Below are 57,671 nucleotides of genomic sequence, written 5' to 3'. Positions count from 1 at the left end.
GTACTATTTTTATTTAATTTTGTCAATAAGCTTTCTACTATTTATTTTATTTAGAGTTTATGGTAAAATGTAATATACTACTATTTTATGGAGGAAAAAATGGAGGTTTCTTTACTAAATATCAAAGAAGATGTCAATAGATATATAAATATTATTTCAAATTTATTAAATGTTGATGTTGGGGTAGTTGATAAAAATATGTTTAGAGTTACTGGAACTGGTCTTTATAAAAACATTGATGGTGTTTATGCTTTAGGAAGTGTTTATAAAAATACTTTAGAAACTGGTAAAACCCATATTATTGAAAACCCAAGATTACATACTCTATGTACTCAATGTAAAGATAAGAAAAATTGTAAAGAGAAATTAGAAATCTCTACTCCTATCTATTGTCACAAAGAAATTATAGGAGTACTAGGATTAGTTTGTTTTAATGATGAGCAAAAAAATAAGATTTTAGCAAATTGTGAATCCTATCTTCATTTTACAAAACAAATTGCAGAGTTTATCGGAATAAAATTTTTTGAATATCAAGAAAATCTTTTACAAAAAGACCAAGAAAATACATTAAAAACTATCTTAGAAAATATTAACAAAGGTGTAATTATTATAGATAAGGATAATACAATAGTAAGTATAAATCCAATCGCTATTGAAAAGCTTAATCTTAAATTTCAATGTGTTGGAAAAAAAATTATAATCATTACTCAAAATGATTATCTAATGAATGAAGAAGTATTTAAGCTTTCTATTAATAATAAAGATTTTACAGTTGTTGGGAAAAAAATATCTTTAACTTCCTTTGATAATAGAAAAAATTCTGCTTTTATATTTGAAGATATAAAAAAAATAAATGAAAATATTGCTGAAATTACTAACAACAATGTTATCTCATTAAATGATATATATGGAAATTCTGAAGCTACAAAAAAATTAAAAGAAAATATTTTAAAAATAGCAGATACTTCTTCCACTGTTCTTATAACTGGTGAAAGTGGTACAGGTAAAGAATTAGTAGCTCGTTCGTTACACTCACATAGTAATAGAAAAAATAAACCTTTTGTTGTTATAAATTGTTCTGCTATTCCAGATTCATTACTAGAAAGTGAATTGTTTGGATATGTAAAAGGTGCCTTTACTGGTGCTAATAATAATGGAAGAATAGGAAAATTTGAATTAGCTAATACTGGAGTAATATTTTTAGATGAAATAGGTGACATGCCATTATACTTACAAGCTAAAATTTTAAGAGTTATTCAAGAGAAAAAAATAGAAAGAATTGGTTCTAATAAAAGTATTGATTTAGACATAAAAATAATTGCTGCAACAAATGTAAATCTAGAAGAAAAAATTAAAGAACAAAAATTTAGAAGTGATTTATACTATAGATTGAATGTTATTCCTTTTAAACTTTTACCTTTAAGAGAAAGAAAAGAGGATATTCTACCAATAATTGAAAAATTAATAAAAAAATATAATCGTATCTCTGGAAAAAATATTATTTCTATTGATGATGAAGTAAAGCAAGCCTTTCTTTCATACGATTGGCCTGGTAATGTACGTGAATTAGAAAATGTTATTGAGTTAATGTTTAACATTAGTGGAAATAGTAGTATCCTAAATAGTTCCCTTCTTCCAGAGAATATTTCTAAAAAATCAGTATCAAATCCTCCTAAAAGTTCACAAATAATAATAAAAAATCCTTCTGATGATTTTGAAAATTTTGATATTATTGAAAAAAACTATATTTTACAAGGATTAGAAAAATTTGGAAATACAACTGAAGGGAAAAAAATTATTTCTGAAAAAATAGGAATAGGTTTAACAACATTATATAGAAAATTAAAAAGATTTGGAATTGAGTAGTTTTTCATTTTGAAAAATTACTCTTTTTTCATTTTGAAAAAATTTTCATTTTGAAAATTAAAATACTTAATAATTTATACTCTTATTCTATATTTTAAGAATTTTATAATTTTTTATTTGGCATATTTTTTGCTTATTTTATGATATATGAACTTATTTTATATTTTTAGGAGGTTTTTATGACAAATAAAAGCAAAAGAGAAGGATTTATTCTCAAAGCTTTAGACAAAGTTGAAAAAATAGGAAATGGTTTACCTCATCCAACAACTATGTTTATTATATTTACTCTTGTTTTAATTATTATATCTTGGTTAGCAGCTAAAGCTGGATTAAAGGTTTCTTATGAAACTTATGATACTGCTACTAAAACTTTAATTACAAAGGAAACAATAGCAGTTAATCTTTTATCAGCTGATAGTATTAGATATATGTATACTTCTATTATTAATAACTTTACTAGCTTTATAGCTCTTGGAACTGTATTTACTATTATTATGGGAGTTGGAGTTGCTGATGGAAGTGGATTTATGGAAGCTGTTCTAAAAAAAATAGTTGCTATAACACCTAAAAAAGCTGTAACTGCTACTGTCATTTTTTTAGGAATAATGTCAAACGTTGCTTCATCAACTGGTTATGTTATGCTAGTTCCTTTAGGAGCTATTCTATTTATGAGTTTTGGAAGACATCCAATAGCAGGACTTGCGGCTACTTTTGCAGGAGTTTCTGGTGGTTGGAGTGCAAATCTTTTAATAGGAACAAATGACCCTGTTTTTGCTGGAATGTCTACTGAAGCTGCTAGAATGATTGATCCAACATATACTGTTCTTCCTACTGGAAACTGGTATTTTATGGTTGCTTCTACTTTCTTAATTACATTTATTGGAACACTAGTTACAGAAAAGATTATTGAACCTAGACTTGGAAAATATATTCCTGAAGAAGAAGTAAAAGTTAATGATATATCTCTAGATGAAAAAAGAGGTATGAAATTTGCTTTAATTAGTTTAATTGTATTTTTTATTGTTGTTGGATTATTAGTTTTACCTGAAAATGCACTTTTAAGAAATCCACAAACTGGAGAATTATTACGTTCGCCTTTTATGAGTGGTATTGTATTTTTAATGTCTTTATTCTTTATGATACCTGGTATATTCTATGGAATAGGTTCTAGAAAAATAAAATCTGATAAAGATGTAATAGAGCTTATGACAAAGTCTATAAATAATTTATCTGGATTTATGGTACTTATTTTCTTCGCAGCTCAATTTGTAGTATTCTTTAACTATTCAAATTTAGGAATAATACTTTCAGTTAAAGGAGCTGAATTCTTACAAAATACAGGTTTTGTAGGTATTCCTTTAATATTTGCTTTTATTGTTATGACTGCTATTATAAATATTTTTATAGCTGTTGACTCTGCTAAATGGGCTATTATGGCACCTATATTTGTACCTATGTTTATGAGAATTGGTTTTTCTCCTGAATTAACTCAAGCAGCTTATAGAGTTGGAGATTCATGTACAAATGTTATTGCACCACTTATGCCATTTTTCCCATTAGTTGTGGCTTTTGCACAAAAATACGATAAGAAAAGTGGAATGGGAACTCTTGTTTCTCTAATGATTCCTTATTCAATAGCATTTTTATTAGGTTGGATTGTATTACTTATTATTTGGTTCTTATTAGGATTACCTCTTGGAATAGGTGGAGGACTTTTTTATTCAATTTAAAATATTGACAAATTTTAATTTTAATAGTAATAAAATAAAAGGAGAGAAAATTTATGGAAAAAATAACAGAAAAAGTTTTAAGTATTTTAAAAGAAGAGTTAGTACCTGCTGAAGGATGTACAGAACCAATAGCAATAGCTTATGCTGCTGCTAAATTAACAAATATTTTAGGAAATGTACCTGAAAAAATAGATGCTTATCTTTCAGGAAATATAGTAAAAAATGTTAAAAGTGTAAAAATACCTAACTCTGATGGAATGGTAGGAATAGAAGCTTCTACAGCTATGGGAGCTATCTTAGGAGATTCTTCTAAAGAGCTTATGGTTATAGCACATGTTGATAAATCTCGTCTTCCTGAAGTAAAAAAATATATAGAGGATAAAAAAGTTAATGTTTTCTTAAATGAAGGAGATATCAAACTATACATCAGATTAGAAGGAACTTATGGAAACGATACTGCTACTGTTGAAATTCAACATTATCATACTAATATAACTAAAATTATAAAAAATGGTGTAGAGATTAAAGGATGTTCTTGTGATGAAGTTTGTTCAGAAGATGTTATGACTGATAGAACATTCTTATCAGTAGAATTAATCTATAATCTTGCTAAAACAATAGATTTATCTCTAATCGAAGCAACTTTCCAAAAAGTTATAGATTATAACTCTGCTATTGCTAATGAAGGATTAACTAATACTTATGGAATAGCTATTGGAAAAACTATAAAAGAGGGAATGGAAGAGGGAGTTTATGGAAACGACCTAAGAAACAAAATGGCTAGCTTTGCAAGTGCTGGAAGTGATGCTAGAATGAATGGATGTTCTCTACCTGTAGTTACAACAAGTGGAAGTGGAAACCAAGGAATGACTTGTTCATTACCAGTAATAAAATTCTGCCAAGAAAAAGGATTATCAAAAGAAGATATGATAAGAGGATTATTCTTCTCTCATATGACAACTATTCATATAAAATCAAATATAGGAAGATTATCAGCTTACTGTGGGGCTATCTGTGCAAGTGCTGGAGTAGCTGGAGCTATCTCATTTCTATCTGGATTATCATTAAAACAAATAGGATATGCTATTGAAACTACACTAGGAACTATGTCAGGAGTAATCTGTGATGGTGCAAAAAGTTCATGTGCTACTAAAATAGCAAGTGGAATATCTGCAGCTTTTGATGCTTACTATGCAGCTTCAAAAGATAGAAAATTTGAATTTGGAGAAGGAATAGTAGGAAAAGATGTAGAAAAAACTATAAAACATGTTGGAATATTAGGACAAGAAGGTATGAAAATAACTGACGAAGTTATACTAGATATAATGATTAAAAATATCTAATAGCATTACTTATATGAATCTATCTAGTCATTAAATAATTTTAATGTTATATTTAATTTTAAGGAGGAATTTTTATGGCTAAAATGAAGGATAGCTTAATTATTAAGCTAATTCTAGGGGTTATTGCAGGTCTTGTTATAGGTTTATTCTGTAACGAATCTGTAATTGGAGTAATCCAATCTATCAAATTTGTATTAGGACAGTTAATTAACTTTACTGTACCATTAATTATTTTAGGATTTATAGCACCAGCTATAACTAAGATGAAATCTAATGCTAGTAAAATGTTAGGAGTAATGTTATTACTTGCATATACTTCATCTGTTGGAGCAGCATTTTTCTCTATGATTGCTGGTTATACTTTAATTCCTAAATTAAACATTGTATCTACAGTTGAAGGTTTAAGAGAATTACCTGAAATGATATTTAAAGTAGAAATACCACCAGTATTCTCTGTTATGTCAGCTCTTGTATTAGCTCTTTTCTTAGGACTTGCTGTAGTTTGGACAAAATCTGAGAACTTTGAAAGATTATTAGATGAATTTAATAATATCATGTTAAAACTTGTATATGCTATTATTATTCCTATATTACCATTCTTTATAGCTTCTACATTTGCTACATTAGCTTATGAAGGTGGAATTACAAAACAACTACCTGTATTCTTAAAAGTTGTAGTTATAGTTTTAATAGGGCATTTTATTTGGTTAACTGTTCTATACTCTATAGGTGGAGCTGTATCAGGAAAAAATCCATTCAGTTTATTAAAATTCTATGGACCAGCTTATTTAACAGCTGTAGGAACTATGTCATCAGCAGCTACATTACCAGTTGCATTAAGTTGTGCTAAAAAATCACAAGTTTTAGATGATGATATAGCAAACTTTGCTATTCCTTTAGGATCAACAGTTCACCTTTGTGGTTCAGTATTAACTGAGGTATTCTTTGTTATGACTGTATCACAAGTTCTATATGGACAATTACCAGCTTTAGGAACTATGGTACTATTTATAATTTTATTAGGAATATTTGCTGTTGGAGCACCTGGAGTTCCCGGAGGAACAGTAATGGCTTCACTTGGAATCATTATATCTGTATTAGGATTTGACGACAGTGGAGTTGCTTTGATGCTTACAATTTTTGCTTTACAAGATAGCTTTGGAACTGCTTGTAACGTAGTTGGAGATGGAGCTTTGGCACTTATGTTAAATGGAATTTTTAAAAAAGATTTAGCTAAATAATTGCAATTAAAAGAGGAAAGTAAATTATAACTTTCCTCTTTTTTACTATTTTACACTTTCTAACTTATTAAAAATTATAGTTTTGCCCTCTTTTCTCCAATTAGCATATTCAGCAATACTTGTAAATAATACATCAGTAGATGAATTTAAAGCTGTTTCACAAGAATCTTGAATAACTCCAATTATAAATCCAACTCCAACAACTTGTATAGCGATATCATTAGGAATACCAAATAAACTACAAGCTAAAGGAATTAGTAAAAGAGAGCCTCCAGCTACTCCTGAAGCACCACAAGCACTAATAGCTGAAAGAACACTTAAAAGTATAGCTGAAAATATATCTACTTCAATTCCTAAAGTATGAGCTGCACTTAAAGTAAACACAGATATTGTAATAGCTGCTCCAGCCATATTTATAGTTGCTCCTAAAGGAATTGATACTGAATACATATCTTTATCTAATCCTAATTCTTCACATAAATTCATATTAACAGGAATATTAGCTGCAGAACTTCTTGTAAAGAAAGCTGTTACTCCACTATATTTTAAACATTTAAACACCAATGGAAATGGATTTTGTCTAATCATAATCCAAGCTATTAAAGGATTTACAATAAAAGTTACAAAAGTCATACATCCAAGTAATAAAATAATTAATTTCCCATAAGCAAATAAACTAGTAATTCCACTTGTTTTCATAGAATTAAATATAAGTCCCATTATCCCAAAAGGTGCAAACTCAATAACAGTTTTTACTGTTTTTAAAATTACCTCAGATATATCAATCAAAGCCTGTTTTGTACTCTCTTTTCCATCTCTTAAAAAGCCTCCAAAAAGTATACTCCAAAATAGAATTCCTATATAATTTCCCTTAAGTAATGCATTCATAGGATTATCTACTAGATTCATAAGAAGTCCTTTTAAAACTCCATATATATTTTCAGGAGGAGCAATTGAACCTTCAGTAGCTTTTAAAATTAACTCAACAGGAAAAATAAAACTTCCAACTACTGCTACTACAGCTGCTAAAAAAGTTCCTAAAAGATATAAAACTACTATTGATTTCATATTAGACTTCTGACCTTTTTTATGCTGTAATACTGCTACCATAACTAAGAAAAAAACAAGTATAGGAGCTATTGCCTTAAGTGCACCAACAAATAAATCTCCTAATATAACAATTCCACTAGCTTTTTCTGGAGCTACTAAAACCAACAATATTCCCATAAAAATTCCCAAAATTATTCTTTTAATAAGACTTATTTTATGCCATTTTATGTATATTTCTTTCATTGTAATTCTCTCCTTTGTCTTCATTTTAGAAACACGTGTTTTTATATAAAAGACAATATATCATAATATTTTATTTTATGCAAGTTTTTTTTATTTTTAATATGGACAAAATATTATTTTAAAGCTATACTCTGATTATAAAAGTTTATAGGAGGTCTTTTATGAAGGGAAAGTATCTAATTGTTGATAAAGCTATCTTACCAGATTATTTTGAAAAAGTTATTGAAGCTAGAACTCTTCTAAGAGATGGGAAATTTCAAAATGTTAGTGAAGCTGTTAAGGAAGTTGGAATAAGTAGAAGTACATATTATAAATATAAAGATTTTGTTTTTTCTCCTTCAGATAGTAATATTGGAAGAAAAGCACTTATTTCAATAATGCTTGAAGATAAAAAAGGAGCTCTTTCTGAAATTTTAAATTTTTTATACTCTGTTGAATGTAATATTATTACTATTAATCAAAATATTCCCATCAATGAAGTTGCATCAATCATCATTTCAATGGATATTTCTGATACTAAAACACCAATAGAAGAGATATTAGTCAATCTAAAAACTGTCAAATATGTTGTTTCATCTAAGCTAGTAGCTTTAGAGTAAATAATAAATATTATTACTTGAAATAAAAAGAGAAAACTATATTTTAAACTTGATAAAATTTATCTCTATAGTTTTCTCTTTTATTATTTTTATTTAAATTTGTATACGGGCAGTAATAATTATACTATTTTTGTTGTCCAATCTTCTACATTCCAAACTTCTGTTACTACATCCATATAAAAATCTGGCTCGTGACTAACTAATACTATTGTTCCTTTAAACTCTTTTAAAGCTCTTTTTAGCTCTTCTTTGGCATCTATATCCAAGTGATTAGTTGGTTCGTCTAAAACAAGCAAATTAATCTCTCTAAGCATAAGTTTACATAGACGTACCTTAGCATTTTCTCCTCCAGATAATACTTGCATCTGACTTGTTATATGATTAGTAGTTAAACCACATTTAGCAAGAGCAGCTCTTACTTCAGCATTAGTCATACTTGGAAACTCATTCCATATCTCATCTAAAGCTGTAGTAGTATTTCCTGCTTTTTCCTCTTGTTCAAAATATCCAATTTCTAAAAATTGTCCATGTTCTATTTCTCCAGATATAGGTTTTATCTTTCCTAATAAAGTTTTTAATAGAGTAGATTTTCCAAGTCCATTTACACCTTTAATAGCTATTTTTTGATTTCTTTCAATAGTAAAGTTAAGAGGTTTTGTAAGAGGGTCATTATATCCAATAACTAAATCTTTTACTGTTATAACTTCTCTACTTGGAGTTCTAGCTGAACTAAATCCAAAAGTTGGTTTTGGTTTTTCCTTAGCTATTTCTATAATCTCCATTCTATCCAGTTTTCTTTGCCTATCTTTAGCAAGGTTTGTAGTAGCAACTCTAGCTTTATTACGAGCTATAAAATCTTTTAGATGCTCTATCTCTTTCTGTTGTTTTTTATATGCTTGCTCTAATTGTCTTTTCTTTAATTCATACATCTCTCTAAATTGATAGTAATCTCCAGTATAACGAGTCAATACAGCATTCTCCACATGATAAATAACATTTACAACAGAGTTTAAAAATGGAATATCATGTGATACTAATATAAAAGCATTCTCATAATTTTGTAAGAAGTTCTTTAACCACTCTATATGATTTTCATCTAAAAAGTTTGTAGGCTCATCTAATATTAATATCATTGGATTTTCTAATAAAACTTTAGCTAGTAATATCTTAGCTCTCTGTCCTCCAGAAAGTTCTGATACATCTCTTTCAAGACCTATATCCATAAGCCCAAGTCCTTTAGCATACTCTTCTATTTTAGAATCTAAAGAGTAAAAATCTCCACTGTCTAAGATACTTTGAATCTCTCCTACCTCTTCCATAAGAGCATCCATCTCTTCAGGAGTACAATCTCCCATTTTTTCATATAATCCCATCATCTCTTGTTCTAATTCAAACATATGATTAAAAGCTGACTTTAAAATATCTCTAATAGTTTTTCCTTTTTCTAAAGTACTATATTGGTCTAAATAGCCAGTAGTAATATGATTACACCAAGTAACTGTTCCCTCATCTGGCATAAGATTCCCAGTAATTATATTTAAAAATGTTGTTTTTCCCTCTCCATTAGCTCCTACAAGTCCTATATGTTCTCCTTTTAAAAGTCTAAAAGAAGCATCTTCTAATATTACTCTAGAACCAAAACCATGGCTGACATTTTTTACATCTAATATACTCATATCCTCTCCTTAACTCTCTATTTTTAAAATATTTTTTATATGAAATACAAGTGATAAAATTATAACTAATATTCCTGAAATTACAAATATATCTTGGATTCTTATAATATCAGCTATTGGACCGAAAAAACTCATTCCCAATGGCAAAGAACAAGTATTTACTATTTGTAAAAAACTAAAAACTCTTCCCTGAATACTATTATCTACTCTCCTTTGAATAGTTGTTATAATTGGTGTTGAATAACATGGAGAAGTAAAGCCCATCATAGTATTAATCAATAGATACAAAATAAAATATCTCATACTTCCTAATCCTACCATAAATAAACCATACATTATTCCAGATAAAAGTGTTATTTTCAATCCTAAATCTTTTTTTAATTTAGTTATAAAAATTCCTCCCAATATCATTCCAAAACTATATGTCATCTCAGTAAAACTAAACCTCCAAACCTCCATTCCAAAGGTCCTATTCACTAATAATGGATTTAAAAATGCTGATGGACTTATTAAAAACAGTATTATAAACTGATATAAAAAAAGGTATTTTAAACTTTTATTTTTGATTATATACATTATTCCAAACTTTAACTCTATAAAAAAATCATTCTTTTTATTCTTAGCTTCTCTAGAAAAAAGTTTTAAATTCAATGTTATTGTTATTAAAATTCCAATAATTGCTGTAATAATATCTATCATTAAAGTAAACTCTATTGTGCTTAAACTCAATACTATTCCACTTATAACTGGAGATAAAAAATTTATAACTGAAGAAATAGTGCTATATATTCCATTCACTCTAAATAATTTTTCCTCAGGTACAATTTGAGGAATTATAGTATTTACAGTTGGAGTCTGTACTCCAGTTCCAAATGAACGAATTATTAATACTACAAACAATAGATTATAATTTCTTTCTCCTAGAAAAAATGAGATTGCTAAAAGAAATGTAGAAATTGCTATAATACTATCTGAAACTATTAAAATAGATTTTCTATTATATTTATCTATCAAAGTTCCTGAAAAAAATGATATTAACATTTGTGGTAAAAAACCACACAATGTTGTTAATGTTAGAATTTTAGCTGAACCTGTTTCCAATGTCAAATACCATATAATTCCATACTGAACTATTGATGAGCCAAATAAAGAAATTGATTGTGCTACTATAAATTTCTTTGCTACTTTTTTCCAATTTTTCATAATCTATTACCTTCCTATTCTTAATTTTTAAGCAAAATAAAAGCCACAACAAAACATTGCTGTAGCCTTTAATTTTAAATCTTTCTTCAAAAATAGACATCACAAAATTGATATACTCAAATATATCTTTTCAATACTATTTTTGATGAAATAGGAAAGTTTTATACTTTCAGTTTTAGCTCCATACAATGTTTCATCTTGACAATTGTATAGAGCACATTTTTCTTTTTAGCTCATCTATTTTTACATTATTCATTTTAATTTCCTTCTATAATTTTATTCTCGTAATTTCCTTAGATTATACCTTGCTTTAAAATAAAAGTCAATCTGAGCTTATTTTATTTTTGTCTATATACATATTATTTTAAATATCCTATCAATAGAGCTATATCATTTCCTGTAACTCCACTTATTCTTGAAGCCTCTCCTATAGATAGTGGTCTTATCTCTTCTAATCCACTTCTAGCAATATTAGAGATTCCTTTTACTGTAGAAAAATCAAAATCTTTAGGTATTCTCATCTCTTCTAATCTTTTAAACTTCTCTATTTGCTCATTCTCTCTTTGAATAAAGATGTCATATTTTATAATAGTTTCTATCTGATTTTTAATAAATTCTGGATAATCTCCAATCTCAGTAACATCTTTTAGACTATCATAAGTTACCTCTTTAACCTTTAAAAGTTCTCCTATCTTTATTCCCTTAGCAAATTTTTGATTAGAACCTAATTTTTCTAAAAGTTCATTAGCTTTAACCATAGGTACACTTATCTCTCTAAGTCTCTCTATCTCACTATTTACAATATTAATAGCATTCTCTAAATACTCTAATTTTTCTTTAGATAAAAGTCCTATTTCCTTTGCCTTTTCATACAATCTCATAAAGGCATTATCAAATCTTAAAGTAAGTCTATACTCTGAACGAGATGGTAATACTCTATATGGTTCTGGAGTTTTCTTATGTATAATATCATCAATAAGAACTCCTATATATCCCTCACTTCTATCTATGATAACAGGTTCTTTTCCATCTAATTTTCTAGCAGCATTTACCCCAGCCATAAATCCTTGACAAGCTGCCTCTTCATAACCAGATGTTCCATTTATCTGCCCAGCAAAAAATAGCCCAGCTATTTTTTTACTTTCTAAACTTGGATATAATTGAGAAGCTGGAGCATAATCATACTCTACAGCATAACCATGTCTCATTATTTTAGCATTTTCAAGTCCAGCTATAGTTCTCATCATAGCTTCTTGAGCAAATGGTGGCATAGCTGTAGTTAAACCATTTACATAGATTTCTTCAGAATCAGCAGATTCTAACTCCAAAAATATTTGATGGTTTGTTTTATCTGGGAAATTAAGTACTTTTCTATCTAGTGACGGACAGTGTCTAGGTCCATGAGTCTCTATTATTCCACTTACTATTGGAGAGTATTTTAACATCTCTTTAGCCACTTCAATTGTTTTTTCAGTTGTGTGTGTAAGCCATGTAGGAACTACATTGTTTCTCTCTTTATTAGTAAAAATTGAGAAGTATCTAGGGTGTTCCTCTCCCTTTAATTCCTCCATTTTAGAGAAATCTATACTTCTTCTATCAAGTCTTGGAGGTGTAGCTGTCTGATATCTCTCTATATGGATTCCATGGTCTCTAAGAGAGTCTGAAAGTTTCTCAGCTGATTGCTCTCCCTGTCTTCCAGCAGAATAAATTACATCTCCTATAACTATCTTTCCTTTTAAGAAAGTTCCAGTACAAAGTACAACAGCTTTAGCAAAATAAGAGATTCCAAGTCTTGTTCTAACTCCTTTTATCTCTCCATCATCTACTATAATTTGTTCTACACAATCTTGAATCATATGAAGATTATCTGTATGCTCAAGTTTTTTTCTCATCTCTGTTCTATAAAGATATTTATCAGCTTGTCCTCTTGTTATTCTAGCTGCTGGTCCTTTACTCTCATTTAGATGTTTCAATTGAAGATTAAACTCATCTGTATGTTTTCCCATCTCTCCACCTAAGATGTCCATCTCTGCCACAAGATTACTTTTTCCAGGACCCCCTATTGAAGGGTTACATGACATCATTGCAATTGTATCTAAGTAAAGTGTAAATATAGCTGTATCTTTTCCAAGTCTAGCTGAAGCAAGTGCTGCTTCTACTCCAGCATGACCTCCTCCAACAACTATTACATCATAAATTTTTTTCATCTTCTCCTCCTAACTCCATAAATTAAGAAAGAGGATTACTCAAATTTGAGCATCCTCATTTTTTATTTTCCAACACAGAAATTGCTAAAAATATGGTCTAATAAATCTTCGCTAGAAATCTCTCCAGTTACTTCTGAAAGGGAATTTAAAGCTCCTTTTATATCAACAGCCATTAAATCCATTGGTAATCCAGCATGTATAGTATCAAAAATATTTTCTACATACTGTTTCGTTTTCTCTAAAGCAGATTTATGTCTAACATTTGTAATTGTTATCTTTTGAGAACTATCTTCAACATTTCCATCTACTATATGATGATAGATTTTATCTTCCATTTCATCAATACCTATATTTTTCATAGCTGAAATCTCTATCCAATTCTTTATCTTAGTTAGTTTTGATAAATCTACCTTTCTTTCCATATCTATCTTATTTAAGATACCAATTACTTTTTCAGAATTTATACTTTCATGGATTTTTATATCTTCCTCTTCTAGCTCTCTTGAACCATCTATTACAAATAATATGAGGTCAGCATTCTCTATCATTTTTTTAGATTTTTCTACACCTATATTTTCTACAATGTCATCAGTTTTTCTAATTCCAGCAGTATCTACTAAAATCAATGGTATTCCTTTTAAATTTACAACCTCTTCTATCACATCTCTAGTTGTTCCAGGAATATGAGTTACAATAGCTCTCTCCTCACGTAAAACTGAATTTAAAAGGCTTGACTTACCAACATTAGGTTTTCCTACTATGGCAGTCTTAATTCCCTCTTTAATCATCTTCCCTTTATCATAAGACTTAATTAATCTATCTGTTGTATCAACTACCTCTTGAAGGTTTCCTACTAGATTCTCTGGTAATGGGTCATCTATTCCTTCTTCTGGGTAATCAAGAACAACATTAATATGTGCAGCAACATCTAAAATTAATTTTTTAAGATGTTCTATCTGCTCTTTTAAATCCCCTCTAAGTTGGTTTAATGATAAAGATACTGATTTTTCTGTTTTTCCATGAATTATATCTATTATAGCTTCAGCTTGAGTTAAATCAATTCTTCCATTTAAAAAAGCTCTTCTTGTAAACTCTCCAATTTCAGCATGTCTTGCTCCATATTTTAAAACTGTTTCAAGAAGTTTTTCAGTTATTACAAATCCACCATGGCAATTTATCTCTACAATATTCTCTTTTGTATAAGTATGTGGAGCTTTCATAATAGATACCATTACTTCATCAATCAGTTGCTCTCCATCATAAATATGTCCATAGTTTATACTAAAATTTCTCAATTCCTCTATTTTTTTACCAGACTTTGGTTTAAAAATTTTTTTAAGAATTGTAAAAGCATCGCTTCCTGAAATTCTTACAATACCAATTCCCCCCTCTCCACGAGGAGTTGAAATAGCCGCTATAGTATCAAAAAGCATGATTGCCTCCCTATTTTTTTCTCTTAATAACAATATATCTCTTAGGATCTCTTCCCTCACTGTAAGTATCTAACTCTTGATACTTATTTACAACCTCATGTATTATCTTTCTTTCTCTTGGTGGCATAGGATTTAGTCTAACTGGTTTTCCAGATTTTAAAGCTTTCTCTGCCATTTTTTTTCCTAACTCTCTTAGTGTTTCAGTTCTTTTAGCTTTAAATCCCTCTACATCTACTTCAATTCTATAATCTTTCATTATTGAATTTAAAAGATATTCAAAACTATTTAAAGTTTTTCCTTTTTTACCTATGATAATTCCATTATCTTCTCCATATAAATTAACAAGATAATTTCTATCACTTAATCTATCTACTTCAACTTTTAGCACTAAACCAATATTTTCTAAGAGTTCTTCAGCTTTCTTTTGAATAGTTTCAGATATGTCCTTTTTATCTTTTTTTACTTCTTTAATATCAATAGTTTGTTCTTTAACATGTTCTTTTTTCTTTTCAGTTACTTCTATATCTTTGATTTTTTCAATTTTACTTTCTTTTTTCTCTTTAGGAGTTTTATCTATCTCTATTTCATAAACTCCTTCCCTATTAAAAATTCCTAAAAAAGATTTACTTTTTTGTTTCTCTATAACGTTAACTACTTGCTCAGGAGTTGCTTCCATGATTTTTAACGCTCTTGTTATAGCTTGCTCCTGACTCATAGCTTTAATTTCTATAACATTTTTCATAATAGTTTATTCTCCTTTTTTCATAATCAAGTATTGTTGAACTACTGCTGCAACACTTGATGCTAACCAATATATTTGTAATCCTGCTGGCATTTTATATGATATAAATACCATCATTAAAGGAAACATATACATCATATTTTTCATTTGAGGATTATCAGAAGATCCCATCACTTTTTGTTGTAAAAATGATACTACTCCATTTAGTATTGGTAATATATAATAAGGGTCTGGATTAACAAGTTGCATCCACAAAAATGTTGAATCTTGAGGTACTGTTACAGGGTCTCTTAAAACACCAAATAATGCCCATAATATAGGAAGCTGTATTAAAAGAGGTAAACATCCTCCCATTGGATTAACTTTATGTTTTTGATATAACTCCATAGTTTTTTGATTCATCATTTTAGGGTCATTTTGATATTGTTGCTTAATTTTTTCTATTTCTGGTTGTAGTACTTTCATACTTTTCATAGATTTATCTTGTTTTAAGGTCAATGGAAGTAAAATAATTTTAATAACAATAGTTGCAAGTATAATAGCTACTCCAAAATTTCCTGTTAAACTATACATTAAATGTAATAGAGCTGAAATAGCTCCTTTCAATAAACCATAAATATAACTCATTAATCCTCCTAATTTTTATCTCTTTTTTCTGGTACTGGATCATATCCTCCAGGATGAAAAGGGTGGCATTTAATTATTCTTTTTATTCCTAAAAAAATCCCTTTTATTATCCCAAATTTTTCTATTGCTTCATAAGTATAAGCTGAACATGTAGGATAAAATCGACAATTTTTTCCTAAAAATATAGATATATACTTTTGATAAAGTTTTATTAATAAAAGTATAATTTTTTTCATATTTAATTTCCTATTTAAATAACTTTACATTTTTTAGAGTTTTATCTAAGTCTTTTTTTATATCTCCAAATTTTAAAAATTTAAATTTTTCTCCAGCTGTTTTTTTTGCTACAAAAATAATATCATACCCATCTTTTAATGATTCTTCATTTTGACGATAATATTCTCTAAATAGTCTTTTTAATCTATTTCTACAAACGGCATTTCCAGTTTTTTTACTTACAACAAACCCACATCTTTTCAAATTATTATCATTCTTCTTAAAAAAAATAAGAGAGTAATAACCAAAACTTTTTCTTCCCGAATTGTAGATTATTTGAAACTCTCCATTTTTCTTTAAATTATTCATGATTATTGTTCTCCTAAAATAATGCTTTATTTTCTGATAAAAGGTTCTTGTAAAAACCCGGTGATATTAAACACCGGGTTCTATGCTGATAATACTTTTCTACCTCTAGCTCTTCTTCTTTTTAATACTTTTCTACCGTTTTTAGTAGCCATTCTTGCTCTGAACCCGTGATCTTTCTTTCTTTTAGCTTTATTTGGTTGGTATGTTCTTTTCATCTATTTCACCTCCGAAAAAATTCTATATTTCAGATAAAGATTTTATATTATTTTTATGATTTTGTCAAGTATTTATTATAAATTTCTAGAATAAGACATAAAGAATATTTATATTAAAAAAAATAAAACAAACCTTTAAAATAAAATTAAGTAGTTTTTTGTATATTGTTTTTTGTATTATGTATAGACTAAGTTAAAAATTAAAATTTTATTTAACATTGAAAAATCAAACTTTATGAATAATTATTTAATTAAATTTATTATTGATACTATACACTAAAAGAGTTATGTATTTATCGAATATTGTTTCGAAGAAATATTTATTATCTTTGAAAAAATCAGTATTTATGATAATATAATTTTATTATTGATAATAGACAATGGGAGAATTATTATTTTTTCAAGTATTAGAAAAATAATAATTTTATAACTCTGCATAAAATAAGGATTTTAATATTCAAAATAATATTATTGTTTATAAGCAAATATTTAAAGAATATTTTTTCTAGTTTATGTAAAAATATTATTGTTTATAGACAATTTAAAACTAGAGTTTTCCTAATTTTTTATAAAAAATATTAAATATAAAGTTATTAATGTTCATATACAATAGAAAAATATAGGAAATTTAAAGCATTCATAGCTATTATAAATTTAAGAAGTAAGTAAAAATATAGAAATAATGAAAGTTAAAAAAAAAATAAAAAATATTATTGTCAATATACATAAAAAATGGTATATTATTCATTATATACATTGATATTGTTAAATTATAAAGGAGCTTTTATGAAAAAAGGAAACTTAGAGAATCAAGACGAATTAGATAGTTTTAATATTGTTAAAAGTGGTTCTTTACTTGAAGATATTAAAAAAGTAGAAATAAAATTAAATCAAGTTCCAGATATAGAAGTAAAAGAAGTTGTAATAAAAGAAACAGGAAATTTTTTAAATTTAAAGGATAACATTATTAATATTCCTGTTGAGATGATTGTATTTCCTTTTTTTACTCCTCAAAAGCAAAATAAAAGAGTAAATTTTCAATATTCTTTTGAGGATTTAGGGGTAACAATGTCTTGTACCCTAATAGCTAAAGATAACAATGATAAAGTATTTCAACCTTCTATATTTGAAGAAAAAATATATACTTATTTAATTTCAATGTATGAGTTGAAAAAAGAATTGAATAATACAGATGATTATATAGAGTTTGAAATTTCAGATTTTATTGTTAACTTTTTAGGAAATAAAATGAATAGAACTTATTATACTAAAGTTGAACAAGCTTTAAAAAATTTAAAAAATACAGAGTATCAATTTGTAGTATCTAATCATACAAAACTTGGGAATTATAAATTTGAAGATGAAGAGTTTAAATTATTGACATATCAAAAGTTAGAGAAGGGTAGAAAAAAATTCTATAGAGTTACATTAAATAAAAATATAAGACAAAAAATAAAAGATAAGAGATATATTAAGTATAATTCACGTTCACTTTTAGAGATTTTAACAAAAGATCCAATAGCTGGAAGAATATATAAATATATCAGCAAAATAAGATATGATAAAGATAGAGATAGAATAAATTTAAGAACATTAGCAGCTGTTATTCCTCTTAAAACAGAGCAAATAACAGAAAGAGCTAATAAAAACGGAGAAGTAAAACAGTATGTTCTATGTAGATTAAAACAAGTATTAAAAAGAGTAGAAAAAGCTTTTGATGTATTAGTAGAATTAGAATATATTTTAAGTTATAAAGCTGAGTATGTTAAAAGTGAAGATACTTATTATTTAGATTATATTTTCAATAAGGAAAAAGATGGAGATTGCCATGTATCTACTTTTATAGAAAATAAAGCTGAAAGAGCTTCAATTGGATATAAAAAAGATAGAAATATTGATATTGAAGATGCAGAAATAATTGAAGTTATAGCAGACAATGTTAAAGATAAAAATATTAAAGAAAAAACTCCTAAAAAAGAGATAAAAATTAAAGAAAGTAAGGATAATATTGAGTTTTCAGATGAAATTTTAGAAAGAATAAAGAAAGCTAAGAGAAATATATATGTAATGAGAGCTTGGGATAAAAGAACAGATACCAAAATTAAGAAGATTTATAGAGAAGAGGGAGAAGAAAGAACAAAGGAAATTTTAAATATACTCTATAAAAATTTGACAACTAATGTTAAAACAACTTTAGTGCAGTATATTAACGGAATTATAAAGAATCTTTCTATTACAGATAAAGAAAATAATAAACAAAATTTAACTCTTTTTAGTAATGTTGTAAAAGAAAAGGGATTAAAGAGCAAAAAATTGATTAATCAAGCAAGAAGAACAGTTAAAAAGCCAGTTTTAAATAATATAAAAGATTTAGTTGAAGAAACAAATATTCCTAGAGATATGATAGAAGAGTTTGAAAGTTTTGATGAATATGAAAAATTAAAAATAGAAGAGAAAGCATTGGAACTTTGCTCAAAAGAAATGGGCGTTGATATTAATTTCTTATTAGCAATGAAGGCTAAGACAAGGGCAATTTATATTGGAGCAATAAAGGATTATATTGAAAGAGTTATGAAAGAAGAAGAGGAAAATTAAGATTATTACTGTTTATATACATAAAAAGAGAACAATATAGTTCTCTTTTTATGTTAAAATTCTAATACATTTCCAGTATTAGTAGGAAGAATATTAAATCCAGAATCTTTAAAAATTTTTATAATATTTTTTCCAGTACAATGAGACAAAGCAAGATATTTTATATCCTCTTTTTTCAGATAATTAATTGTTTTTAAAATTCTTTCAGAATTACTTTTACTGAGGTGTAAGCCCCCAATAATTCCAACGATTTTTTTATTAGTCCATTTTTTAATATTTTTGATAATGTTAACTATTCCAATATGTGAGCAACCACAAAGAATAAAAAATCCCAATTTTGTATCTAAACCTAATACAATTTCATCACTCATACTATCAAGAATAAACGTAGAATTTTTTTTCTTGTAATAAGAAAGATTAATCTCTTCAAAATCGTTTAATCTTTCAAAATTTGTAAAAGCTGTAATATTTTTAGATAGAATATGTATATGTTCATTAATAAAAGATAAATTAATTTTTTTATCTAGTATGTAATCTTGGAAAAAATTAGCTCCTAAGATTCGAGAGTAAAGTTCTGAAAAACTAAATCTTTTATCAAAAAAATTTTTATTTAAGTAAAGAGTAAAATTATTTCCAAATTTTTCAATATAATTTTTAAGTCCACCTACATGATCGTAATGATTATGACTAAGTACTATAGTATGAATATTTTTAGTATCTAATTTTAGTTTTTCAATATTTTTAATAAATATTCCACTTTGACCAGTATCAAATATGAGAGAAGTATCTTCATCTTGGATAAAAACAGAAAATCCAAACTCATTAACTAAGTTTGGATCACAACTTAAATCATTTTCTATAAGTATTATTATTTTCATAAAACCAACTACTTTTTACTAGAAACCCAATATACTAGTGATGAAGTAAAACCTGGATTTCTATATCTATGTGGAGTGTTTTGTTTTATAAATATAGAGTCTCCTTCATAGAGATGATAAAGGGTTTTTTCTAATTCAATTTCTAATTCACCTTTGACAACTATTCCAATTTCGTCATATCCATGACCCCATGACATATCGCTAAAAGAACTTTCTTCTTCAATAGTTATTGCAATTCCATTTAAACTTGCTTTTCTATTTAAAAGACTTTCAACTTTTGTATTAGTTTCAACATTTTTTAATATTTCTTCTCTTTCTGCAGCTCTTGTAACAAGGTTACTAGCAATTTCTTCATCCAAAATTTCCATAAGATTAATTCCTAAAGCTGAACATATTTGCTGAAGGTTATTTATTGAAGGGCTATTTAAGTCACGTTCAATATTACTTAAAAATCCGATTGAAAGACCAGTAATTTCAGATAGTTGTTTTAATGTATAATCCTTGTTTTTTCTAATAGTTTTAATTTTTTCCCCTAGTTTCATTAATTGCTGTTCCTCCATAAAAAGTTTAATTGATATGATTATACCATAAAGATTAATTAATGTAAATTCAATAAAATATAAAAAATATAAATAACAAAAAAATTAAGTTTAGTTAAAAAAAATTAAAAATTTCAAAAAAGTATAAATATAGTATAATGAAAAAAATAATAAAATAGTTAATAACATAATAAAATTAAAAAATAATATAATAAAATTAAAAGAGTAGAGAACAGAAAAATTCAATATTTCTGTAGATGATATTTCATTTTAGTGAAAAAAATTCTTGAAATATTTTATTTGTTATGTTATACTTTTTGATGTATTTAAAATAACAATAATATACGTAAAAAGAACGTAATATATTGTTAATTAAAATTAAATTTTAATTAAGTATAATTAAACAAAAAAGGAGAAAAAATGGACGTAATTAAAGGAGTAGTTTTATTATTTGTAGTTTTAGGAGGATTTTCACTATTTAGTATGAAAGCTCCAAAGGGTATGAAAGCAATGGGAGCATTAGCAGGAGCAGCAACAGCAAGTTTCTTAGTAGAAGCTTTCCAATTATACGTTGGAGGAGATTTATTTGGAATACCTTTCTTAGGAGAAGTAGGAAAAGCTGCTGGTTCAATGGGAGGAGTTGCTTCAGCAATATTAGTACCTATAGCTTTAGGAGTAAATCCAACATATGCAGTATTAGTAGGAGTATCAGTAGCAGGATTTGGAATATTACCTGGTTTCTTAGCTGGATATATTTTATCTTTTGTTATTCCAAAAGTAGAGCAAAAAGTTCCTCAAGGATTAGATTTAATTTTTGTAATTTGTTTTATTTCGCCATTAGCAAGATTAATAGCATCAGCATCTAATCCAATAGTAAATTCTACTCTATTAAATATAGGTGGAATTCTTGAATCAGCTTCTCATTCAAGCCCAATATTAATGGGAATAATATTAGGAGGAGTAATAACAGTTGTTGCAACAGCACCATTATCATCAATGGCACTTACAGCAATGATGGGATTAACAGGAGTTCCTATGGCAATTGGAGCGCTTTCAGTAATGGGTTCTTCATTTATGAATGGAGTATTTTTCCATAGAATGGGATTTGGAGATAGAAAAACAACAATAGCAGTTGCAATAGAACCATTAACACAAGCTGACTTAATATCTGCTAATCCTGTACCAGTATATATAACAAACTTTATAGGTGGAGCATTAGCAGGAGTTGTAGTAGCACTTTATGGTCTTGTAAATAATGCAACAGGAACAGCTACACCAATAGCAGGATTAATGGTAATGTATGGATTTAATGATGCAATAACAGTTACAAAAGTAGCCTTAATGTGTGCTGCATCTGGAATATTTGCTGGATTCTTAGGATCAATAATATTTAAAAATTATAAAATAAAAACAGTAGAAGAGATAAGAGGTAAGAACTAATGGATAGCTTAAAAGAATTATTTAAAATAGGATGTGGACCTTCTAGTTCTCATACTATGGGACCAGAAAGAGCAGCTAAGAAATTCAAGGCTGAAACAGAAGGAGCTAATTTATATATAGTTGAGCTTTATGGAAGTTTAGCAGCTACTGGTAAGGGACATTTAACAGATTGGATAATTGAAGAAACTTTAAAACCTACAAAAACAGAGATAGTATGGATGCCAGAGTATATTCATGAATATCATACTAATGGAATGAAATTTATAGCTTTAGATAAAGATGGAAAAGTTATGAAGGAATGGTTGGTATTCTCTGTTGGTGGAGGAACAATAAAAGAGCTTACAGATAAGAGAAGTGGAGCTGGACAATGCTATAATTTAACTAAGATGGATGATATTATGGCATGGTGTAAAGAGAATAATAAAGAGCTTTGGGAATATGTAGAGTATTGTGAAGGACCAAGTATTTGGGCTCATTTAAAAGATATACTAGATACAATGAATGCAGCTGTAGATAGAGGTATTAGAAAAGATGGAGTACTTCCTGGAAAATTAAGATACCCAAGAAAAGCAAAAGAAATCTATGATAAGATAGATAAAAAGAGAAACTATCTAGTAATAACTAAAAAGATATTTGCTTATGCACTAGCTGTATCAGAAGAAAATAGTAGTGCAGGGACAATAGTAACAGCTCCTACATGTGGAGCAGCTGGAGTTATTCCAGGATTATTAAGAGCTCTAATAGAAGAGTATGAATTAGATGAAACTACAGCATTAAGAGCTTTAGCAGTAGCTGGACTTATAGGAAATTTAATAAAAGAAAATGCAACAATATCTGGTGCTGAGGGTGGATGTCAAGCTGAAATAGGAGCGGCATGCTCTATGGCAGCAGGAATGGCAGTATATATCTTAGGAGGAACAACAGAACAAATAGAATATGCAGCTGAGATGGGAATGGAACATCATCTTGGAATGACTTGTGATCCTGTTGGTGGATATGTACAAATTCCTTGTATAGAAAGAAATGCAATAGTAGCAGTAAGAGCTTTAAATACAGCTGATTATGCACTATCAACTAACGGAGAGCATACAATAAGCTTTGACCAAGTTGTAATAACTATGAAGGAAACAGGAGTAGATATGTGTTCTGCTTATAAAGAAACTTCAACAGGTGGACTTGCGAAATATTATGATAAGTTTTTAAATGATGAAACTATAGATTAATTAAAATAAATTTATGAACTATATGATTTAGTAACTTACTAAGTTGTATAGTTCATTTTTATTTAAAATATATTTTTGCAAAGTGAAGAAATAAAGGGTAAAATATAGGTAAAAGAAAAATATGGAGGAAAAAATGAAAGAGTATAGAGGAAAAATCCCCTTTTTATTGAAAGAAATAGGAGGAAAAATACTATATCTTTGTTCTTCAAATAGAAATATAGAAGATTATTATAATGTATTAAGTGATATATATGGTGGAAATATATTAAAATTAGAGAATACTCAATCAAAGGATGAATTAGAAAAAGATAATTATGACTTATTAGAAATTCTAAAATCAGAAGAAGATTTTATTATTTTACTTTCTTTAGAAGCTATTTTAAGAGAATACTTTTTAGAGGGAAAAAGATATGAGATAGAAATAGGAAAAAGTTTGGATATAAAAGAATTAGAAAATTCTTTAGAAGAGAGTGGATATAATAAAGAGTATATGGTAGAAGAAAGAAATCAGTACAGTATGAGAGGAGATATATTAGATATTTTTCCTAAAAATAGTAAGTATCCAGTTAGAATTGAGTTTAGTTTTAATAATGAAGTAGAGAGAATAGCATATTTTGATATAGAAACCCAAAAAAGTGTTGAGAAAAAAAATCAAGTTTATATGTATATAAACAATAATATAGAAGAGAAAAATAGTTTTTTAGATTTTTTAAATAATAGAAATGATTTAAAAATTTTTATAGAAAATATAGATTTATTAAATTATAAATTAGAAGAGATTCTTTCTAATAGTGAGATTAAAGAAAAGAGTATAAAAGGAATATATAATAATTTTTTAAAAATAGCTAAATCAGTTGAAATAAATAAATTTACTCACGAGGAACTTCAAAATTTTGAGAGTATAGAGTATGTAAAAAAAATTGGTAAAGATCCATTACAAAAAATAAAAATAGTATCTGATGAAGAAAAAAGATACAGAGAGATATTCGAAGGTTATAATTTTGAATATGAAAAGTATCCATTATTTGAAGGATATAAAGAGGAGAATCTTCTTGTACTAACAGATAGAGAATTAAAAGGTATTAGAGTAAGAAGAGAAAAAAAGGATAAAGGATTTCAAAGATATAAAAATATAACAGAAATACAAGAAGGAAACTATATTATACATGAGAATTATGGAGTAGGTCTATATCTAGGAATTGAAATAATAGATGGGCATGATTATTTAAAAATTAAATATGCTGGAGAGGATAAACTTTTTGTTCCAATAGAGGGAATAGGAAAAATAGGAAAGTATATATCAATAGATGGAGAGATACCAGAAATATATAATTTAGGAAGAAAAGGTTTTAGGAAAAAAGAGAAAAAATAGCTGAAGAGATGTTACAATTTGCAAAAGAAATAGTAGAAATCCAAGCTAGAAGAGATTTAGAAGCTGGATATTCTTTTGCTCCAGATAATTTATGGCAGGAGGAATTTGAAGAGAGTTTTCCATATAAAGAGACTCCTTCACAATTACAGGCTATTGAAGATGTAAAAAGAGATATGGAATCTTCAAGAATAATGGATAGAGTAGTATGTGGAGATGTGGGGTATGGGAAAACAGAGGTAGCTATAAGAGCAGCTTTTAAAGCAGCTATTGAAGGGAAACAAGTGGTGCTTATGGTTCCTACTACAGTTCTAGCTCAACAGCATTATGAGAGATTTACAGAGAGAATGAAAAATTATCCAATAAATATAGAATTATTAAGTCGTTTATTAACTTCTAAAGAACAAACTCAAACTTTAAAAAAGATAAAAGAAGGGGGAGTAGATATAGTAATAGGTACTCATAGAATTTTGTCAGAAGATGTTGAATTTAAGGATTTGAGACTTGTAATTATAGATGAGGAACAAAAATTTGGAGTAAAAGCAAAGGAAAAATTAAAAAAACTAAGAAGTAAAGTAGATGTACTAACTTTAACTGCAACTCCTATACCAAGAACTTTAAATTTAGCTCTTTTAGGAATAAGAGATTTATCAGTGATAGATACTCCGCCAGAGGGAAGAAAACCTATCAATACTTTTTTTGTTGAAGGGCTTGAAAAAAATATAAGAGAGATTATTATGAAGGAGATAGCAAGAGAGGGACAGGTATTTTATATTTTTAACTCAGTAAAGGGTATAGAAAAAAAGACTCAAGAGTTGAGAAAAATTTTACCAGAATATTTAAAAATAGATTTTGTACATGGTCAGATGACTCCAAGAGATATAAAAGAAAAAATTAAAGAGTTTGAAAATGGAGAGATAGATATATTAGTAGCTACTACAATTATAGAAAATGGAATAGATATAGAGAATGCTAATACTATGATTATAGATAGAGCTGATAAGCTAGGACTTTCACAAATATATCAATTGAGAGGGAGAGTAGGAAGAGGAAATAGACAAAGTTATTGTTATCTTCTGACTAAAGAGTATCAAACAAAGAAAGCTAAAGAAAGAGAAGAATCAATAAAGAATCTTGAAGAGATCGATGGAGGAGGACTTCAACTTTCGATGGAGGATATGAGAATAAGAGGAGCTGGAGAGATACTAGGAGAAAAGCAACATGGAATATTGGAAACTTTTGGGTATACTCTATATATGAAGATGCTTCAAGAGGAGATAGATAAAATAAAAGGAAGGTTTGAAGAGGATATAGATGATATAGAGATAAAAGTAAATTATCCAGCGTTTATACCTAATGAATATATAGAAAAAGATGAAAAAATAAAAGTCTATAGAAGAATAACTGAAGTAAAGAGTATAATTGAATTAGAAAATATAAAAGATGAATTAATAGATAGATTTGGAAAAATGCCAGTAGAGGCACAAGGATTTTTTAGATATATAGGTTTAAAATTTAGAGCTAAAAAATTAGGAATAAAAAATGCTCTTGAGATAAAAGGAAAAGTTGAGTCTATTATAAAATTTAATAGTGATAAGGTAAACTTTGATGTTTTATTAAAACTAATACAAGAAGGACTAATAAAATATCAGAAAAAAGATGATACAATAGAGTATAACGGAACAATCGAGGAGTTTTTAAATGTATATGAACAATAATATAATGGAGGGATACTATGAAAGAGTTTGATAGACTTGTAGATATAATAAGGATATTAAGAAGTGAAAATGGTTGTCCTTGGGATAGAGAGCAGACATTAGAAAGTTTAAAACCTTGCTTGAGAGAGGAAGTAGCAGAACTATTAGAGGCTATGGAAGGAGATATAGAAGAGCATAAGGGAGAATTAGGAGATGTTCTAATGAACTTAGTTTTTCAAGCTGATATTCGTGAAAAAGAAGGGAAATTTAATATTGAAGATGTTGCTTATGAGATAAATGAAAAATTAATAAGAAGACATCCTCATGTATTTAAGGAAAAAAATAGTGAGATATCTACAAAAGAGGTTTTAACTAATTGGGATGAGATAAAAAAGACAGAGAAGTTGCATGAAAATAGAAAATCAGTAATAGATGGAGTTCCTAAATATCTTCCAGCACTATCTAAAGCTCAAAAAATACAGAAAAAAGCATCAAAAGTTGGTTTTGATTGGGATAATGTAGAACAAGTATTTGATAAAATCTATGAAGAGTTAGATGAATTAAAAGTTGAGATAGAGAGAAAAGATAAAGAGAAAATGAAAGATGAATTAGGAGATGTATTATTTTCCATTGTAAACATAGCTAGATTTTTAGATATAGATGCAACTGAAGCACTAGAAGGAACAATAAAAAAATTTGATAAGAGGTTTAGATATGTTGAACAAAACTGTGATATTGAAAAAACTTCATTGGAAAATTTAGAAAAACTTTGGCAAAATGCAAAAAAAGCCATTGACTTATAGAAAAAATGTAGTATATATAGTATAAAGAGGAGTAGATATGAGACTAGATAAATTTTTAAAAGTGAGCAGAATAATTAAAAGAAGACCTATTGCTAAAATCGTGGTAGATGGTGGAAAAGCTAAGCTTAATGGTAAAGTAGCAAAGGCAAGTACAGAGGTAAAAGTAGGTCAGATATTAGAGTTAGAGTATTTTAATAAGTATTTTAAATTTGAGATATTAGAAGTACCTACTGGAAATGTAGCAAAAGAGAGAACCTCAGAACTTATAAATGTGTTAGAAAGTAGAGGAATTACTGTGGATATAGATGGTGAGGAGGATATTTTTTAATGAAATTCTCTTTAAATTCAAATGCTAAAATAAATATTGGTTTAAATGTAACAGGAGTTTTACCTAATGGCTATCATCTATTGGATATGGTAATGATACCAATATCTCTTACTGATAAACTTGAAGGAGAGATATTTGAAGAGGATGGAGAGTTAGAGATTACTACTAATAAACCAAGTATTCCAACTGGAAAAGAAAATATTCTTTGGAAAATATATGATAAATTTTATAAGAGAAGTGGATTTACAAAAAAAAGAGTAAAAATATATTTAGAAAAAGTTATTCCACATGAAGCTGGTCTAGGTGGAGGAAGTTCTAATGGAGCTTTTTTCTTAAAAGAATTAAATAAATATCATAAAGACTTCTTTTCTTTAGATGAGTTAATAGAGTTAGGAAAAAGTGTTGGAGCAGATATTCCTTTCTTTATAATCAATAAGCCTAGTAGAGTGAAAGGTATTGGAGAGAAAATAGAGATATTAGAGAATAATTTGGATAAAGATATTATTTTGATTAAGCCAAATTTTGGAGTATCAACAGCTAAAGCATATAAAAATATGTATATGCTCAAAAATAAAAAAGATGCTAATATAGATAAAATAATTGAGGGATTAGAAGATAATAAGCTTTCTTTAATAGAAGAGAGTATAGAAAATAATTTGGAACAGGGACTTTTACTTGAAGATACTAATATAATAGAATTTAGAAAAAAATTAGGAAAAATTTCTAACATGAAATTTTTTATGTCTGGGAGTGGAAGTGCATACTATGCTTTTACAGAAAATGGAAAAGAAAAAGTAGAGACAATAAGGGAGCAATTACAACACTGTGAAGTACATCTTTGCAGAGGGTTATAATGATTACATAAAAAAGGGAAGGTGCATGATTATGAAAATTACAGATGTAAGATTAAGAGCAGTAAAAGGAGAAAATGAACTAAAATTAAAAGCTTATGCAGATGTAACTTTTGATGAGTGTTTTGTTATTCATGGGTTAAAAATTATTGATGGACAAAAAGGAATGTTTGTAGCTATGCCATCTAGAAAAATGCCAGATGGAGAGTATAAAGATATAGTTCATCCTATTACTCCTGAGTTGAGAAAAGAGATTACTGATACTGTAATTGCCAAGTATAATGAAGCAAAACCTGAAGAGGTAGTAGAAGAGTAATTTGGAAGATGCTAAAAAATGGAGAAATTATTTTCTCCATTTTTTTGTTAAAATGCTAAGAGAAAAAACAGAAAAATATCAAAAATGTATATATTGAATTTGAAAAAATTTTTTTACTAGATTTTATATCCCAATCATGCTAGAATATCACAGTGAAAAATTGTGATAAAAATCATAATATTTTAGGGAGGAAAAATGTTAGTAAAAGAAAAAGAGTTAAAACAAGAGAGAGTTTCAAGAGATGCTAAAGAGTTGTTTGAGATTGATGGTAGACCAGCTTTTATAGAAGCTTTACCGCTAGCTTTTCAGCATATTGTAGCTATGTTTGTAGGAAATGTAGCTCCTATTTTGATAATTTCTAGAGTTGCAAAATTAGACCCAAGTGTTACAACAATTTTAATTCAATGTGCTATGTTAGCAGCAGGAGTAGCAACATTTTTACAAATTTATCCAATAAAACTTTTTGCTGGATTAAGAATTGGTTCTAAATTACCAGTAGTAATGGGAACAAGCTTTGGATTTTTACCAACAGTGTTGGCTATATTAGGAGGAAACTCAGTAAATTTACCAGTTTTATTTGGAGCACAAATAGTAGGGGGGGTAGCTTCAATATTAATAGGAGCTTATCTAAAAAAAATAAGAAAATATTTTCCACCATTAGTAGCAGGAACTGTTGTATTTTCAATAGGATTATCACTATTTCCAATTGGTATTAACTATATGGCTGGAGGAGTAGGAACACCTACATATGGTTCTTATCAAAACTGGACTATCAGTTTAATTGTATTAGCAACAGTATTATTCTTTAATCAATTTACTAAAGGTATTACTAAATTATCATCGATTTTAATAGGAATAGTAGTAGGATATGTAATTTCAGTTTGTTTAGGAATAGTTAACTTTGCACCAGTAAAAGAAGCAGCTTGGTTTGCTTTTCCAAAATTTTTCATATTTGGAACTCCTAAATTTGAAGTAGGTTCTATGGTAGCAATGATAATAATGTATCTAGTTACAGCTATTCAGGCTGTGGGAGATTTATCAGCTATTACTTTAGGAGGAATAAATAGAGAAGTAACAGATAAAGAGCTATCAGGTGGAGTAATAGGAAATGGAGTGGCAGCAATAATGTCAGCAGTATTAAACTCTTTTCCAACTGCAACTTATTCTCAAAATGTAGGTCTTGTAGTTTTAACTAAGGTTGTAAGTAGATACGTAATAGGGATAGCAGCAACTGTTTTATTAGTAGCAGGATTTGTGCCAAAGTTTGGTGCTATTATAAATACAATTCCTTCAGCAGTAATTGGAGGAGGAACAATTACAGTATTCTCAATGATAACAATGACAGGTATTCAAATAATAAGTAAAAGTGGAATCACAGGTAGAACAATGGTAATAGTTGGATTATCAGTAGCAATAGGAGCTGGTATAGGACAAGTTCCACAAGCTATTGCTCAATTTCCTCAATTTATAAAATTAATATTTGGTTCAAGTGTTGTAATGTCTACATTACTAGCCTTATTACTAAATATTATTTTACCTAAAGAAGAGAATAAATAAAAATAAAGGGAACATTAAGTTCCCTTTTATAATTTGTTAAAATGAACTTTAGTTGAATCAAATCTAAATCTATTATTAATACTATTTATTTCTTTTGCTGAATAACCTATTCCTATAATTGAAAAAGGAATTAAATTTTCAGGATAAATCATTCTATCTTTATTTCCTAAAACGAAGCATTTTTTAAAAAACTAGAATAAGGGCTTATATTAGCTAAAGAGTGAGGAATTTCTTTATCATCAATTACAATAAATTCCCATTCTTGTTGATTACCAGCTGTTGAAGCCTGCATAGCAGCTCTTAATATTTTTTCTATTTTTTCATTTTCAACTTTTTTATTTAAATAATTTCGGATACTTTTTCTTTTGAATATAATTTCTAGAATATTATCTCCTAATAACTTCCACTTCCATAGTGTAACTCATAGGAATGAGTATATATTTCTATAATATTTCCAAAAGGGTCTTCACAATAAACCATTTTATAAGGTTTTTTACCAGGATAATATTCTCTGATAGGCATTCTTTGCTTTCCACCAGCTTCTACAATCTTTTTAGTTAATTCCTCAATATTAGGGTCTTTTACTGAAAAATGGAAAACACCAGTAGGATATGGATTAAACTCATGTTTAGATTTATTATTTTGAGGAAACTCAAATATTTCAATTCCTATTCCATCACCAGTTGAAAGATGGGCTATTTTAAACTCTCCCCAACCTTCACCAAATACGTCTATACACATTATTTCTATTGCTGTATCTTTTTCTTCTTTAACTAAAGTAGGCTTCATAATAACATACCAGTTCATAATATTTTTATAAAAATCAACTGCTTTTTGAATATCAGGAACAGATATTCCAATATGTGAAAAATTTCTTGGATACATATTTACCTCCTAAAAAATAAGTAGTACAGTGCATGAATATAGCATATAATATTTCTATAAAAAAGTTAAGTATGCACTTTTTAGTAATATACTATCTAAAAAGTAAGTAAGGAGTTGTTATGATTGATTTAGAAAGAAAAAATAAATATAAGTGTTCAATAGAATATACATTATCTTTTATGGGTGGAAAATGGAAGCCAATAATTCTTTGGCATCTAGGAACAGAGGGGATACATAGATATGGAGAATTAAAAAGAAAATTAGATGGGATTACTCATAAGATGTTAGCTCAACAACTAAAAGAATTGGCAGATGATAATTTAATTATTAGAAAAGAATATCCTCAAGTACCACCTAAAGTAGAGTATTCAATAACAGAAAAAGGAATGGGATTAATGGAGATTTTAAATCTTATGCATAAATGGGGACAGGAAAATTAAAGATAAAAGAGAAATTTTTATCAATAATTTTTTCTTTTCTCATAAAAACATAACATGTTACCTAAATTATAATGTGTTTTTTTAATCTTTAAAGTATTGAAATAGGATTAAAAATAATGTATAATCACATTAAAGTTAAAAGATGGAGGTTGGGAATATGTTAAAACATTTTCAAAGATTAGGAGGAGCATTATTTGCACCAGTATTGCTATTTCCTTTTGCGGGGTTAGTAGTAGCTTTAACAATCATTTTAAAAAATCCAGATTTTGTAGGAGAACTTGCTAATACAAATGGGACTTTTTATAAAATGATTACAGTTATTGAAGAGGGAGGATGGACTGTATTTAGACAATTACCTTTAATATTTGCTATAGGGTTACCAATAGGACTTGCTAAAAAAGCACATCCTAGAGCTTGTTTAGCAGTTTTAGCAACATATTTAACTTACAACTATTTTATCAGTGCAATTTTAACATTTTGGGGACCAAGTTTTGGGGTTGATTTTACACAAAATGTAGGAGGAGTTAGTGGACTTACTACAATTGCAGGAATAAAAACATTAGACACAAGTATTGTAGGAGCAATAGTAATTTCAGGAATAACAATATATATTCATAATAAGTTTTTTGATACAAAATTACCAGATTTTCTAGGAACTTTCCAAGGAACAACATTAGTAAGTGCGATAGCTTTTGTAGTAATGATACCTTGTGCTTACATAACATGTCTTGTTTGGCCAAAAATTCAAATGGGAATTTCATCATTACAAGCTTTAATGGTTACATCTGGAACATTTGGAGTTTGGTTATATACTTTTTTAGAAAGAATATTAATTCCAACAGGTTTACACCATTTTATTTATGGACCTTTTATATTTGGACCAGCAGTAGTTGATACAGGTATTCAAGTAGCTTGGGCAGAAAATTTGTTAAATTTTGCAAACTCAACTCAACCATTAAAAGAGTTATTTCCACAAGGAGGATTTGCTTTACATGGTAATAGTAAAATTTTTGGATGTATTGGAATAGCACTAGCTATGTATAAAACAGCTCGTCCAGAAAAGAAAAAAATTGTATCAGGGTTATTAATTCCAGCAGCATTAACAGCAGCACTTGTAGGAATAACAGAACCATTAGAATTTACATTCTTATTTATAGCACCATTTTTATTTGTAGTTCATGCAGTACTAGCGGCAACTATGGCAGCTGTAATGTATGCTTTTGGGGTAGTTGGAAATATGGGTTCGGGAATTATAGAAATAGCAGCACTTAACTGGTTACCTCTCATGAAAAATCACTCAGGAGTAATGTTTACACAATTAGCAATTGGAGTAGTTTTTATAGGAATATATTATTTGGTATTTAAATTTTTAATTGAAAAATATAATGTAAAAACATCTGGAAGAGAAGATGAAGAAGAGGAAACTAAGCTATATACTAAGGCAGATTGGAAAGCTAAAAATGGAGAAGGGAAAGAGACAAATAGTTCAGATCTATATTCAGGAAAAGCTAAAGCATTTTTAGAAGCTTTTGGTGGTAAAGATAATATAGAACAAGTAAACAATTGTGCTACAAGACTTAGAATAAGTGTTAAAGATGAAAAAAAAGTTGGACCAGATATTCAATTTAAAGCAGCAGGAGCACATGGAGTTGTAAGAAATGGAAAAGCTTTTCAAGTTATAGTAGGACTTTCAGTACCACAAGTTAGAGAGAGTTTTGAAAATTTAATGGAACAAAATTAAGTATAATAAATATAAAATTAATATAACTATATTTAAATTAATATTAGGAGGAATAAATTATGAAACAATTTTCTATTTTAATTGCAGGTGGAGGAAGTACATTTACTCCAGGAATAATTTTAATGTTATTAGATAATCTTGATAAATTTCCGATTAGACAAATAAAAATGTTTGATAATGATGCTGAAAGACAAGCAAAAATAGGAGAAGCATGTGCTATACTTTTAAAAGAAAAAGCACCTCAAATAAAATTTAGTTATTCAACAAATCCAGAGGAAGCATTTACAGATATAGATTTTGTTATGGCACATATTAGAGTTGGAAAATATCCAATGAGAGAGTTAGATGAAAAAATACCTTTAAGACATGGTGTTGTTGGTCAAGAAACTTGCGGACCAGGAGGAATAGCATATGGAATGAGAAGTATTGGAGGAGTAATTGGTCTTATAGATTATATGGAAAAATATTCTCCAAATGCTTGGATGTTAAACTATTCAAACCCAGCTGCAATAGTTGCAGAAGCAACAAGAAGATTAAGACCAAATTCGAAAGTTTTAAATATTTGTGATATGCCAATAGGAATAGAAGTTAGAATGGCTGAAATTTTAGGACTTGAATCAAGAAAAGATATGGATATTATGTACTATGGATTGAATCATTTTGGATGGTGGAAATCAGTAAGAGATAAACAAGGAAATGACTTAATGCCTAAATTAAGAGAACACGTATCTCAATATGGATATGTAGTACCTAAAGGAGATAATCAACATACAGAAGCTAGCTGGAATGATACATTTGCTAAGGCTAAAGATGTTCTTGCATTAGACCCTACAACTTTACCAAATACATATTTAAAATACTACTTATTCCCAGACTATGTAGTTGAACATTCAAACAAAGAATACACAAGAGCTAATGAAGTAATGGACGGAAGAGAAAAGTTTGTATTTGGAGAATGTGAAAAAGTTGTAAAAAATCAATCTTCAGAAGGATGCGCTTTACATATAGATGAGCATGCTTCATATATAGTTGACTTAGCTAGAGCAATAGCTTTTAATACTAAAGAAAAAATGCTATTAATAGTAGAGAATAATGGAGCGATTGTAAACTTTGATTCAACAGCAATGGTAGAAATACCTTGTATTGTAGGAAGTAATGGACCAGAGCCATTAGTAGTTGGAAGAATTCCTCAATTCCAAAAAGGAATGATGGAGCAACAAGTAACAGTTGAAAAGTTAACAGTTGAGGCATGGATAGAGGGATCTTATCAAAAATTATGGCAAGCAATAACAATGTCTAAAACAGTACCAAGTGCAAAAGTTGCAAAAGATATTTTAGATGATTTAATTGAAGCTAATAAAGAATATTGGCCAGTTTTGAAATAAAAATTATTAAAAAGGGGCTTTAAAGCCCCCTTTTTAATAAAATATAGGAGAACAGAATGAAAATAGAAATAATTGGATTAATAGCAGCATGTTTAACAACAAGTTCTTTCTTACCACAAGTTTTAATGGTTATAAAAACGAAAGATACTAAAAGTATTTCTTTAAAAATGTATAGTATTTTTGTCATAGGAACAGCTCTTTGGATATTTTATGGATTAAGTACTAATAATATGCCAATAGTATTAGCTAATAGTATTACAGAAATGTTAGCCTTAATAATACTTTATTACAAAGTAAAAGAGAAAAAAATTTAATTATTATTTTTAGTTACTGATAAAAGATATTCAAAAAAAAGAATTGTATTTCCAAAAAAATCATTTTCCTTAAGATTTCTATCATCAATGGGATTAGAATCTTTAATTATAAAAGTAAGGTCAGCTAAGTTTTCAAGTGTAGAATTAGATGTACCTGTAAATAAGACAATTGGAACATTTCTCAAATTAGCTTTTTCACATAACATGATAATTTGAGAAGTTTCTCCAGATTTAGAGACAACTAATAATATAGCTTTTTGATGGTATTTAGGTTCCATAGTTTCCATATATTCTGATCTAGAACTATAATACCCAAGTACCATAAGTTTGTCTGCCATATATTTTGTTACAGCTCCTGAAAAACCTGTTCCATGAATAAAAATTGGTCTAGTTGTATTACTTATTAAATTTTTAAAATATTTTAGTTTTTCATCATCTAAGTTAGTACAATAATTATTTAATGAGTTAGAATTAGAAAGAGAATTCTTTATACTAAATTCTAAACGATATACCATGTCAACAAAACCTTTATAGCCTAATTTTTTTGCAAGATTCATAACAACAGAAGTTGAAGCAAAACAATTTTTAGCCACTCCTCTTACTCCAATCTCTAGAGATTTTTCAAAATTATTAACAATATATTTAAGAGCTAACTCTTCTGATTCAGTAAGATGATATTTTTCACCTAACTTATAAATATCAATATTTATTCCAAATTCCATAGTATATTCTCCTGTAAATTTTATATTTTTTAAATATAAAAAATAATTATTTTATCTTTTACTAATGAATGAAAATTCATATATTTTAGGATTAAAATAAAGTTCACTGTATTCAAATATAATATTTTTAGTAGTAAGACCTAAAGATGTTTTATAAAATATTGGAGTATTAGAATCAATATGAAATATTTTTTGAGTATCCATATCTGGAATAATTGGGATGATTTTATTAAAACTTTCTTTTATTGTAATGAAATTTTCAACATAATCATACTTAGATTTTTCCATGATTTCTATAGAAATATCAGGAAACATTTCACAAAGAAGATATGTTATTTCTATATTTACAACTTCTTCATCTAAGTAACGTAATCTTTTTATTTTAAAAAATTCTTTATCTTTATCTAGGTTAAAGATTTTACTAATTTTTGAATTATAAATTTTTTCAAACTCAATAACCTCTGTTCTTGAAGTTTTATCAGAAAAGTGACTTTTTTCACTAAAACTAAGCTGTTCATTTAAATTTAAATTCAAAGAAGTTCTTTTTACATAATTTCCACTTCCTAATCTTTTTTCTAATAATCCCTTTGAAACTAAGTATTCAATTGAGTTTCTTATTGTCATTCTGGTAACACCATATTCTTCTGCTAGATTTCTTTCAGAAGGTAATCTTTCATTTTTAGGATAATCATTATTAAATATTTTTTTTTCAATATCATTAGCAATTGTTAAATAAATAGGTTTTTTCATTTTTTACTCCTAGATTTTATTATATTTTCATTATAAAAATAAAAAAAAAAAAATCAATAAAAATATATTGACAAATAAAAAAAAGGAGTATTCTTAAATTAGTTAAAAAATCAGTATATACCAATTTAAAAATATAAGGGGGATTAAATGAAAAACAACGAAAGTAAATTAATTAGAACAAAACTATCGAGATTTGGAGAAGAACGAGATTTGGAGAAGAATTTTCTAAAGGAATATTAATTCCAGTATTTATATTACCGATTGTAGGAATTTTACTAGCTTTTGGTGTTTTACTGACAAATAAAGCTATTCCTTTAGCAAATATAGAAAAAATTTTTGAGTTTGGAACTATATTGAAAAATTCTGTTTTAAGCATCTTTATAAATTTATCGCCAGTATTTTGTGTAGGAATAGCAGCAGGAATGGCAAAAAGTAAAAAAGGAAATGCTGCTTTGAATGCAATAGTTTTATTTTTTATATTTATTTATTCAATGAACTCTTTTATGAAATTAAATAGCTTGTTAATTGATGGAAATTTAAGTGGAACAGGACAAGGGAATATTTTAGGAGTTCAAATATTAGATATGGGTGTATTCTTAGGAATTATTTTAGGAGTATTGACAGCAATTATTCATAATAAATATTTTGGTATAGAATTTAATGGAGCTATGAGATTATATGGAGGAGCAAATTTAGCTTTATTAATAGGAATTCCAATTGTAATAATTTTATCAATAATTTTAACATATAGCTGGCCTTTAATTCAAACAGGAATCTCAAAAATGACTAATTTAATTGTATCTACAGGGTCTTTTGGAGTAGGTTTATATGGGTTTTTAGAAAGAATTTTAATACCAACTGGTTTACATCATTTGTTATGGGTTCCTGTTGAATTATCTTCAGTTAGTGGTAGTGGCGTTGTTGATGGAGTTTATTTAGAAGGAGTTAGAAATATAGCAATGGCGGAATTAGCTTCTAGTAATGTAGATAGATTAGGACCAGGAGCTGTATATTTAACAAAAGCTATGAGTAAAATGTTTGAGTTAGTTGGAGCTGCTTATGCAATATATAAATGTGCTGATGAAGAAAATAAAACAAAAGTAAAAGCTTTACTAATACCAGCAGTAGGAGCTGCTGTAACAGCAGGAGTAACAGAACCATTAGAGTTCTCATTTTTATTCACTGCTCCTATATTATTTGTAGTCCATGCTATTTTAGCTGGAATAGGAATGGCAATAGTTGCTATATTAGATATAAGAGTAATAGCAGTTTCAGGAGGAATAGAATTTTTAGCAATGATGTTACCTGTAGGGGCTAAGGGAGATACTATTAAATTTATTATTGTAGGAATAGTTCAAATTGTTATTTATTACTATATTTTTAGATTTTTAATTACAAAATTAAATTTAAAAACTCCTGGAAGAGGAAATGCAACAAAACTTTATACAAAAGGTGAGTATAATGAAGCTCATGAAAAAGGGAAAGATATAGATTTAGAAAAAAAGTTGAATTGATAATTCAAGGATTAGGAAATAAAGAGAATATAAAAGTTGTAACAAATTGTTTTTCGAGATTGAGAGTTCAATTAGTAGATACAACAAAAATAAATGAAGAAATACTTAATCAAACTGAATGTTCTGGGATAGTAAAAACTAAAGATGGAGTACAAATAATTTATGGACTTTCAGTTCCAAAAATAAAAATAGCAGTAAATAAAAAATTAAATTTAGATAATTCAGAAGAGTAATTAAGGAGGAAATTTATGAAAGAGTATATTGTAGTTATAGCTGGAGGAGGAAGTACATTTACTCCTGGAGTTGTTAAAGCTTTACTAACTAAGAAAAATGAATTTAAATTAAAAGAATTAAGAGTATATGATAATGATGCAGAGAGACAAAGAAAAGTTTCTATTATAACTAAAAGTGTTGTTGATGAAATGGATTCAGGATTAAAATTTTCTCAACATACTGAGCCTAAAGAGGCATTTGAAAATGCTGATTTTGTTTTTGCTCAAATTAGAGTTGGGAAATATCCTATGAGAGAATTGGATGAAAAAATTCCTTTAAGTTTAAATACTATTGGACAAGAGACTTGTGGACCAGGAGGAATGGCTTATGCTTTAAGAACAATTGAACCTATGATTGAAATTGTTGATTATATGGAAAAATATTCAAATTCAAATTGTTGGATGATTAATTATTCAAATCCAGCTTCAATTGTAGCAGAAGCTATGAGAAGAATTAGACCAAACTCTAAAGTATTGAATATTTGTGATATGCCTGTTGGTATGATGCAAAAAATGACAGATGTATTTAAGTGTGAATATGAAGATATAGAGCCTGAATATTTTGGATTAAATCACTTTGGATGGTTTACAAGTTTAAAAGTTAAAGGAATAGATAGAACTCAAGAAATGAAAGATTTTATAAAAGAAAATGGACTATTTCCTAAAAATAATTATGATTTACAACATAAAGATGCATCTTGGCAAAAAACTTATAAAAATATGAAGTATATGATGAATTTATTTGAAGAATATATTCCAAATACTTATATGCAATATTATCTTTTAGGAGATTTAATACTACAACAATTAAATAAAGAATATACAAGAGCAAATGAAGTTATGGATGGAAGAGAAGCTACACTTTTCAAAGTGATAGATGAATATGAAAAAACTGGAAAATATGATAAAGAAGCTTTTCACGTAGGGGCTCATGGTTTATTTATTGTAGATGTAGCAAATTCTTTAGCAAATGATATGAAGAAAAAATATTTAGTAATTGTTGAAAATAAAGGTGCTATTAAAAATTTACCTGATGATGCAATGGTAGAAATTCCATGTTATATAACAAAAGATGGACCAGTAGCAACATATCATGGTTTAGAAATACCTACTTTTTATAAAGGAATGATAGAACAACAATTAGCATCAGAAAAATGTTTAGTTGATGCATATATGGAAAATTCTTATGTAAAGGCTTTAATGGCATTTACTTTAAATAAAACTGTATCATCTTCACAAAAAGCAAAAGAAATATTAGATAGACTTATTGAAGCAAATAAAGGATATTGGCCAGAATTAAAATAAGGAGGAAATTATGATATATAAAAAATTTAAAACTTTAAATAATGAAGAACTTTCTGCTATTGGATATGGGTGTTGGGCAATAGGAGGAACTTGGAATAATAGTGATGATTTAAAATCGATAGAAACAATAAAGAAAGCAATAGATTTGGGAGTTAATTTCTTTGATGTAGCACCTGTCTATGGAATGGGGCATTCAGAAGAAATTTTAGGAAAAGCTATAGAGGGATATGATAGAAAAAAATTATTTATAGCAACTAAATGTGGATTAGTTTGGGATGATAATTCTTCAGAAAAAATAGTAACAAAAAGTATAAGTAGAGAAAGCTTATATAGAGAACTAAATGCTTCTTTAAAAAGATTAGGAACTGATTATATAGATTTATATCGAATACACTGGCCATTTGAAAATATGCAAATAGATGAGGCAATAGAGACATTTGAAGAGATGAAAAGAAAGGGATTAATAAGATATGTTGGATTATCTAATTTTTCAAAGAAAGATTTAGAGTATTGTCTTTCAAAAACTGAAATTGCAACATATCAAGGACTTTATAATTTATTAGAACCAAACTCTGAAATATATCATCATAAGAAATTAGAATATAGAAGTAAAAAAGAAATTTTGCCAATATGTAAAGAGAGAGGAATGGCATTTTTAGCATACAGTCCATTATTTCAAGGACTTTTAACAGGATGTTTTAAATTAGAAAATAATTTTGATAAAAATGATGATAGAGCAAAAAATCCTAAATTAAATTCAGATACATATAAATTTTATTATAAAATTGTAGAGGAATTAAAAGAGATAGCAAAAGAAATTGGAAAGCCATTATCACAAATAAGTATTAATTGGTTAGTAAACCAAGAAGAAATAGGACCTGTAATTTGTAGTGCACAGACTCCAGAGCAAATTGAAGAAAATGTGGAAAGTACTTCTTGGACATTGACTAAAGATATTGAAGAAAGAATAGAAGGGATATTAAAAAAATATAATATTATTTAAAGAAAAAAGCTGTTGTTAATCAACAGCTTTTTTTTCTAATATCTCTTTTAATTTATTTTTCAAAGACTTAGATTTACTAGGATTTCCTTTAGCAGATATACCTATTTGATAATCTTCAGTTTCTAGAATACTAGCAAAACGACAATTCATCTCTTCTTTAGAGGTAATATTGTTAACCAATATATTTTTAGAATTACAAAGCTCATAGATATATCTATTAAACTCTGGATTATCAGTAGCAGCTACAACTAAAAACTTATCTTCTAGGAGAGTTTCTTCAAACTCTCCTATTTTAATATTTATATTTTTAAGAGTTAAAAATTTTTCTTCTTTAATATCTTTAGTAATAATAGTTATTTTAGCACTATATTTAAGTAGTGTTTCTACCTTTCTAAAAGCTATTTTTCCAGCTCCAATAACCAATATATTTTTATTTTTTAAGTCTATAAATAGTGGGAAAAAATTTTTATTCATTTATTAACTCCAAAATTAAGATTATTTGATAGCTTCAATAATTCCATTAGCATCATAAACTTTTGCTTCAAAGTCTACTGTTAATCCATATTTTTTTATAGTTTCACTTGTAACAGGACCTATTGAAGCAAATTTAATATTTTTTACAGATTCTATGTCATACTCTATACTTTCCATAAAAGCATCAACTGTAGAAGAACTCAGAAAAGTAACTATTTCTACTTTCTTTAAAGTATCTAGTACTTCTTCTTTATCTCTTATTATTTTTTTAGTCTTATAGGCAACTATTTTATCAAAATGTCTATCATAAATAGAATTTAATTTTTTTGTATCACAAGGAGAGATATCAGAAGTTATAATTAGAATTTTCTCTTCAACTGCTGTGTAGTGAATAGCTTCTTTAGCAAGTTTTTCAACTAAGTATTCCTTAGGGATAAAATCAGCTTTTATTTTATATCTTTCTAATAATTCTTTAGTTTTACTTCCAACAGCTCCTATTTTAAGATGAGCTATATCTCTAATATCTTCAATTTTATTCATAAACTCTCTAACTCCATTAGGAGAGTTAAAAAGTAGAGTAGAATAAGATTTTAACATCTCTCTATCTATTTTATCAAGGGTAGATTCTATTTTAATAAATGGAAGCTCTATAGCAAATCCACCTATTTTTTCTATCTTATCAGAAAATTCTCTAGCTTGTCTTTTATCTCTAGTTACTAAAACTTTTTTCCCAAAAAGTTGAGTATTTTCAAACCATTTAAAAGTATCTCTAAGATTTACTACTTCTCCTATTATTGTAATAGCAGGAGGTACAATTTTTTTCTCTTTAGCTATCTCTACTATACTATCAAGAGTTCCAGTAGTAACTCTTTGTTCAGCAGTAGCTCCTTTTTCAATAATAGCAATAGGAGTTTTAGGATCTTTTCCATTAACTATTAAGTCACTGACTATAATTGGAAGATTTTTTATTCCCATAAGAAAAACTAATGTACCATCTAATTTAGCAATAGTTTCAAAATTATGCCAAGAACCATCAGCCATAGTATGTCCTGTAAATACATGAAAAGATTTAGCTATACCTCTGTGTGTTACAGGAATACCAGCATATGCAGGAACAGATATAGCTGAAGTTATACCTGGAATCTCCTCAAATTCTATTTCATTTTCAAGAAGAGCTTGTATCTCTTCTCCACCTCTACCAAAGACAAAAGGATCTCCTCCTTTAACTCTGGCTACTATTTTTCCTTCAAGAGCTTTTTTTACAATTGTATTATTGATTTCACTTTGTATAACTCCACCCTCACAGTTTCCTTTTCCTAAATATATCATTTCGGCATCTTTTTTAGCATAATTTAAAATATGATTATTGATAAGTCTATCATATACAATACAATCAGCTTCTTCAACAGCTCTTTTTCCTTTTAAAGTGAGAAGTTCAGCATCTCCAGGACCAGCTCCCATTATATATACTTTTCCTTTTTTATTCATGAATTTTCTCCTTTATAGTATCAGCAAGTTTTTGTGCTACTCTAATTCCTTCACTAAGTTTTTCAGTGATAGAGGCTGTATAACCTAGATTATCTTTAAAATATACTCCATAAAAAGTGATTTTATCTCCATTTACCTCTGAATAACAACCCATTGGTGTATGGCAACCACCATCAAATATTTTAGAAAACTCCCTCTCAATTACTACTATTTTTTTAATATCTTCTTTATGAATAGTTTTTAAAATATTTTTAATTTCTTCATCATTTTCCCTACATTGTATATGTAATACTCCTTGAGCAGGAGCAGGAAGAAAAATTTTAGGGTCGAGATATTCAGTAATTTCATTCTCTAATCCTACTCTTTTTAAGCCAGCAGCAGCAAGTAATATGGCATCATAATCTTCTGTTTTTAATTTATTTAATCTAGTATGAATATTTCCTCTAAGTTGTTTTATTTGTAAATCAGGTCTTAAACTTTTTATATTCATAGTTCTTCTCAATGAGCTAGTTCCAACTATAGCTCCCTTAGGAAGTTCCATCAATGTTTTACCATTTTTAGAAATAAGAACATCTCTTTGGTCTTCTCTATCGGGAATAGCTCCACAAATTAATCCTTCAGGAGAAATACTAGGCATATCTTTCATAGAGTGTACTGCTAAATCAATAGTTTCGTTTAAAAGTTCTACTTCAATCTCTTTAGTAAAAAAACTTTTAAGAGATTTATCACTATTATTCCAGTTACTAACTAAATCTTTATCTCCACTAGTAACTATTTTTTTTATTTCAAACTCATACTCTGGAAAATTCTTTTCAAGTTGTTGTTTAACTATTTCGCTTTGAGCAAGAGCTAAGATACTTCCTCTACTTCCGATAACTATTTTTTTCTTCATAAAATATTGTCCTTTCTAAATTATATTAATAAATATTATTTTATTTTTAGATATTTAAGTATGATAATATTATATAATATAATCTAATAAAAATTAAGAATAATAATATATTTAAGAATATTTTTATTAAATAGATATTAATACTTTTTATAAATATAATATATTTGTTTTATGAGTTTATAAAGAAAAAATAAAAGGTTAACTTTTTATAGTAATTATAGTAAAATATAATAGATATAATTATTAAAATTTTGAAAGGAATATAATTGATGAAAAAATATATAATCGAACCAGAATATGATGGATACGAGATAGGAACATATCTTAAAGAAACAAAAGGATATTCAGGAAGAGGATTAAGAAATTTAGAAATATATCTAAATGGAAAAAGAGTAAAAAATAATAGTAAAAAAGTAAGGAAATTAAATAGATTACATATTAGAGAAAAAGAGAAAGAAACAGGGATAAAACCTATGGATATCCCTATAAAAATAGCTTATGAAGATAAAAATTTACTTTTGATAAATAAAGACCCATATATAATAGTACATCCTACTCAGAAAAAAGTAGATAAAACTTTAGCTAATGGAGTAGTAAATTATTTTTTAAAAACAACTGGAAAAGTTATGGTGCCAAGGTTTTATAATCGTCTTGACATGAATACTTCTGGTATAATAATTGTAACTAAGAATGCCTATGCTCAATCTTATCTTCAAGAGAAGGGAATTGTAAATAAATTTTATCAAGCAATAGTATTAGGAATTGTAGAAAAAGATGAGTTTTTAATAGATAGACCTATTGGAAAAATAGGTGATGAGCTTAGAAGAGTTGAACTTCAACCAGAAGATGGAGGGCAAATTGCCCAAACTAAAGTAAAAGTTTTGAAAAGATTTCAAGAAAAAAATTTAACTCTTATAGAAGCTGAGCTTTTAACAGGAAGAACACATCAGATAAGAGCACATATGGCATTAGAAGGTTATCCACTTTTGGGAGATGAGCTTTATGGTGGAGCTGATAATAGAGCAGATAGACAGATGTTACATTCATATAAAACAGAATTTTCAGATGTAGAAACAGGAGATTTAAAAAGTATAGAAGTTGAACTTCCAGAAGATATGAAAAAATTATTAGAATAGTATTTGACGTGAGAAAAAATAGAACAGATATATAAAATAAACAGCTATAACTGATTAAAAAATAATCGTAAAAAGATGAAATTTAACTCTAATAAAATTATTAGAAAAGACTTAATTGACAAAGCGTTGAACTTGTTATATATTTTATGTAGATAATAAAAAACATAAAATAATTTACATAGTTAAATAAAAATTTAGGAGGAATAGAAATGGCAGTTAAAGTAGCAATTAACGGATTCGGAAGAATCGGAAGATTAGCATTAAGATTAATGGTAGGAAACCCTGAGTTTGATGTAGTGGCAATCAATGACTTAACAGATGCTCACATGTTAGCTCACTTATTCAAATATGACTCAGCTCAAGGAAGATTCGAAGGAACAATCGAAGTTAAAGAAGATGCTTTCGTAGTAAACGGAAAAGAAATCAAAACTTTTGCAAAAGCTAACCCAGAAGAATTACCTTGGGGAGAATTAGGAGTAGACGTAGTTCTTGAGTGTACTGGATTCTTCACTAAGAAAGAAAAAGCAGAAGCTCACATTAAAGCAGGAGCTAAAAAAGTAGTTATTTCTGCACCAGCAACTGGAGATCTTAAAACTGTAGTTTACAACGTAAACCACGATATATTAGATGGAACTGAAACAGTTATATCAGGAGCTTCTTGTACAACTAACTGTTTAGCACCTATGGCTAAAGTTTTAGAGGATAACTTCGGAATCGTAGAAGGATTAATGACAACTATCCACGCTTATACAAACGACCAAAACACATTAGATGGTCCACACAGAAAAGGAGACTTAAGAAGAGCTAGAGCTGCTGCTGCTAACATCGTTCCTAACACAACTGGAGCTGCAAAAGCTATTGGATTAGTAATCCCTTCATTAAAAGGAAAATTAGATGGAGCTGCTCAAAGAGTTCCTGTAATTACTGGATCAATAACTGAGCTAGTATCAGTTTTAGCTAAACCAGTAACTGTAGAAGAAATCAATGCTGCTATGAAAGCTGCTTCAAACGAGTCATTTGGATATACAGAAGAAGAGTTAGTGTCATCTGATATCATCGGAATCAACTATGGATCATTATTTGATGCTACTCAAACAAGAGTTATGACAGTAGGAGATAAACAATTAGTTAAGACTGTTGCTTGGTATGACAATGAAATGTCTTATACTTCTCAATTAATCAGAACTCTTAAAAAATTCGTAGAATTATCTAAATAATTACCTGAATTTGAGATTAACTAAATAGAAATAGAATAGCGGAACTTTTAGGTTCCGCTATTTTTAAGAAAAGATATTAACGGGAGGCAATCTAAATGGCTAAAAAAATAGTTACAGATTTAAACGTTAAAGGACAAAAAGTATTAATGAGAGTTGACTTTAACGTACCTATGAAAGATGGAAAAATAACAGATGAAAACAGAATAGTTGCTGCTTTACCTACTATAAAATATGTACTAGAAAATGGAGGAAGAGTAATAGCTTTCTCTCACTTAGGAAAAGTTAAAACTGAAGAAGATTTAGCTAAAAAATCTTTAAGACCAGTTGCTGAAAGATTAGCTGAATTATTAGGACAACCAGTTAAATTTGTTCCAGCTACAAGAGGAGTAGAATTAGAAGCTGCTGTAGCTGAATTAAAAGATGGAGAAATCATGATGTTCGAAAATACAAGATTCGAAGATCTTGATGGTAAAAAAGAATCTAAAAATGATCCTGAATTAGGAAAATACTGGGCATCTTTAGGAGATCTATTTGTAAACGACGCATTTGGAACAGCTCACAGAGCTCATGCTTCAAATGTTGGAATAGCTGCTAACATAGGAGAAGGAAAAACTGCTGCAGGATTCTTAATGGAAAAAGAGATTAAATTCATAGGAGGGGCAGTAGATAATCCTGAAAGACCTTTAGTTGCTATCTTAGGAGGAGCTAAAGTATCTGATAAAATAGGAGTTATTGAAAATCTTTTAGTAAAAGCTGATAAAGTTCTAGTAGGAGGAGCAATGATGTTCACATTCCTAAGAGCTTTAGGAAAAAATACAGGAACTTCATTAGTTGAAGAAGATAAAATAGAATTAGCAAAAGAACTGTTAGCTAAAGCTAATGGAAAATTAGTTCTTCCAATAGATACAGTAGTAGCTAAAGAATTTAACAATGATGCAGCTCATGTAACTGTATCAGTCGATGAAATTCCAGCTGACCAAATGGGATTAGACGTTGGACAAGGAACTGTAGAGTTATTTGCTAAAGAAATTGCTGGAGCAAAAACAGTTGTATGGAATGGACCAATGGGAGTATTTGAAATGCCTAACTTTGCAAAAGGAACTATCGGAGTTTGTGAAGCTATAGCTAACTTAACAGGAGCTACAACTATTATTGGAGGAGGAGACTCAGCTGCTGCAGCTATAAGCTTAGGATATGCTGACAAATTTACTCACATCTCTACTGGTGGAGGAGCTTCATTAGAGTACTTAGAAGGAAAAGTATTACCAGGAGTAGAATCTATTTCTGATAAATAATTTAACTATGTAATAAAAAAGGGTGGCTTTTGCCACCTTTTTTATTTTAAATATATTGACAATTATCAATGTGATGATGTATAATAAATTTATAATTATCGATATGAAAAGGAGATAAAGATGAATAAATTTGAGGAAGCAGCTAAAATATTCAAAGCTTTTTGTGATCCTAATAGATTAATGATTTTAGAAATACTAAAAGATGGAGAACAATGTGCTTGTAAACTTTTAGAGCAATTAAATATAGGTCAACCTACACTTTCTCATCATATGAAAATACTTTGTGATTCTGGAATTATAAATAGAGTAAAATATGGTAAGTGGACTCACTATTCAATTAATAAAGAAAAATTAGAAGATATAAAAGGTATTATTGATAGTATGATATAAAAAATTTAAGAAATACATTGATAAATTTAAATATATAAATATAAAAATGGAGGTATAAAGATGAGTATATTTAATAAGTTATTTGGGAAGAAAGAGTGTGGATGTTCTTGTAGAACAGAGGTAAAAGAAGAGCCTAAAGTTCAAGAAACAACTTGTTCTTGCGGAGGAAATTGTGAAGGAATAGTTGAAAGAAATAAAATGGAGATTAGAGTTTTAGGACCAGGGTGTAAAAATTGTCATACTCTAGAAAAGAATACTTTAGAAGCAGTGAATGAGTTAGGATTAGATGCAAAATTAACACATGTTACAGATTTTGCAGAAATAGCAACATATGGAATTATGTCTACTCCTGGATTATGGATAGATGGAAAAATAGTTTCTTATGGGAAGGTTTTACCAAAAGATGAGATAAAAGAAATATTAAAAAAATTATAAATAAAATTTAGGAACTGTTAAATCTATTAAAAGCAGTTCCTTTTATTAAGAAAAATAGATTGATATATATCGATATAAAGGAGTAAGATTAAAATATGATAAAAATATGGGAATTTATACAAACTCAAATTCTAGGAATGAAATGGTTAAATGTGTTAGTGGGAGATATATTAGTAAAGTTTGGAATGGATAGAGATACTCATTTCTTTGGAGGAGTTCAATTCTTTTTTTATGATGTAATTAAGATAATAATATTGCTTTGTTCTTTAATATTTTTTATCAGTTATATTCAAAGTTATTTTCCACCAGAAAGAAGTAAGAAAATTTTAGGAAGATTCCATGGAATATGGGCAAATATAGTAGGAGCACTGTTAGGAACTGTAACTCCTTTTTGCAGTTGTTCATCTATTCCTCTATTTATAGGTTTTTCTTCAGCTGGATTACCTTTAGGAGTAACTTTTTCTTTTCTTATATCTTCTCCTATGGTAGATTTAGGTTCTTTATTATTGTTAATGAGTATATTTGGAATAAAAATTGCTATATGGTATGTAGTATTGGGACTTGTAATTGCTGTAATTGGTGGTACAATAATAGAAAAATTAAAATTAGAAGATGAGATAGAGGATTTTATCCGTAACGTTAAAGGTGTTGAAAGTATAGATTTAGATATTCCAGAATTAAGTGTAGGAGATAGAATAAGATATGCAAAACAGCAGATGATAGAAACTTTTAAAAAGGTTTTTCCATATATAATTATTGGAGTTGGAATAGGAGCTGCTATTCATAACTGGATACCAGAAAGATGGATTATAGGAATATTAGGAAGTAAAAATCCTTTTGGTGTAATCTTAGCTACTTTAATAGGAGTTCCTATTTATGCTGATATTTTTGGAACTATACCTATAGCTGAGGCATTATTTACAAAGGGAGCAAATTTAGGAAGTGTTTTAGCTTTTATGATGGCTGTTACAACTTTATCACTACCATCTTTAGTAATGTTACGTAAAGCTATAAAACCTAAATTTTTAAAAGTATTTATAGGAATTTGTACTGTGGGAATAATTATAGTGGGATACTTTTTTAATGCTATCCAACAATTTATAATATAATGAGGAGAGATATATGAAAATAGTAGTTATTGGAGCTGTTGCAGCAGGAACTTCTGTAATAGCAAAAGCTAGAAGAAATAGTGAAGAAGTGGAGATAGTTTGTTATACAGCAGGAAGAGATATAAGTTATTCTGGATGTGGAATACCCTATTATGTAGGAGAGGATTATATATCGAGAAAAAACTTAACACCTAGAGATGTAAAATGGTTTAAGGATAGGTTTAATGTGGATATTTTTACAGCTCATAAAGTTGAGAAAGTAATTGTAGAAGAGAAAAAAATTCTAGTTAAAAATGAGATTACTGGAGAGGAATTTTTAGATACCTATGATAAATTAGTGATTACAAGTGGTGCTAGAGCAAGAGAGCTAGAGTATAAAGGGGAAAATATTTTCTATGTTAGAAATGTTGAAGATGGAGATAGAATAAAAGAGTTTATAGATAAAAATAATCCTAAGAGTACTCTTGTTATAGGAGGAGGTTTTATAGGGTTAGAGATGTTAGAAAATCTTACTTCTAGAGGAATAAAAACTACTCTTATAGAACAAGAGGATAGAATAGGTGGAAAATTAGATAAAGACATCAGTAGAATGTTAGAAAAATATCTGAAAAAACAAGGAATAGAAGTAATTTTAAAGGATTCTATTAAAACTATTGAAAAAAATAGGATAAAAACTATTAGTGGAAAAGAGATTGAGGGAGAGCTTATAATTGGAGCTATAGGAGTGATTCCAAATACAGAGTTTTTACAGGAAACAGGAATAGAAGTTAGTAGAGAGGGAGCTATAAAAGTTAATAAATATCTTGAAACTAATATAAAAGATATATATGTAGCTGGGGATTGTGCTTTGGTCTATTCAGGTATAACTGGAGAGGAAATATATCTACCTTTGGGGTCAACAGCTAATAAGATGGGAAGAATCTTAGGAGATAGATTGACAGGTGGAAATTTAGAGTTTAAAGGTGTTTTAGGAACTTCAATATTTAGAGTTTTTAATCTTGTAGTTGGAAAAACTGGATTATCTCAAGAGGAAGCAGAAGCTAGAGGATATGATATTGAAATTATCCATAATATAAAGCCAAATCAAACTGAGTATTTAGAAAGCTCAAGAGAGATGATGATAAAAGCTATTGCAGATAGAAAAACAGGTAAATTACTAGGAGTACAGATAGTTGGAGAAAATGGAGTGGACAAGAGATTAGATGTATTTGCTACTCTTTTAACTTTTGGGGCAACTGTGGATCAATTATTTCATATAGATTTAGCTTATGCTCCACCTTTTTCTACTACTAAAGACCCTGTTACTTATACAGGAATGATTTTAGATAATGCTATAAATGGAAGAAATAAAATAATAACTCCAGAAGAACTAAAGGCTAATTTTTCTGAATATTTAATAATTGATACTCGTTCAGAAAATCAATATAATTCAGCTCATATAGAGGGAGCAATAAATATTCCTTTAGAAAAATTGAGGGAAAAATTAAATGAGTTACCTAGAGATAAAAAAATAGTTGTTCATTGTAATAAAGGGACAACTGGAAATGTTGCTCAAAACATATTATTAAATTATGGATTTGATGTATATAATCTCTCTGGAGGATTTAAAAATTATAATAATTAAAATAACTTATTTTTCTTTTATTTTTTTAATTTTTAATAATATTTTTTCAAAAAATATGATATAATACTCTTGTAAAAATTCTAAATAAATAAAAAAGGAGTAAGAGTATGGGAAGATTAGTAGGAACTATATCAAGAGGACTTCGTGCACCAATTATTAAGCAAGGAGATGATATATCTGTATTTACAGTAGATGCTGTTTTAGCTGCTGCTGAATCAGAAAATATTGTATTAAGAGATAGAGATGTAGTGGCTATTACTGAATCAATAGTAGCTAGAGCTCAAGGAAACTATGCTACAATTGATGATATTGCAGCTGATGTAAAAGAGAAATATGGAGAGAATACAATAGGACTTATATTTCCAATTTTAAGTAGAAATAGATTTTCTGTTTGCTTAAAAGGAATTGCAAGAGGAGCTAAAAAAATAGTTTTAATGTTTAGCTATCCTTCTGATGAAGTTGGAAACCACTTTATAGATTATGATTTACTAGATGAAAAAGGAGTTAATCCTTGGACAGATATTTTAACTGAAGCTGAGTTTACGGAAAAATTTGGAAATCCAATTCATGTATTTACAGGAGTAAACTATATAGAGTATTATTCACAATTAATTAGAGAGCAAGGGGCAGAAGTTGAAGTTATTTTTGCTAATAATCCTACTGCTATCTTAAAATATACTGATTGTGTATTAAACTGTGATATTCACACTCGTGTGAGAACTAAAAAATTACTAAAAAAAGCTGGAGCTAAAATAGTTTATGGAATGGATGAAATCTTAACTACTTCTGTAAATGGTTCTGGATATAACTCTGATTATGGATTATTAGGTTCAAATAAAGCAACTGAGGATAGTGTAAAATTATTCCCTCGCGATTGTAAAGAGTTAGTTGTAAAAATCCAAAAAATGTTAAAAGATAAAACTGGAAAAAATATTGAAGTTATGGTTTATGGAGATGGAGCATTTAAAGATCCAGTTGGAAAGATTTGGGAACTTGCTGACCCTGTTGTTTCACCAGGATATACTGATGGATTAGAGGGAACTCCAAATGAAATAAAATTAAAATATCTAGCTGATAATGATTTAGCTGATTTAAAAGGAGAAGAATTACAAAAAGCTGTAACTGAAGCTATTAAGAGTAAAGATTCTGATTTAAAAGGACAAATGATAACTCAAGGAACTACTCCAAGAAGATTAACTGACTTAATAGGATCTCTTTGTGACTTAACTTCTGGAAGTGGAGATAAAGGAACACCTATTATCTTAATTCAAGGATATTTTGATAACTATATAGATGAATAAAAAATTAAGAGGAGCAATTTTGCTCCTCTTTTTTATAATCATATAACTTGTTCTATTAAATTCTTCTTTTTTAAGTAGTGAGCTATATATACAAATGGAGTGTCACATACAGCTACTAAGAATTTCATAAAATACGTAGTTAGGAAAATTTCAATTAATACCTCTTTTGGATAAACTCCATAGAAAGCTATTAAAGTAAAACAAGCATTATCTATAAGTTGGCTAACCATAGTACTAGCATTATTTCTTATCCAAATATGTTTTGGTTCACTATATTTTTTTTTCCAAAACTCATAAGCCCAAATATCGTGAGTTTGAGAGATAAGGTATGAGATAAGAGAAGCTATTACTATTCTTGGCATAAAATCAAATACTCTTTTAACACCATTGAATGTTATAATTCCCTCTTCAATATTAGAAGGTGTAAAAGATACAGCTATCTGCATAATTAAAGTCATTGCAATAAGAGAGAAAAATCCTAAATATACAGCTCTTTGAGCTTCTTTTCTTCCATAGTTTTCAGCTAAAATATCTGTAACTAAAAATCCTCCTGCATATAGAATATTTCCCAATGTAGTTCCAAAGCCAAATAAGTCAACTAAAAGAACAACTTGAATATTAGCTAAAATAGTTGAAATTGGTATCCAAGCATAAAGTCCAATTCTTCCAAATTTCTTATAAGCAAAAAGTATTAATCCAAAGTTAATAACTAGCATGCAAAACCAAAGTAATTCATTTCTAAATATCATTCTATCCTCCTAAGTTTATTAAAAAACTAGGAAGATAAAATAACTAATAAAAAAGAGCAGAAAAACTCTGCTCTTTAAAATAAATAATTACTTTAAATTTTGGCCTAGTTTTTTATAGATGGTTTGTCTGTGTAGAACATCTCCTTGTCTAAACAAGAGTTTATTTAATTTTCAGAAATAGTATATATGAAAAACTCTTAAAAGTCAAACTATTTTTTAAATTAAAGCAGCTAAAATAACTTATAAATTTCACATAAATGACATTGAAAAATAGTATTACTATATCATAAATCTTTCCCCAAAATATTTTATATAGATTAGTAAAATAAAAATCCCTTTTTCAAAAAATGAAGAGGGATTTTTATTTTTTTATGCTATACTAGAAAAAGAGAAGACTATTTCAATTTGGAGGATGAGATGATGGAATACAAGATAGAAAACGGTTGGAAAAAAATAAAAAATTTAACAGAAATTTTTAAATTCAGTGAAGGTTATAAAAAGTTTTTAGACTTAGGAAAAACTGAGAGAGAGTTTGTAAATGAAGGAATAAAATATATTGAGAGTAAAGGATTTGTGAGTGCTGATACTAAGGATCAACTTATTCCAGGAGATAAAATCTATTATGTAAATAGAGGAAAAAATCTTGTTTTAGCGGTGATAGGAAAAGAGGATTTAGAAAAAGGAATAAATTATGTAGTGTCACACATAGACTCACCAAGATTAGATTTAAAAGGAAATCCATTATATGAAGAGTTTGAACTAGCATATATGAAAACTCATTATTATGGTGGAATAAAAAAATATCAATGGGCTTCTATCCCTTTAGCACTTCATGGAGTAGTAATTTTAGAAAACGGTAAATTAGTAGAGATAGTTATTGGTGAAAAAGATAATGACCCAGTATTTACAATTCCAGATATTTTACCTCATTTAGCAGCCAAAATACAAGGAGATAGAAAAACAGGAGAGGTAATTAAAGGAGAAGAACTTCAAATAATAGTAGGAAGTATTCCTACTACAATTGATAATAAGGAGATAAAATCTAAGGTAAAATATGCAGTTTTAGAGATTTTAAATAGAGATTATGGAATAATAGAAGAAGATTTTATATCTGCAGAGCTTGAGTTAGTACCAGCTGGGAAAGCAAGAGATATAGGATTTGACCAATCTATGATAGGAGCTTATGGACAAGATGATAGAATCTGTGGATATACTTCTATGAGAGCAATAACAGATTTAGAAAAGACTCCTGACAAAACAGCTATCTGTTTCTTAGCAGATAAAGAGGAAATTGGTTCTTCTGGAAGCACAGGACTAAAATCAGATTATTTAGTATATATAACAGGAGATATTTTAGAAAAATCTAAAGGTCATTTTAATGAAATGATGTTGAGAAGAGTACTTTGGAATTCTCAATCTCTATCTTCAGATGTAAATGCTGGTGTAGACCCTATATTTAAAGGAGTACATGATATACAAAATGCAGCTAAAATAGGTTTTGGAGTAGTTGTAACTAAATATACTGGAGCTAGAGGAAAGAGTGGAACAAATGATGCTGATGCTGAGTATGTAGGAAAAATTAGAAGAATTTTAAATAAAGAAAATGTATGTTGGCAAATAGGAGAGTTAGGGAAAGTAGATGAAGGTGGAGGAGGTACAGTAGCTATGTACCTTGCTCATTTAGGAATAAGAACAATAGATATAGGACCAGCACTTCTAGCTATGCATTCACCATTTGAAGTATCATCAAAACTAGATGTATATGAAACTTATAGAGCTTATAAGGCATTTTATAAGAGAGGATAGAAGATAGGGACTGATTACTCGGTCCCTACTTTTTTATTTATTTGAAAGAAATAATCCAAATTGTGCTAAAGTAGCAGAACCTAGATAAGTTCCTATAAATACGAAAATTCCTGTTATTGCAACTTTCCATGATAAACTTCTTAAAGTTTCTAATTTATTAGCTACTGAAATACCAGCATAAGTAAGTATTGGGGTAGTAATAGATAAGAAATCAACAGAGTTAATAGCTTTTATAACCTCTGTACTTATCATACAGAAGAATAAAGAAGTAATAGATACCCAACCTAAGATAGGAAAATCTCTTATAAATTTAATAGGAGCTTTTTGCATAACTCTTTGTAAAATTATTCCTATAATAGCAAATAATCCTAGACAAAATAATCCTAAGAATGTATAAATAGTAATTTGAGGTCCTTTATCTCCATATTTTAAAACTTTAATCCATTGAGTGAAAAGAATTAAAGATAAACTTAGAGTTAGTATTGAAAGATTTTTTATAAAATAATTTTCAAATAATTTTTTAGTCATTTTTTTTACCTCCAGTTAACTTGTTATACATAAATCTTTGTAGAGGAACGGCAATAAATACCATAGTAAATGTTCCAATAAAACTTGTTAATAATTGACTGGCAGCAGCATAAGCTCTTATTATTTCAGCTTTTTCAGGATGAATAGCAGCAAGAGCTGAACTAGCAGCAGTCATCATACTAGCAGAACCCATTCCGGAAGCAATAGCAAGAGCTTCTACTCTAAAACCAATCTCTAAAAATATAGGAGCGATAACACTAAAAAATATAGCTCCAAAAAGAGTACCGAAGATATACATAGAAAGAACACCACGTCCTTCGTCAGAGTTTAAAGTATATTTTTCAGAGATATAAGCAAGTTCTCCTTCTCTACCAAGCCCAAGAGTAGAACCGATAGCCTCTCTTCTAAGTCCTATAAGTAGTGCGATTGGAAGCCCTATAATTACAGTACCTACGTTTCCTAATTCTTGAATTAAAAATATCCATCCTATAGATATTATTTCTTTTAATCTTGGAGCTACATCAGCACCATATTTAGCCATAAGAGGTAACATTATAATTATTAAATATTTTCCAGCAAAATTAACATTTTCTTCATTATAGACTTTTTCTAAAATACCTTTTCTGAAGATATTAAATGCTAAAATCATAGTGATAATTAGAGCAAATAATAATGGTAGTAAACCAATTTTAAACTTTCCAATAGAAAGTACTTTAAAACCAATAAGTTCAGCAATTAAAATTACTATTACAGAAAATATAATCAAATAAGGCAAATTTTTATTTTTCATTTTCTCCTCCCAGTTTTTCAATTATTTTTTTATAATCTTCATAAGTTTTTTTATATAACTTAGATTTATCAATTTTACCACTCATATCTTTAAGAACTTTCATTAAAAATTTTGGGAATATTGAGAAAATATATTCATTATCTTTATGTATAAAATCTGTTCCATGAAAAGTTCCAGAAAAACCATTATATCCAATTTGGATACAAGGAAGAATATACGATAAGTCACCAATATCCCCAGCTGCACTTACAGGGGAATTTTCTTTACAATACTCAATTTCTGGAAAATTTTTAAAAGTTTCTCTAACAAAATTAGAAAGATAATGGGATTGTAAAAAAGGTAGATACCCCATTTCTGTTTCTATTTTAACATCTCCACCTAAAGCTTTGGCAGAACATTGAGCTATAGTATCTAGTCTTTCAGAAAGTTCTAACATATATTCAACAGAATGTGCTCTAATATCTGTCCCAATTTTTATTTTATCTGGAATTACATTTGTTCCCATAGGCGCATCTAAGATAACAGGATTTATTCTTACCATATATTTTTCATCAATTTGTTGCCTAAAAAGTCCTAATGCGGTATTGAAAAGAGTGGAGATACTATAAGCATTGATACCAGCTTGTGGAGCAAATCCAGCATGAGCAGGTTTTCCTAAGAAAGTATAATACTTATATAAAAAACCAGCTAAATTACAGTTTAATTCAATACTTCTTCTTGTTGGTTCTCCTCCCATAGAGTGTATGGCAATAGCAAAATCAAATTCATTAAAAATACCTAATTTTATAGCTTCAGGTTTTCCTCCCAAATATGTAATTCTATTATTTTCTTTCATCTTTTTTCTAAATTCCAAATCTAAATACTCTTCAGCAGGAGTAAAAACAAATCCAAGAGAAAAATCAAAAGATTTATATTCATTATCAGTTGAAAGTCTTTTTAAAAGATCAAGCATTATTGCAACTTGTGAATAATGACCGCAGTTGTGGGCTGCACCAGTTTCTTTGTTAGCATAAAAGTGTGATGGTGTATATACAGCATCCATTTCAGCAATAAGTGCAATATGTAGAGATTTTTTTTCTCCTAAATTAAATTTAATACCTGTTTCAGAAAATTTAGTAATTTTCTCTTGTGGAAAATACTTTTTTATAAAATTCTCTATTAGTTTAGAAGTTTTAAACTCTTTAAATCCTAGTTCAGGATTGTAATAAATCTCTTCAGCTAGAGATAAGGTTTCTTTAAAATCATTCATAAATAAATCCCCTTTTTTAGAAAAATAAAAATACTTTTATATTTTATCATTTTATTTAAACTTTTACAAAGAAATATTAGCTTAAAATAAAAATTCAAATTTTTTTTAAAAAGATGAAAAAAAGTATTGACGAAAAATATTATTTGTGGTAATATATACCTTGTCCGCGAGAGAGCGGAACTGATGAATAAGGACATTAGCAACAGAATAGAGAAAGACAATTAATGCAAACACAACAATAAATTGGTGTAAAATAATCAGTAAATTTTGCTGAGTTATATAGATTGAACGAAGAGTTTGATCCTGGCTCAGGATGAACGCTGACAGAATGCTTAACACATGCAAGTCTACTTGATCCTTCGGGTGATGGTGGCGGACGGGTGAGTAACGCGTAAAGAACTTGCCCTGCAGTCTGGGACAACATTTGGAAACGAATGCTAATACCGGATATTATGTGAATTTCGCATGAAATTCATATGAAAGCTATATGCGCTGCAGGAG

General features: G+C 28.2%; 53 protein-coding genes, 1 pseudogene and 1 other annotated feature. Of the genes and pseudogenes, 31 read left to right on the top strand and 23 right to left on the bottom strand.

Annotated elements, in window-relative coordinates:
• The first annotated feature begins 99 nt into the window (after positions 1 to 99).
• From FMAG_RS09595 to FMAG_RS09580, 4 genes are all read left to right on the top strand, one after another.
• Positions 100 to 1,866 carry a sigma-54 interaction domain-containing protein gene (locus tag FMAG_RS09595; RefSeq protein ID WP_005886247.1) on the top strand — a complete coding sequence of 589 codons (1,767 nt, stop codon included), beginning with the start codon at positions 100 to 102 and terminating at the stop codon, positions 1,864 to 1,866.
• Positions 1,867 to 2,045: 179 nt separating this feature from the next.
• Entirely contained in the window at positions 2,046 to 3,596 is a 1,551-nt protein-coding gene (locus tag FMAG_RS09590; protein WP_005886244.1) for an AbgT family transporter, read from the top strand.
• 53 nt (positions 3,597 to 3,649) lie between these two features.
• Entirely contained in the window at positions 3,650 to 4,939 is a 1,290-nt protein-coding gene (locus FMAG_RS09585; RefSeq protein ID WP_005886242.1) for an L-cysteine desulfidase family protein, read from the top strand.
• Between the two features lie 74 nt (positions 4,940 to 5,013).
• Entirely contained in the window at positions 5,014 to 6,180 is a 1,167-nt protein-coding gene (locus tag FMAG_RS09580) for a dicarboxylate/amino acid:cation symporter (RefSeq protein WP_005886239.1), read from the top strand.
• Between the two features lie 45 nt (positions 6,181 to 6,225).
• Here FMAG_RS09580 and sstT read toward each other — a convergent pair whose 3' ends face one another.
• Positions 6,226 to 7,473, bottom strand: coding sequence for a serine/threonine transporter SstT (gene sstT / locus FMAG_RS09575; RefSeq protein WP_005886237.1), 1,248 nt, complete (start codon positions 7,471 to 7,473; stop codon positions 6,226 to 6,228).
• A 161-nt stretch (positions 7,474 to 7,634) separates the two neighbouring features.
• Between sstT and FMAG_RS09570 the strand changes: the two genes are divergently transcribed.
• Positions 7,635 to 8,072 (top strand): ACT domain-containing protein, encoded by a 438-nt coding sequence (locus tag FMAG_RS09570; RefSeq protein WP_005886236.1) that lies wholly within the window; start codon positions 7,635 to 7,637, stop codon positions 8,070 to 8,072.
• A 119-nt stretch (positions 8,073 to 8,191) separates the two neighbouring features.
• Here the strand turns inward: FMAG_RS09570 and FMAG_RS09565 are convergent, their stop codons facing one another.
• The 9 genes from FMAG_RS09565 to rpmH form a co-directional block, all read right to left on the bottom strand.
• The gene (locus tag FMAG_RS09565; RefSeq protein ID WP_005886235.1) at positions 8,192 to 9,748 is read right to left on the bottom strand and encodes an ABC-F family ATP-binding cassette domain-containing protein; all 1,557 of its coding nucleotides are present in this window, start codon (positions 9,746 to 9,748) and stop codon (positions 8,192 to 8,194) included.
• A gap of 9 nt (positions 9,749 to 9,757) precedes the next feature.
• Positions 9,758 to 10,951, bottom strand: a complete 1,194-nt coding sequence (locus FMAG_RS09560) for an MFS transporter (protein ID WP_005886234.1) — start codon at positions 10,949 to 10,951, stop codon at positions 9,758 to 9,760.
• 359 nt (positions 10,952 to 11,310) lie between these two features.
• The gene (gene mnmG, locus FMAG_RS09555) at positions 11,311 to 13,158 is read right to left on the bottom strand and encodes a tRNA uridine-5-carboxymethylaminomethyl(34) synthesis enzyme MnmG (RefSeq protein ID WP_005886233.1); all 1,848 of its coding nucleotides are present in this window, start codon (positions 13,156 to 13,158) and stop codon (positions 11,311 to 11,313) included.
• 62 nt (positions 13,159 to 13,220) lie between these two features.
• Complete coding sequence (gene mnmE / locus FMAG_RS09550; protein WP_005886232.1) at positions 13,221 to 14,591, bottom strand: tRNA uridine-5-carboxymethylaminomethyl(34) synthesis GTPase MnmE; 1,371 nt, start codon at positions 14,589 to 14,591, stop codon at positions 13,221 to 13,223.
• Between the two features lie 10 nt (positions 14,592 to 14,601).
• Positions 14,602 to 15,333, bottom strand: coding sequence for a Jag family protein (locus FMAG_RS09545; protein WP_005886230.1), 732 nt, complete (start codon positions 15,331 to 15,333; stop codon positions 14,602 to 14,604).
• A gap of 6 nt (positions 15,334 to 15,339) precedes the next feature.
• The gene (locus FMAG_RS09540; protein WP_005886228.1) at positions 15,340 to 15,960 is read right to left on the bottom strand and encodes a YidC/Oxa1 family membrane protein insertase; all 621 of its coding nucleotides are present in this window, start codon (positions 15,958 to 15,960) and stop codon (positions 15,340 to 15,342) included.
• A gap of 8 nt (positions 15,961 to 15,968) precedes the next feature.
• Positions 15,969 to 16,196, bottom strand: coding sequence for a membrane protein insertion efficiency factor YidD (yidD, locus tag FMAG_RS09535; RefSeq protein WP_005886227.1), 228 nt, complete (start codon positions 16,194 to 16,196; stop codon positions 15,969 to 15,971).
• A 10-nt stretch (positions 16,197 to 16,206) separates the two neighbouring features.
• Entirely contained in the window at positions 16,207 to 16,545 is a 339-nt protein-coding gene (rnpA, locus tag FMAG_RS09530) for a ribonuclease P protein component (protein ID WP_005886226.1), read from the bottom strand.
• Positions 16,546 to 16,625: 80 nt separating this feature from the next.
• Positions 16,626 to 16,760, bottom strand: a complete 135-nt coding sequence (rpmH, locus tag FMAG_RS09525; protein ID WP_005886225.1) for a 50S ribosomal protein L34 — start codon at positions 16,758 to 16,760, stop codon at positions 16,626 to 16,628.
• A 786-nt stretch (positions 16,761 to 17,546) separates the two neighbouring features.
• Between rpmH and FMAG_RS09520 the strand changes: the two genes are divergently transcribed.
• Positions 17,547 to 19,355, top strand: a complete 1,809-nt coding sequence (locus tag FMAG_RS09520; protein ID WP_005886224.1) for a replication initiator protein A — start codon at positions 17,547 to 17,549, stop codon at positions 19,353 to 19,355.
• Positions 19,356 to 19,408: 53 nt separating this feature from the next.
• On the opposite strand, the gene FMAG_RS09515 is transcribed toward FMAG_RS09520, so the two are convergent.
• Positions 19,409 to 20,233 (bottom strand): MBL fold metallo-hydrolase, encoded by an 825-nt coding sequence (locus FMAG_RS09515; RefSeq protein ID WP_005886223.1) that lies wholly within the window; start codon positions 20,231 to 20,233, stop codon positions 19,409 to 19,411.
• Positions 20,234 to 20,241: 8 nt separating this feature from the next.
• A complete protein-coding gene (locus tag FMAG_RS09510; protein WP_005886222.1) occupies positions 20,242 to 20,775 on the bottom strand; it encodes a helix-turn-helix domain-containing protein in 534 nt (177 codons plus the stop codon).
• 417 nt (positions 20,776 to 21,192) lie between these two features.
• On the opposite strand from FMAG_RS09510, the gene FMAG_RS09505 reads away from it, so the two are divergent.
• The 8 genes and pseudogenes from FMAG_RS09505 to FMAG_RS09470 all read left to right on the top strand — a co-directional run bounded on the left by FMAG_RS09505 (position 21,193) and on the right by FMAG_RS09470 (position 30,356).
• Positions 21,193 to 22,212, top strand: coding sequence for a PTS sugar transporter subunit IIC (locus tag FMAG_RS09505; protein ID WP_005886221.1), 1,020 nt, complete (start codon positions 21,193 to 21,195; stop codon positions 22,210 to 22,212).
• Positions 22,212 to 23,435 carry an L-serine ammonia-lyase, iron-sulfur-dependent, subunit alpha gene (locus tag FMAG_RS09500; RefSeq protein ID WP_005886219.1) on the top strand — a complete coding sequence of 408 codons (1,224 nt, stop codon included), beginning with the start codon at positions 22,212 to 22,214 and terminating at the stop codon, positions 23,433 to 23,435. Before FMAG_RS09505 ends, FMAG_RS09500 begins: the two co-directional genes overlap by 1 nt.
• Before the next feature lie 133 nt (positions 23,436 to 23,568).
• A pseudogene (mfd, locus tag FMAG_RS09495) lies at positions 23,569 to 26,522 on the top strand (transcription-repair coupling factor).
• Between the two features lie 17 nt (positions 26,523 to 26,539).
• Entirely contained in the window at positions 26,540 to 27,304 is a 765-nt protein-coding gene (mazG, locus tag FMAG_RS09490; RefSeq protein WP_005886218.1) for a nucleoside triphosphate pyrophosphohydrolase, read from the top strand.
• Between the two features lie 37 nt (positions 27,305 to 27,341).
• Entirely contained in the window at positions 27,342 to 27,632 is a 291-nt protein-coding gene (locus FMAG_RS09485) for an RNA-binding S4 domain-containing protein (RefSeq protein ID WP_005886217.1), read from the top strand.
• Positions 27,632 to 28,486 (top strand): 4-(cytidine 5'-diphospho)-2-C-methyl-D-erythritol kinase, encoded by an 855-nt coding sequence (ispE, locus tag FMAG_RS09480; RefSeq protein WP_005886216.1) that lies wholly within the window; start codon positions 27,632 to 27,634, stop codon positions 28,484 to 28,486. Before FMAG_RS09485 ends, ispE begins: the two co-directional genes overlap by 1 nt.
• Before the next feature lie 31 nt (positions 28,487 to 28,517).
• Positions 28,518 to 28,799 (top strand): septation regulator SpoVG, encoded by a 282-nt coding sequence (gene spoVG, locus FMAG_RS09475; protein WP_005886215.1) that lies wholly within the window; start codon positions 28,518 to 28,520, stop codon positions 28,797 to 28,799.
• Positions 28,800 to 28,994: 195 nt separating this feature from the next.
• Positions 28,995 to 30,356, top strand: a complete 1,362-nt coding sequence (locus tag FMAG_RS09470; RefSeq protein WP_005886214.1) for a uracil-xanthine permease family protein — start codon at positions 28,995 to 28,997, stop codon at positions 30,354 to 30,356.
• Positions 30,357 to 30,522: 166 nt separating this feature from the next.
• Here the strand turns inward: FMAG_RS09470 and FMAG_RS13610 are convergent, their stop codons facing one another.
• Together FMAG_RS13610 and FMAG_RS09460 are read right to left on the bottom strand one after the other, a co-directional pair.
• The gene (locus FMAG_RS13610; protein WP_235242937.1) at positions 30,523 to 30,672 is read right to left on the bottom strand and encodes a nitroreductase family protein; all 150 of its coding nucleotides are present in this window, start codon (positions 30,670 to 30,672) and stop codon (positions 30,523 to 30,525) included.
• A 77-nt stretch (positions 30,673 to 30,749) separates the two neighbouring features.
• The gene (locus tag FMAG_RS09460) at positions 30,750 to 31,241 is read right to left on the bottom strand and encodes a lactoylglutathione lyase family protein (protein WP_005886211.1); all 492 of its coding nucleotides are present in this window, start codon (positions 31,239 to 31,241) and stop codon (positions 30,750 to 30,752) included.
• A gap of 119 nt (positions 31,242 to 31,360) precedes the next feature.
• Here FMAG_RS09460 and FMAG_RS09455 point away from each other — a divergent pair, with 119 nt between their 5' ends.
• The 4 genes from FMAG_RS09455 to FMAG_RS09440 all read left to right on the top strand — a co-directional run bounded on the left by FMAG_RS09455 (position 31,361) and on the right by FMAG_RS09440 (position 35,121).
• Entirely contained in the window at positions 31,361 to 31,681 is a 321-nt protein-coding gene (locus tag FMAG_RS09455; protein WP_005886210.1) for a winged helix-turn-helix transcriptional regulator, read from the top strand.
• 157 nt (positions 31,682 to 31,838) lie between these two features.
• Positions 31,839 to 33,422 carry an alpha-glucoside-specific PTS transporter subunit IIBC gene (locus tag FMAG_RS09450; protein ID WP_005886209.1) on the top strand — a complete coding sequence of 528 codons (1,584 nt, stop codon included), beginning with the start codon at positions 31,839 to 31,841 and terminating at the stop codon, positions 33,420 to 33,422.
• A 59-nt stretch (positions 33,423 to 33,481) separates the two neighbouring features.
• Positions 33,482 to 34,807 carry a 6-phospho-alpha-glucosidase gene (locus FMAG_RS09445; protein WP_005886208.1) on the top strand — a complete coding sequence of 442 codons (1,326 nt, stop codon included), beginning with the start codon at positions 33,482 to 33,484 and terminating at the stop codon, positions 34,805 to 34,807.
• A 56-nt stretch (positions 34,808 to 34,863) separates the two neighbouring features.
• Positions 34,864 to 35,121: a SemiSWEET transporter gene (locus FMAG_RS09440; RefSeq protein WP_005886207.1), complete on the top strand. Its 258-nt coding sequence runs from the start codon at positions 34,864 to 34,866 to the stop codon at positions 35,119 to 35,121.
• Here FMAG_RS09440 and FMAG_RS09435 read toward each other — a convergent pair.
• Positions 35,118 to 35,843 carry a MurR/RpiR family transcriptional regulator gene (locus FMAG_RS09435; protein ID WP_005886206.1) on the bottom strand — a complete coding sequence of 242 codons (726 nt, stop codon included), beginning with the start codon at positions 35,841 to 35,843 and terminating at the stop codon, positions 35,118 to 35,120. The genes FMAG_RS09440 and FMAG_RS09435 overlap by 4 nt on opposite strands.
• 51 nt (positions 35,844 to 35,894) lie before the next feature.
• Positions 35,895 to 36,593 (bottom strand): GntR family transcriptional regulator, encoded by a 699-nt coding sequence (locus tag FMAG_RS09430; RefSeq protein WP_005886204.1) that lies wholly within the window; start codon positions 36,591 to 36,593, stop codon positions 35,895 to 35,897.
• A gap of 233 nt (positions 36,594 to 36,826) precedes the next feature.
• On the opposite strand from FMAG_RS09430, the gene FMAG_RS09425 reads away from it, so the two are divergent.
• From FMAG_RS09425 to FMAG_RS09415, 4 genes are read left to right on the top strand one after another with little or no spacing between them, the layout of a single operon-like run.
• Positions 36,827 to 38,107, top strand: a complete 1,281-nt coding sequence (locus FMAG_RS09425; RefSeq protein ID WP_315940544.1) for a PTS transporter subunit EIIC — start codon at positions 36,827 to 36,829, stop codon at positions 38,105 to 38,107.
• Positions 38,104 to 38,340 (top strand): PTS transporter subunit EIIB, encoded by a 237-nt coding sequence (locus FMAG_RS13395; RefSeq protein WP_005886201.1) that lies wholly within the window; start codon positions 38,104 to 38,106, stop codon positions 38,338 to 38,340. The genes FMAG_RS09425 and FMAG_RS13395 overlap by 4 nt, the downstream gene beginning before the upstream one ends.
• A 15-nt stretch (positions 38,341 to 38,355) precedes the next feature.
• Positions 38,356 to 39,684: a 6-phospho-alpha-glucosidase gene (locus FMAG_RS09420; protein WP_005886200.1), complete on the top strand. Its 1,329-nt coding sequence runs from the start codon at positions 38,356 to 38,358 to the stop codon at positions 39,682 to 39,684.
• 10 nt (positions 39,685 to 39,694) lie between these two features.
• Positions 39,695 to 40,687: an aldo/keto reductase gene (locus FMAG_RS09415; protein ID WP_005886199.1), complete on the top strand. Its 993-nt coding sequence runs from the start codon at positions 39,695 to 39,697 to the stop codon at positions 40,685 to 40,687.
• Positions 40,688 to 40,702: 15 nt separating this feature from the next.
• Here the strand turns inward: FMAG_RS09415 and FMAG_RS09410 are convergent, their stop codons facing one another.
• From FMAG_RS09410 to hemC, 3 genes are read right to left on the bottom strand one after another with little or no spacing between them, the layout of a single operon-like run.
• Positions 40,703 to 41,161 carry a precorrin-2 dehydrogenase/sirohydrochlorin ferrochelatase family protein gene (locus FMAG_RS09410; RefSeq protein ID WP_005886198.1) on the bottom strand — a complete coding sequence of 153 codons (459 nt, stop codon included), beginning with the start codon at positions 41,159 to 41,161 and terminating at the stop codon, positions 40,703 to 40,705.
• A gap of 21 nt (positions 41,162 to 41,182) precedes the next feature.
• Entirely contained in the window at positions 41,183 to 42,649 is a 1,467-nt protein-coding gene (gene cobA / locus FMAG_RS09405) for a uroporphyrinogen-III C-methyltransferase (protein WP_005886197.1), read from the bottom strand.
• Positions 42,642 to 43,541 carry a hydroxymethylbilane synthase gene (gene hemC / locus FMAG_RS09400; protein ID WP_005886196.1) on the bottom strand — a complete coding sequence of 300 codons (900 nt, stop codon included), beginning with the start codon at positions 43,539 to 43,541 and terminating at the stop codon, positions 42,642 to 42,644. The genes cobA and hemC overlap by 8 nt, the downstream gene beginning before the upstream one ends.
• Before the next feature lie 269 nt (positions 43,542 to 43,810).
• Here hemC and FMAG_RS09395 point away from each other — a divergent pair, with 269 nt between their 5' ends.
• The 8 genes from FMAG_RS09395 to FMAG_RS09360 all read left to right on the top strand — a co-directional run bounded on the left by FMAG_RS09395 (position 43,811) and on the right by FMAG_RS09360 (position 52,048).
• Positions 43,811 to 44,677 carry an RluA family pseudouridine synthase gene (locus FMAG_RS09395; RefSeq protein WP_005886195.1) on the top strand — a complete coding sequence of 289 codons (867 nt, stop codon included), beginning with the start codon at positions 43,811 to 43,813 and terminating at the stop codon, positions 44,675 to 44,677.
• A gap of 209 nt (positions 44,678 to 44,886) precedes the next feature.
• On the top strand, positions 44,887 to 45,894 hold the full coding sequence (gene gap / locus FMAG_RS09390) for a type I glyceraldehyde-3-phosphate dehydrogenase (RefSeq protein WP_005886193.1): 1,008 nt from the start codon (positions 44,887 to 44,889) through the stop codon (positions 45,892 to 45,894).
• Between the two features lie 95 nt (positions 45,895 to 45,989).
• The gene (locus FMAG_RS09385; RefSeq protein ID WP_005886190.1) at positions 45,990 to 47,189 is read left to right on the top strand and encodes a phosphoglycerate kinase; all 1,200 of its coding nucleotides are present in this window, start codon (positions 45,990 to 45,992) and stop codon (positions 47,187 to 47,189) included.
• A gap of 120 nt (positions 47,190 to 47,309) precedes the next feature.
• Positions 47,310 to 47,579 (top strand): ArsR/SmtB family transcription factor, encoded by a 270-nt coding sequence (locus FMAG_RS09380; protein ID WP_005886188.1) that lies wholly within the window; start codon positions 47,310 to 47,312, stop codon positions 47,577 to 47,579.
• Between the two features lie 60 nt (positions 47,580 to 47,639).
• The gene (locus FMAG_RS09375) at positions 47,640 to 48,014 is read left to right on the top strand and encodes a thioredoxin family protein (protein ID WP_005886186.1); all 375 of its coding nucleotides are present in this window, start codon (positions 47,640 to 47,642) and stop codon (positions 48,012 to 48,014) included.
• Between the two features lie 95 nt (positions 48,015 to 48,109).
• The gene (locus FMAG_RS09370) at positions 48,110 to 49,123 is read left to right on the top strand and encodes a permease (protein ID WP_005886184.1); all 1,014 of its coding nucleotides are present in this window, start codon (positions 48,110 to 48,112) and stop codon (positions 49,121 to 49,123) included.
• Positions 49,124 to 49,136: 13 nt separating this feature from the next.
• Positions 49,137 to 50,747 carry an FAD-dependent oxidoreductase gene (locus FMAG_RS09365; RefSeq protein ID WP_005886182.1) on the top strand — a complete coding sequence of 537 codons (1,611 nt, stop codon included), beginning with the start codon at positions 49,137 to 49,139 and terminating at the stop codon, positions 50,745 to 50,747.
• Positions 50,748 to 50,854: 107 nt separating this feature from the next.
• A complete protein-coding gene (locus FMAG_RS09360) occupies positions 50,855 to 52,048 on the top strand; it encodes a coenzyme F420-0:L-glutamate ligase (RefSeq protein ID WP_005886180.1) in 1,194 nt (397 codons plus the stop codon).
• A 38-nt stretch (positions 52,049 to 52,086) separates the two neighbouring features.
• Here the strand turns inward: FMAG_RS09360 and FMAG_RS09355 are convergent, their stop codons facing one another.
• Entirely contained in the window at positions 52,087 to 52,794 is a 708-nt protein-coding gene (locus FMAG_RS09355) for a queuosine precursor transporter (protein WP_370514166.1), read from the bottom strand.
• A gap of 423 nt (positions 52,795 to 53,217) precedes the next feature.
• Here FMAG_RS09355 and FMAG_RS09350 point away from each other — a divergent pair, with 423 nt between their 5' ends.
• Entirely contained in the window at positions 53,218 to 54,603 is a 1,386-nt protein-coding gene (locus FMAG_RS09350) for an aminopeptidase (protein ID WP_040494058.1), read from the top strand.
• 33 nt (positions 54,604 to 54,636) lie between these two features.
• Here FMAG_RS09350 and FMAG_RS09345 read toward each other — a convergent pair whose 3' ends face one another.
• The 3 genes from FMAG_RS09345 to FMAG_RS09335 are packed head-to-tail and all read right to left on the bottom strand — an operon-like array spanning position 54,637 to position 57,170.
• Positions 54,637 to 55,131, bottom strand: a complete 495-nt coding sequence (locus FMAG_RS09345; protein ID WP_005886175.1) for a hypothetical protein — start codon at positions 55,129 to 55,131, stop codon at positions 54,637 to 54,639.
• A complete protein-coding gene (locus FMAG_RS09340) occupies positions 55,124 to 55,921 on the bottom strand; it encodes a DUF3100 domain-containing protein (protein WP_005886173.1) in 798 nt (265 codons plus the stop codon). Before FMAG_RS09340 ends, FMAG_RS09345 begins: the two co-directional genes overlap by 8 nt.
• Positions 55,911 to 57,170 carry a M20/M25/M40 family metallo-hydrolase gene (locus tag FMAG_RS09335; RefSeq protein WP_005886171.1) on the bottom strand — a complete coding sequence of 420 codons (1,260 nt, stop codon included), beginning with the start codon at positions 57,168 to 57,170 and terminating at the stop codon, positions 55,911 to 55,913. Before FMAG_RS09335 ends, FMAG_RS09340 begins: the two co-directional genes overlap by 11 nt.
• Positions 57,171 to 57,571: 401 nt before the next feature.
• Positions 57,572 to 57,671 (top strand) — a sequence feature (16S ribosomal RNA rRNA prediction is too short).

The organism is Fusobacterium mortiferum ATCC 9817, from assembly GCF_000158195.2.
In the GTDB taxonomy this organism is placed as follows: domain Bacteria; phylum Fusobacteriota; class Fusobacteriia; order Fusobacteriales; family Fusobacteriaceae; genus Fusobacterium_A; species Fusobacterium_A mortiferum.
The sequence above is the reverse complement of the archived record's forward strand: the minus strand, read 5'-3'. Positions and strand labels throughout refer to the sequence as shown.

Coding starts and splice junctions, on each gene's coding strand:
- FMAG_RS09500 (WP_005886219.1), top strand. CDS start 22,212: ATGGATAGCTTAAAAGAATTATTTAAAATAGGATGTGGACCTTCTAGT.
- mnmE (WP_005886232.1), bottom strand. CDS start 14,591: ATGCTTTTTGATACTATAGCGGCTATTTCAACTCCTCGTGGAGAGGGG.
- FMAG_RS09335 (WP_005886171.1), bottom strand. CDS start 57,170: ATGAATGATTTTAAAGAAACCTTATCTCTAGCTGAAGAGATTTATTAC.
- FMAG_RS09510 (WP_005886222.1), bottom strand. CDS start 20,775: ATGAAACTAGGGGAAAAAATTAAAACTATTAGAAAAAACAAGGATTAT.
- FMAG_RS09380 (WP_005886188.1), top strand. CDS start 47,310: ATGAATAAATTTGAGGAAGCAGCTAAAATATTCAAAGCTTTTTGTGAT.
- rpmH (WP_005886225.1), bottom strand. CDS start 16,760: ATGAAAAGAACATACCAACCAAATAAAGCTAAAAGAAAGAAAGATCAC.
- FMAG_RS09595 (WP_005886247.1), top strand. CDS start 100: ATGGAGGTTTCTTTACTAAATATCAAAGAAGATGTCAATAGATATATA.
- sstT (WP_005886237.1), bottom strand. CDS start 7,473: ATGAAAGAAATATACATAAAATGGCATAAAATAAGTCTTATTAAAAGA.
- rnpA (WP_005886226.1), bottom strand. CDS start 16,545: ATGAATAATTTAAAGAAAAATGGAGAGTTTCAAATAATCTACAATTCG.
- FMAG_RS09565 (WP_005886235.1), bottom strand. CDS start 9,748: ATGAGTATATTAGATGTAAAAAATGTCAGCCATGGTTTTGGTTCTAGA.
- FMAG_RS09470 (WP_005886214.1), top strand. CDS start 28,995: ATGTTAGTAAAAGAAAAAGAGTTAAAACAAGAGAGAGTTTCAAGAGAT.
- FMAG_RS09590 (WP_005886244.1), top strand. CDS start 2,046: ATGACAAATAAAAGCAAAAGAGAAGGATTTATTCTCAAAGCTTTAGAC.
- FMAG_RS09585 (WP_005886242.1), top strand. CDS start 3,650: ATGGAAAAAATAACAGAAAAAGTTTTAAGTATTTTAAAAGAAGAGTTA.
- FMAG_RS09515 (WP_005886223.1), bottom strand. CDS start 20,233: ATGAAAATAATAATACTTATAGAAAATGATTTAAGTTGTGATCCAAAC.
- FMAG_RS09570 (WP_005886236.1), top strand. CDS start 7,635: ATGAAGGGAAAGTATCTAATTGTTGATAAAGCTATCTTACCAGATTAT.
- FMAG_RS09345 (WP_005886175.1), bottom strand. CDS start 55,131: ATGACTAAAAAATTATTTGAAAATTATTTTATAAAAAATCTTTCAATA.
- hemC (WP_005886196.1), bottom strand. CDS start 43,541: ATGAAGAAAAAAATAGTTATCGGAAGTAGAGGAAGTATCTTAGCTCTT.
- FMAG_RS09375 (WP_005886186.1), top strand. CDS start 47,640: ATGAGTATATTTAATAAGTTATTTGGGAAGAAAGAGTGTGGATGTTCT.
- FMAG_RS09385 (WP_005886190.1), top strand. CDS start 45,990: ATGGCTAAAAAAATAGTTACAGATTTAAACGTTAAAGGACAAAAAGTA.
- FMAG_RS09410 (WP_005886198.1), bottom strand. CDS start 41,161: ATGAATAAAAATTTTTTCCCACTATTTATAGACTTAAAAAATAAAAAT.
- FMAG_RS09430 (WP_005886204.1), bottom strand. CDS start 36,593: ATGAAAAAACCTATTTATTTAACAATTGCTAATGATATTGAAAAAAAA.
- mnmG (WP_005886233.1), bottom strand. CDS start 13,158: ATGAAAAAAATTTATGATGTAATAGTTGTTGGAGGAGGTCATGCTGGA.
- FMAG_RS09360 (WP_005886180.1), top strand. CDS start 50,855: ATGGGAAGATTAGTAGGAACTATATCAAGAGGACTTCGTGCACCAATT.
- FMAG_RS09460 (WP_005886211.1), bottom strand. CDS start 31,241: ATGTATCCAAGAAATTTTTCACATATTGGAATATCTGTTCCTGATATT.
- FMAG_RS09455 (WP_005886210.1), top strand. CDS start 31,361: ATGATTGATTTAGAAAGAAAAAATAAATATAAGTGTTCAATAGAATAT.
- ispE (WP_005886216.1), top strand. CDS start 27,632: ATGAAATTCTCTTTAAATTCAAATGCTAAAATAAATATTGGTTTAAAT.
- FMAG_RS09485 (WP_005886217.1), top strand. CDS start 27,342: ATGAGACTAGATAAATTTTTAAAAGTGAGCAGAATAATTAAAAGAAGA.
- FMAG_RS09580 (WP_005886239.1), top strand. CDS start 5,014: ATGGCTAAAATGAAGGATAGCTTAATTATTAAGCTAATTCTAGGGGTT.
- spoVG (WP_005886215.1), top strand. CDS start 28,518: ATGAAAATTACAGATGTAAGATTAAGAGCAGTAAAAGGAGAAAATGAA.
- FMAG_RS09520 (WP_005886224.1), top strand. CDS start 17,547: ATGAAAAAAGGAAACTTAGAGAATCAAGACGAATTAGATAGTTTTAAT.
- cobA (WP_005886197.1), bottom strand. CDS start 42,649: ATGAATAAAAAAGGAAAAGTATATATAATGGGAGCTGGTCCTGGAGAT.
- FMAG_RS09370 (WP_005886184.1), top strand. CDS start 48,110: ATGATAAAAATATGGGAATTTATACAAACTCAAATTCTAGGAATGAAA.
- FMAG_RS09540 (WP_005886228.1), bottom strand. CDS start 15,960: ATGAGTTATATTTATGGTTTATTGAAAGGAGCTATTTCAGCTCTATTA.
- FMAG_RS09445 (WP_005886208.1), top strand. CDS start 33,482: ATGAAACAATTTTCTATTTTAATTGCAGGTGGAGGAAGTACATTTACT.
- yidD (WP_005886227.1), bottom strand. CDS start 16,196: ATGAAAAAAATTATACTTTTATTAATAAAACTTTATCAAAAGTATATA.
- FMAG_RS09395 (WP_005886195.1), top strand. CDS start 43,811: ATGAAAAAATATATAATCGAACCAGAATATGATGGATACGAGATAGGA.
- gap (WP_005886193.1), top strand. CDS start 44,887: ATGGCAGTTAAAGTAGCAATTAACGGATTCGGAAGAATCGGAAGATTA.
- FMAG_RS09440 (WP_005886207.1), top strand. CDS start 34,864: ATGAAAATAGAAATAATTGGATTAATAGCAGCATGTTTAACAACAAGT.
- FMAG_RS09450 (WP_005886209.1), top strand. CDS start 31,839: ATGTTAAAACATTTTCAAAGATTAGGAGGAGCATTATTTGCACCAGTA.
- FMAG_RS09545 (WP_005886230.1), bottom strand. CDS start 15,333: ATGAAAAATGTTATAGAAATTAAAGCTATGAGTCAGGAGCAAGCTATA.
- FMAG_RS09420 (WP_005886200.1), top strand. CDS start 38,356: ATGAAAGAGTATATTGTAGTTATAGCTGGAGGAGGAAGTACATTTACT.
- mazG (WP_005886218.1), top strand. CDS start 26,540: ATGAAAGAGTTTGATAGACTTGTAGATATAATAAGGATATTAAGAAGT.
- FMAG_RS09365 (WP_005886182.1), top strand. CDS start 49,137: ATGAAAATAGTAGTTATTGGAGCTGTTGCAGCAGGAACTTCTGTAATA.
- FMAG_RS09350 (WP_040494058.1), top strand. CDS start 53,218: ATGGAATACAAGATAGAAAACGGTTGGAAAAAAATAAAAAATTTAACA.
- FMAG_RS09505 (WP_005886221.1), top strand. CDS start 21,193: ATGGACGTAATTAAAGGAGTAGTTTTATTATTTGTAGTTTTAGGAGGA.
- FMAG_RS09560 (WP_005886234.1), bottom strand. CDS start 10,951: ATGAAAAATTGGAAAAAAGTAGCAAAGAAATTTATAGTAGCACAATCA.
- FMAG_RS09340 (WP_005886173.1), bottom strand. CDS start 55,921: ATGAAAAATAAAAATTTGCCTTATTTGATTATATTTTCTGTAATAGTA.
- FMAG_RS09435 (WP_005886206.1), bottom strand. CDS start 35,843: ATGGAATTTGGAATAAATATTGATATTTATAAGTTAGGTGAAAAATAT.
- FMAG_RS09415 (WP_005886199.1), top strand. CDS start 39,695: ATGATATATAAAAAATTTAAAACTTTAAATAATGAAGAACTTTCTGCT.